A 57,671-nucleotide genomic window follows, 5' to 3' on the forward strand; every position below is an offset into this window, starting at 1 on the left:
ACCTATCTCAATTCCTCTGCGGTTCTCTGCGTAAATCTCCGCGCTCTCTGCGGTTACTGTATTTTTTAACAGCCTTTACCGCAGAGTTCGCAAAGAAACAGCCCGCAGAGAACGCTGAGAAGTGCAAAATGTCGTACACCCCGAAATACAGTAGGAGAAAATGGAAAATAGTTAATTCGTATTTTTGTTAATACGGAAATCAAACCCAACATTATAATTACGGTTTACAGAACTTCTAAAATCAGCAAATACTATGAAGGTTAAATACGATAAAAAGGTAGATGTGCTTTACATTTCTTTCAGCAAGAATAAAATCAAAGAAAGCGATGAAGGCAAGCCAGGAGTTATCATTGATTATGATAAAAACGGCTCCATTGTTGGAATTGAAATCCTTGATGCTTCACACAAAATGCCGAATCCGAGAAAAGTTGAATACGAAGTGGCGTAAATAAAAAATCTTCGGCAGAAACCGGGCGATGTGCAGCCGCCACGGAGTTTTGCCTTTACCCCGTTGGATAAGAATCCAATCCTACGGGGTTTATGCTGAGTGTGAAGATTTAGCAGAAGAAATCCCTTCTGCCGAATGATTCTTCGCAAGGGAACAGCTATTCTTCGCTCTGGAAGAACGGTTCTTCAGAAGGGAATAGTGATTCTTCGAATGGGAAGAACGGTTCTTCGGAAGAGAATAGCCATTCTTCGCTGCGGAAGAATGATTATTCGGAAGGGAAGAGCTTTATTTATTAAGGAGTTTGCGGCTTTTCGGGTCCTCTGCCTGCTTCGAGCGACATGCTATCACGTTTGTTGCGCAGGATTTTAGAAAGTTTATGGTCTTTGCCCAAATGCCCAACCAGAGATTCCACTAACTCGCTTGAAATTTTGTAATAGCCCTCAAGTTTTTCATTGGCTTCCAGCACGGCTTTCTGCTTCAGGGCTTCGAGGTCGGTAATTTTTCCTTCAGCGCCTTCGTAGGTTTTTGCTTTTTCTTCGAGGATTTTAATGTTGCCATCAATGTCGAAGGTTACTCCCGGCTTTGCTTCTTTGATTTGTTTTTGAATCCCGGGGTCTTTCATCTCATCCTTCATCCATTCGGAGAAGGCGAGTTTTTGTGCTTCTGTTAGTGCCATGACTTTTAAGTTTAATTGTTTTTATTTTTTAATTTCCTACAGTATAACTTATATCGTGCCAAACTTTTTTTTCTACAACGATTGGTGGAAAAGAAATATTGTATGGTGATTGGAAAAACATCTGTCTTTTAGACCAGCGAGCAGATTTTATAGATGAATGATGGAATAATTTCGGCAGGGGAATGAAATAAGTAACAACATTGCTCATTATTTTTTAACTTTATGGTATAATTCTTTTCGAATGAAAACAAAATTATTCGTCAACGGAAGAATCCTCGCGCCAGCGGAACTCTCCGCATTCTTGCTTCTTACTTCTTACTTCTTACTTCTCACTTCCCTTCCCGCTCAAACCATTGCAGCGGGAGGAGATCAAGGGTCTCATTCCCTTGCCATTTGCAGCGATAGCACAGTAAGGGCTTGGGGAAACAATTTCTTTGGTGAGCTTGGGAATGGAAACAACACAGCCAGCAATGTTCCCGTTTCCGTAAGTTCTCTCTCAGGCATCACCGCCATTGCAGGAGGATTGTATCATTCCCTTGCCCTGAAAAATGACAGCACGGTTTGGGCTTGGGGATACAATATAGATGGTCAACTCGGAAATGGAACCAATACCGACAGCAATATTCCCGTGCAGGTGAGCGGACTTTCAGGCATCACTGCCATTGCAGCAGGAGGGTATCATTCCTTTGCCCTAAAAAATAATGGAACGGTATGGGCTTGGGGATACAATTTCGATGGTCAACTTGGCAATGGAAACAATACAGCCAGCAATGTTCCTGTTTCCGTAAGTTCTCTCACAGGCATCATTGCTATTGCAGGAGGAACTGGTCATTCCCTTGCGCTGAAAAATGGCGGCACTGTATGGGCTTGGGGAGGCAATGGTGCTGGTCAACTTGGAAATGGAACCAACACCGATAGCAATGTTCCAGTGCAAGTGAGTTCTCTCACAGGCATCACCGCTATTGTGGCTGGTGGGTATCATTCACTTGCCCTGAAAAATGACAGCACTGTATGGGCTTGGGGAGGCAATGTTGCTGGTCAACTTGGAAATGGAAACAACACAGCCAGCAATGTTCCTGTTTCCGTAAGTTCTCTCACAGGCATCACCGCCCTTGCAGGAGGATATTATCATTCCCTTGCCCTGAAAAATGATAGCATGGTTTGGGCTTGGGGAGACAATGGTGCTGGTCAACTTGGGAATGGAAACAACACAGCCAGCAATGTTCCTGTTTCCGTAAGTTCTCTCACAGGCATCACCGCCATTGCAGGAGGAGGGTATCATTCCCTTGCGCTGATGAATGGCGGTACGGTTTGGGCTTGGGGATACAATATAGATGGTCAACTCGGAAATGGAAACAACACCGATAGTAATGTTCCCGTGCAGGTAACAGGGCTGTGCCCGGTGCTAAATGCAATCAATGAAATTACAGAACAACTATTTGTTACAGTTTCTCCCAACCCCACCAGCGGGCTGTTTAATGTGCAGACCCGCCTGCCGGACGGGCAGGTGAGCGGATTAGCAAACCCGCCTGCGGCATGGGCAGGTATGCAGATGAACAGCATAGAAGTTTATAATGTGTTTGGAGAAATGGTTTTGGATTTACCAATTAACCAATTAACCAATCAACTAATTAACCTTTCCTTTCAACCCGAAGGAATATATTTTGTAAAGATTGAAACAGCGCAAGGCATGGTGAGCAGAAAAGTTGTGCTGATGAAGTGAGGATGTTTCTATACATAAAACGGGATAAATTAGTACATTCTACAAGTGGTACAGATAACAAAACCATACAGATTTACGGAAATACAAATTGATACAAATCTGTATGGATTTGTATTTCTGTACATCTGTAACAATCTGTTATCTGTACCATATATGAAAATGTCACAATTTATCCCGCGCATAGTATAAACTTCAACATTCGACATTCGTTGTTCAATATTCATTATTCAGTTTTCATTCAAAATCCATATCCTTTATAGTCCTTTGTAAATTCTTCGTCAGGAATTTTTATGTTCACCTGCAAATCGTGGTATTCGTACGATTCAAATAAACCTTTTTCGTCATACACTTTTATCACGCGCGGTATGAGCAGTTCTTTGTCAATGTAGAGTATCATTTTGCTGCCGTACACATTGGGCACTTTTATTTTCTGTCCGGCTTTCACATCGTGGTAATTGCTCACCTTGCCTGAATTTATTTCGAGGAGCATGTAATCGCTCACTTTTAATTTGCGCCCTATCGTTACCAGTGTTTCGCCTTTCAGCACGGTGTAATCCACATAGTTAAAAAAGGGATATTCCGCAGTGATAAGGTAACACTCATTAGAATTCCAGGTAAGTGTTCCTCCGTATTTGAAATAATCGTCAAACTTTTCTCCCACTATGCCGATGGAATTTTTAATAATGCCGGCAAAATAATCAAAGCCGACTTCATAGATGGTGTGATGCTGGTTCTCGCGCATGATGGAACCCATGGGGTCAAGGTTCAGATTCATGTACGGAAAGCCATCGGGGTTCACGAGGGCATTATCGTTGTTCTTTCCTTTTATCCATAAAAGTTCAGGTCCTTTCAGGTAGATATATGCTTTTTTGGGAGAGGCGTTCATTTTAATTTCCGATTCAATAGAAATAAGTTTTCCGTTAAAGCGTTCGTTGCACTTCAGATGAAACTTCAGCGTTTGTATTTTATCTACCGAAGCAATTGTGTTTTGAAGAATTTCTTTGCAGGAAGGAGAAGAAGGAGAGTAGGCAGTAGGCAGCAGGCAGTAGGCAATCAACAACAAAATACTTGATACGTTATACTTAATACCGGATTTAAAAATCATCTCACGAAACTACGAAAAAACAATCTTAACCTTATTTCCCTATTTCCCTATACCTTTGCCCCATGAGAATTTTAGGAATCATCCCCGCCCGCTACGCCTCCACGCGTTTCCCCGGCAAACCGCTTGCTGATGTAAACGGCAAACCGATGATTCAGCGCGTGTATGAGCAGGCGAAGAAATGCAAATCGCTTGCTGAAGTGGTGGTGGCTACCGATGACAAACGCATAGAATCCGCTGTAAAAAAGTTTAAAGGAAAAGTGGTGATGACTTCTGACAAACACGAAAGCGGAACAGACCGGTGTTATGAAGTGCTTCAGAAATTTTTCCCCCTTAAAAAGGGGGGCAGGGGGGATTCTTTTGACGCTGTCATCAACATTCAGGGCGATGAACCCTTCATTCATCCCGAACAGATTTCAAAAGTAGCGAATTGTTTTAAGGATAAAAATGTCCAGATTGCAACACTCGCTATGAAGTTAACAAGCATTCACGAACTCACCAATCACAACACCATAAAACTTATTGTCAGTAAAAAGAAGGAAGCGATTTATTTCAGCCGGACTGCCATTCCTTATTACAGAGGAGAAGATTTTACCGAATGGCTGAAGATGCACACCTATTACAAACACATAGGTATTTACGGCTACCGCGCGGATGTGTTGGCGGAAGTCACCAAACTGGAACGCTCCTCTCTTGAAATTGCCGAGTCGCTGGAGCAATTGCGCTGGCTGGAAAATGGTTATCGTATTGCAGTTGAGTTTACCGAACACGAATCACATTCCATTGACACGCCAGAGGATTTGAAGAACGCTTTAAAGAAATTCTCAAAATGAAACGGCTGTTTCTTTCTGCTTTTTATTCTTTACTTATTATTTGCTTTTTTTCTTTGCAAGGTTGTTCCTGGGTTTGCAGGTTTTACATTGCAAACACCACTAACGAAACTATTACAGTTGAAATGAAACTAATGGATTCACCTGCAAGTTTTCCAATTTTTCATTACCCGAAATATTATTACGGGAAACTGGAGAAGTATGATTTAAAGAAAAGCGGCAAGGTGAATCTTGAAAAAGCCCCTATAGAAGTGAAGGCAGACACGCTTGAAAAGTTTTCTCATTTCCGGTTTGAAATTCCGCCACACAGCGCCATTGAAATAGGACAATTACAAAACGATCATTACGAAAAGCACGACCAGTATTTTATCAACGGAAGAACATTCAACCTTGAACGACTTTTGATTTCTGAAAAGAAGATTGATATTGTGCCTGCCACGTTTGACAACTACTTTCACAAGGGGAAATTCGGTGAAATTTATTTTGTACTTTAGCTATTGCCATGCCGATTGAAAAATACATCAGTGAACTTCTCTTCGAGCACGATTGCGTAATCATTCCTGATTTCGGAGGATTTGTGTGCAATTATTCTTCTGCGAACATTCATTCCTCCAAGCACCGGTTTTCTCCTCCTTTCAAAAAGATTTCCTTCAACCGAAACCTGAAAAACAACGATGGCTTGCTTGCCAATCAGGCTGCACAGGCGGAAAATATTTCTTATTCGGATTCAAACCGCGCCATTTCAGAATATGTTGAGAAGATGAATAATGAATTAAGCGTGAATAAACGTTTTGATTTGCAACGCATCGGCACATTTTATCTTAGAGAAGAAAACACCTTGCTTTTTGAACAGGATGAAACCACAAATTATCTTTCTGACTCTTTCGGGCTAGGCACGTTCTATTCTCCCGCCATCAAGCGCGAATCAATTGAGCGGAAGATTGAAAGAAAGCTAAAAGACAAAATAGTTGTTCCATCAAAAGAACAGAAAGAAACGGTTATCAGAAAAAGAAGTCCTGTGGCGCGCTACATGGCTGTTGCTGCCTCGCTGCTGATTGCTGTTTCATTACTTTTTGTTTTTCTGAAAACAGATTTGCTGAAGAATGCCAGCTTCGCCAACCTGAATCCTTTTGCTGAAAAATCTGTTGCTCTTTATCAACCTGCTGCTGGCGAATTGCCTGATAGGGATGATTCAAAGGATAATGTGAGCAATCTGCTTGCTTCGGGCAGAAATGATACAACGCGTTATCTGAACGTCATGATTGGCGGAAACATTCCGATTGTGGTGAGTTTGCAGGATGATAAAACGGCTGTTGTTAAAACAAAATCAATCAAGCATTTTTCCCGCGGATATTTTCACATCATTGGCGGAGCTTTTGCCGTTCCTGAAAATGCCGAGAAATTTTACAATAAACTTTTGAAACAAGGATATGACGCAACCATTATTGATAAGAAACTTCGTTTTGTTTCTTATGGCGGATTCTCTACACGTAAAGAAGCCCTTCAGGCACTTGAGAAGATCCGTGCAGTTCAGAGTGATGCCTGGTTGATGAGAAATTAAAAGCCCATCCCTATCCCTTCCCCAAGGGAAGGGGAAAAACCAATAAATGAGAAATGCAAAAAATATTTTTTCTTCTCTCTCCCTTTGGGGGAGAGTTGGAGTGGGGCTTCTTTTTTTGTTTGCTTCCTGCAAACCACCGCTTCCGGTTTATTTTGATAAACCCATCGGCATTCAGGTGCAGGGATTTGACACTGTTATTGCCGGAAATTATCTTCCGCTGGATGATGTGATCGACAAAGGGAAAAAAGAGTTTTCGGATAAATACGAGGTGCGATACGATAAAATAATTCCGAAGGATACCGGATTTTCTGTGGAAGTGAACGGCAAGGATATGAATTACGATGAGGTGAAAGATATTCTTGGCGTTAAAAAAGATTCAGGAACCATAGAGCTGAACCCAAAGGACTGCGACAGTATTTTTCATTCCGTCTGCGCCTTCAACGAATTGATTTCCTCAAAACTGGGTTCCGGCATTGATAAGATGGGACCTGTCAAACCTGTTTCGGGAATTGTAAAGATTACTTACGACAGAATATTTTTTATTGGCATTGATTCCACCGGAAAAAATATGCGCGATACGCTTTTGCATCTGAGCGCCAGGGTTCTTCTCACTAAGTATGCCGGAAAGTATTTTATCAATTTTAAAACTCCTTTTGGCTGGGAAATCATGCAGATGGATATCTGGGAAGATAAATTCCTGAGCGCCCGCCCTTTTTATTTTACCGATTACAATAATTGCCCTAAGTCGGTGGCAGAACTTACTGCATCCACAAAAAATATCTATCCAAACTTAAAACCAGTTTTCAATTCAGAAAAAAAGGTGATTGGCTTTACAGCTATTCTTAATTCGAAATTGTTTGTGGAGAAACTCAAAAAATCTGAAGAAGTGGTGCTGCTGTTGAAAGTAAAATAAAAACCCCACTCTTATTTCCCAAAAAGGGAAAAGAAAAAACGTTATATATTTTTTTCCTTCCTTTCAGAAAGGCCGGAATGGACTTTTTCTTCCCTGCTTTTCTTATACATCCTGATAGCAAGGAATATGGTTCCGCTGAAAAGCAGCAAACCTATTATTCCCCACACATAACTCAATGTATCTTTCATCACCACTATAAATGCAATGGCAACCAGAAATAAGGTGGCGACTTCATTCCACAACCTTAGTTTGAAAGAAGAATACTTTATTTTGTCTTTTTGAAATTGCAGGAACATGATATGACATTGTATGTGATAAAGTACAAGTCCCAGAATAAAAGCAAGTTTCAGAATAAACCATGGGGAAGCCATGTAGAAAGCAAAATTCACTACCACCATCCATGTTCCGAAAATATAAGCGCCAATCAGGCCGGGCCAGGCGATTGCATACCACAATCTTTTTTCCATCAGTTTATATTGCCGCTGAAGAATATCTTTTTCAGACAATGTTTTTTTCTCTGCTTCGGCATGATAAATAAAAAGGCGCACGATGTAAAACAATCCTGCAAACCAAATGACGATAAAAATAATGTGAAGCGCTAACAGGTAGGGATTGGCATAGGCAATCATGTGCCAAAGATAAGTATTTCTATCTTTGGAAAAAGTAATACTATGGTTAAAGCAAAAACTCCCCGTGAAAGTATCTGCCTCACAACCGAACAGGTATTGCCCAACGATACCAATCCGCTCAATACATTATTCGGTGGGCGATTGATGCAGTGGATGGATATTACTGCAGGCATTGCGGCACACCGCCACTGCGGAAAAGTCTGTGTAACGGCTTCTGTAAATCATGTTTCATTTGATAAACCTGTGAAACTTGGAGATGTGGTTACGCTGGAAGGAAAAGTGTCTCGCACGTTTAACACCTCTATTGAAGTTTTTGTAGATGTATGGGTGGAAAATCCAACTGGCGGTGGAAAGAAAAAATGCAACGAGGCGATTCTGACTTTTGTAGCGGTTGATCTGGCAGGGAAGCCCGTTCCTGTACTTCCTGTTGTTCCTGAAACCGAAGAAGAAAAAACCAGATTCGATGGCGCTTTGCGCAGAAGGCAACTGGCTTTGATACTTGCCGGAAGAATGAAAGCCGATGATGCTACAGAACTAAAAGCATTGTTTGGGAAATAAGGTTAAGGGCATCTCGAATAACGAACATTTGAACATTTGAATAACGAATGAAGAAGTAAGGAAACATCGGATTTGTTCTGTATTGTGCATTTTACTTCGCTATTCGTTGTTCTATTGTTCAATTATTCTATTGTTCATGAGTTTTTAGAGGTTCCCTTAAGGGAAAAGGTTGAGGTTGAGGGCGGATCCTCCTTAACCTCAACCTTCATCCTTACCCTTTTCCTTTAGGGCATGAATAATCTCTTCTTCATCTATTTCATTCATGCACCTGAAATGCTTTTTCGGGCATTTTGAAAACCCAAGTTTAGAGCAAGGTCTGCAGTTCAAATTTGTAATTTGTAATTTGTAATTTGTAATTTGCGTTTCGCCATAATAAGGATACATTCCAAATTCAGGAATAGTATTTCCCCAAATAGAAACAATTTCTTTTTTGAAAGCAGCAGCAATGTGCATGAGCCCGGTGTCGTGTGTGATTATTTTTCTTGCCTGTTTTACGAGTGATGCGGATTGATTGAGAGTATATTTTCCACACGCATTGAAGACCAGATGTGAGTATTGAGTATTGAGTATTGAGACAATCCAATTTGCTTTCTCAGCATCTTCTTTTCCTCCAAGTAAAATAACCGGCTGATTAATCTTTTGAATTATGGAAACAATTTTTTCTATCGGCAACTGTTTGGTAAAAAATTTTGCACCGATGACAAATCCGATATATCCGTTCTGAAATTCTGCCGGAAGAGTTTTAATTTCCACTTCATCTTTTTTGGGAATGAAATAATCCAGCCCTTTGCCGTCATTCTCAACTCCTAACGGTTTTACAGTTTCAAAATACCTGTCAACAATGTGTATATTCGGAAGTTTATTGATGCGAAGATTCACCATCAGCCATTTTTCAATGTTTAATTTTGAAAATGATTTTGATTGTTTTCCGAGCATGGATTTAATCTGTGCTGAACGAAGATTGTGATGCAGGTCAACTACAAAATCATAATTCTCTTTTTTAAGTTCCTTTGAAACCTCTGCAACATTTTTATCAATCGAATAAATTTTATCTACATAAGGATTGTCCTCCAGAATTGAAGTGAATTGCCTTTTGGTGATGTAATGCACCTCTGCCTCTTTCACCTGCTGTTTTACACATCGGATTATTGGAGAGGTGAGAACAATATCGCCAATGGAAGAAAAACGTATGATTAGAATCTTCATAAACAAAAGTAAAACAAAAAACCCCGTCCGTTTACCGAACAGGGTTTTCAAATTAAGTATGCCTCTTAACTATTTTGCAGATAATTTATCAATTGTGTTGCTTCCCGTATCCTGCGTCCACAAATCTTTGCTGGTAAGGCGCAAAATTTTGGCAGATGCTGAACCCGAAAAACCTCCTATGGTATAGGTTACTTCTATGCTTTCTTTGTCACCGGAAAACTTCCAAGTATAACCTGAAACAATAGCGCCATTTGAATATACAGTACCATCCTTTTTATATTCAATAGTACCGCAATTAGTGCTGCAACTGGGATCCATCCATTCTCTGCAAATTCTTGCAGTTTTTGATTTTAAACTAATTTTTGGACCGTCATCATACTTGCCACATGAAGAGAAAGAAAGCACCGCAGTAATCGCAATTACTGTCGCCAAACTAAGTTTTAAAAGTGTTTTCATTGTTGTGTTTTTATGAAAAAATTATTTTCCACTAATCCAAGTATATTCTCCTTTATTAGAAGATGATGTAGAAGTGCCACCTGATGTTGTAAGTTTTGTACCTTCCCATATAACAATCAATTCTTTACTCTTCAGTTCATCAATGTTCCAAATCGCTGTAGGTCCACTATCTCCAGTATAAGAATAAGTATCAGTTGAAGAACCAAATAAATCTGTTTCTGTAAGAGTTTTAAAAACAACCTGAGATTTATTTTTTAACTCACCCACTTTTCCTGTCCAGTTCCATGTTCCTGTTGAAGTAATTTTAGAAATAAAAGTAGGTGTACCTGTCCATGTTATGGATTGATCCGATTTCCATGTTCCGTCCTTTAGTATACTCATAGTATAGCTTCCTGTACCAATACTTGTTGAAGAGGTACCTCCAGAAGTATAAGTTTCTGTTACAGACGTACCGGACCAAGTGATCAAGTCAGTTGTTGTGCCAGAAATATTAGTTTCTGTGCCAGCTGAAAGGGTCCAGTCGTTTACTAATCTTCCTTTACGTGAGTGCAGAGAAATCGTGGGGTCATTTGCTCCTTTTTTACATCCGTAAAATCCAGTACCCGTAAGAATAAGGGCAGATAAAATTAAAATTGTCTTTTTCATGTTGAGATTTTTTAGTTATGTTTTTTAAAAGTTTGGCAAAGATATAAATATTTTGGTAATAGCAATTGCAAATATTTTATCCTCCCCATCCATCCCTGTCGAGGGAACGGTATTGTATTGCTTCTGCAAGATGCTGGTTTTGAATAGTTTCAGAGGAATCTAAATCTGCAATAGTTCTTGCTACTTTCAGGATTCTGTCATAAGCTCGTGCAGATAAACCCAATTTTTCCATGGCGTTCTTAAGAAGTGTTTGCCCTGCTTCATCTATTTTGCAGATAGAACGCAGAACATTTGCGCTCATCTGCGCGTTGCAATAAGTACCGGAGTTATTCTCAAAGCGTTTGGATTGAATTTTTCTTGCACTAATCACACGCTCGCGGATTTTTTCACTCGGCTCTGCTTTTCTTTCGCTGGAAAGTTCGCTGAAAGCAACGGGAGTAACTTCAATGTGAATATCAATCCTGTCGAGAAGTGGTCCCGAAATTTTGTTGAGATATTTCTGTACGATGCCCGGAGCGCACACACATTCTTTTTCCGGATGATTGTAATAGCCGCATGGACAAGGATTCATTGCTGAAACCAGCATGAAACTGGCAGGATATTCCACAGAAAATTTAGCACGGGAAATTGTTACTGTTCTGTCTTCCAGCGGCTGGCGCATTACTTCTAAAACATTTCTTGAAAATTCAGGAAGCTCATCCAGAAATAAAACTCCGTGATGTGCCAGAGAAATTTCTCCCGGCTGGGGAAAACTTCCTCCGCCAACCAAAGCGACATCAGAAATTGTGTGATGCGGAGAACGGAAAGGGCGAGATGTAACCAGCGATGCGCCCTTTGTCATTTTTCCTGCCACGGAGTGAATCTTAGTTGTCTCTAATGCTTCTTCGATGGTGAGGGGAGGAAGAATGGTCGGCAATCTTTTTGCAATCATTGTTTTCCCGGCACCGGGAGGACCAATCATGATTACATTATGTCCGCCTGCTGCTGCAATTTCCAAAGCGCGCTTGATGTTTTCCTGCCCTTTTACATCGACAAAATCCAAATCAGACATTCCAAGACGGGAATAAAATTCTTCGGCAATATTTATTTTCGTTTGCTCAAGAGTTTTTTCTCCGTTGAAAAAATCAATTACATCTTTAATGTTTTCTACTCCATACACTTCTAAATCTCCTACGGCAGCGGCTTCCTTCGCGTTTTGTTTGGGAAGAATAATTCCCTTGAATCCTTTTTCTTTTGCTTCGATGGCAATCGGCAGAACACCTTTTATCGGACGGACTTCTCCATCAAGAGATAATTCCCCCATGATGATATAATCCGCTAATTGTTCACTTTTGATTTTATCATCAGCGGCAAGAATTCCGATGGCAGTTGTCAAATCATAAGCAGACCCTTCTTTTTTAATATCGGCAGGAGCCATGTTGATGGTAACGCCTTTGCCTGGAATTTTGTGCCCGATATTTTTCAAAGCGGCACCGATTCGGTGCTGACTTTCTTTCACCGCGTTGTCGGGCAGACCAACCATGAAGAAAAATACTCCTCCTGAAATATTTGTTTCGATAGTGACAAGCGTAGCTTTTATCCCGTGAACGGCACAACCAAAAGTTTTGACGAGCATTTTATTTTTGATTTGTCATTTCGAGCTGAGCGAGAAATCTCATCATGTGAAGCAGAAAGTTATCAGGGGATTCCTCCCATGTGTTCGGAATGACAGTTATTAAATATTTTCTTCAACAAAATGAATTAAAGAATGAATCACCTTGATATGAATTTCCTGAGCACGGTCTGCATATTTTGAATACGGAGCGCGGATTTCAATATCGCAAAGCGAAGCCATTTTACCACCATCTTTTCCTGTGAGTCCGATGACTTTCATTCCTTTTTTCTTGGCGGAAGCAATTGCGTTGAGAACATTTTTAGAATTTCCGCTGGTGCTGATGGCAAGAAGAACATCACCTCTGTTGCCGACTGCTTCAATGAATTTCGAAAAAACAAAATCATATCCGTAATCATTTGCCACACAGGAAATATGAGAAGGGTCAGAAATCGAAATTGCAGGAAGCGCTTTTCTGTTCTCGCGGAATCTGCCTGAAAGTTCTTCTGCAAAATGCATAGCGTCACACATAGATCCTCCATTTCCGCAAGAAATAACTTTGTTTCCTTTTATGAAAGAGTCAACAAAAAGCTTTCCGGTTTTTTCAATCGCGGAGAAATTTTTAGGATTGGAAACAAACTTTGCGAGAATGTCGGTGGCTTCTGCAAAATTCTGGTGGATGATGTTTTGTTTCACTTTATTACTGTTGTTTGACTCCGAAGGAGTCGAATATTAATAGTACGCAAATTTTCTATTCACATACTACCCCTTCGGGGTCGAACGTCTTTTATCACGCAATTATTTCAAATCCTGTATACGGCACAAGTGCTTTCGGAATTTTTATTCCTTTATCAGTTTGGTTATTTTCTAAAAGTGTTGCAACAATTCTCGGCAAAGCTAGTGCGCTTCCGTTCAATGTATGTGCGAGCTGAGGCTTTCCGTTTCCTTCTCTGAAACGAATCTTAGAGCGATTGCTCTGAAAACTTTCAAAGTTTGAAACCGAACTTACTTCCAGCCATTTTTGCTGAGCAGCAGAATAAGTTTCAAAATCATAAGTAAGAGCTGAAGCAAAACTCATATCCCCTCCGCAAAGTTTCAAAATTCTATAGGGAAGTTCCAATTGTTTCAGAATTCCTGCGACATAGTTTCTCATTTCTTCCAGTGTATCGTATGATTTATCGGGATGAGCAATCTGAACTATTTCCACTTTATCAAACTGGTGCAAACGATTTAATCCACGCACATCTTTTCCGTAAGAGCCCGCCTCTCTGCGAAAGCACGGAGTGTATCCGCAATTTTTTATTGGCAGATCTTCAATTTTCTGAATCGTGTCGCGGTAAATATTCGTGATGGGAACTTCAGCAGTCGGAATTAAATACAAATTATCAATCGTAACATGATACATCTGTCCTTCTTTGTCTGGAATCTGCCCTGTTCCGAAACCGCTGGCTTCATTCACCATTATGGGCGGTTCAATTTCCAGATAGCCTGCACTGGTTGCCTTATCGAGAAAGAAATTAATCAGTGCTCGCTGAAGTTTCGCGCCTTTGCCTTTATATACAGGAAAGCCCGCACCTGTAAGTTTCACGCCTAACTCAAAATCAATCAAGTCATATTGCTGTGCAAGTTCCCAGTGAGGTTTTGCGTTCGCAGGAAGTTTCGGAATTTCTCCTTCTGAAAAAACATTCTCATTATCGGCTGGAGTTTTTCCCTTGGGAACTTTTGCGCTGGGAACATTTGGAAGCAGAACTAGAACTTTATTCAATTCTTCTTCAGTAGAAGTTAATGTTGTTTCAAATTTTTTGATTTTTTCTTTTTCTTCTGCGTAAACACGTCTCAAATTGTCGGCTTCCTCTTGCAATCCATTCCTAAAAAAAGTTCCGATTCGTCTTGAATTTTCATTTGCTTCAGCATTTCTGGAATCTATTTCTGTCTGAAGAAATCTTCTTTCACTATCAAGTGAAAGAATTTTCTCAACGTGTTCTCTCGCGTCAAAATTCTTGACAGCCAAACGAGTGATGACATCGTCTTTATTTTCGCGTATGTAATTTAACTGAAGCATAAGTGGTGCAAATGTAAATTCTTTAGGTATATCCTGACGGAAATCCCTCGGATTTCATCAGGATGCTGACCTGAACTTTGTTCAGCGTCAGCATAAATAAAAAATCTCCTGACTAATTAAAGACAGGAGATTAAGTAATTTTTTCAGACCTTATTTTGCCGGAGCCGGTTCAACCGATACAAATGAGCGGTCGTTTGCTTTGCGCTTAAAACGCACAATTCCATCCGCAGTAGCGAACAGCGTGTGGTCTTTTCCGATGCCTACATTTAAACCCGGATGATGTTGTGTTCCGCGCTGACGCAGAATAATGTTTCCTGATTTGGCAAACTGTCCGCCAAAAAGTTTAATGCCGAGGCGCTTACTGTGCGACTCGCGGTTATTCTTTGTTTTACCTTCACCTGCTTTATGTGCCATGACAAATAAGTTTTAAAGTTAAAAGTTATAAAGTCAAAAGTTTAGGATTTGATATCCTGAATTTCAATTTTAGTTAAGTACTGACGGTGCCCGTTCATCTTCGCGTAGCCCTTGCGTCTTTTCTTTTTGAAGACAAGAACTTTATCAGCTTTAAGATGTTCAACAATCTTTGCACTGATAGAAGCGCCTTTCACGTTAGGCATTCCCACATCCACTTTTCCTTCATTATCTACAAGGAGAACTTTGTCAAAATTGACTGAATCGCCTTCGTTTCCTTCGAGGCGGTGAACGAAGATCTGTTGGTTCTTCTGAACCTTGAATTGCTGACCAGCAATATCTACTATAGCGTACATTTTCTTATTGTTTTAAAAGGGAGGCGAAGATAATAATATTTCTTAAACTGATTACGCTGATTTCAAGGAGAAGATTACTCCGATTTTAGGTTAGAATGGAAGCATGGAATATTGGAACGATGCGTCAAATACAACATTCCATTCTTCCAATCTTCCATCATTCCTTTTTCTTTATCAGGTTAAGATTAAAGCCCAAGCCGAAGGAGAATTTGAGTTCGTTCAGGGAAAGCGGAGCAGGAGGTAAAGCTATTGGAAATGCAGAGTCATCTGCAATATTTTTTCCGGTGACATATCTTACTTCTCCGAATAGATGAAACCATTTTTGAAAAAAGAAATTAAAGCCGATAGCAGATGAAAATAAAGGATTTGCAGTTGCGCGTCCATTAATCTCTATTTCACCTGGACACGGTGTTGTGAAACATTCAATAACTCCTGAGTAGGATTTCCTTTTTGAAATAGCAATGCCCGGTTCAATAGCAATGTATGGGTCAAAATGATTTTTTGTTTTAAAGTGATAAGAAGCGCCAGAAAAAATTGAATGATTGAATTCAAAGGGAGCAAAATCATTTCCGTCTTTTGCCTGAAGAAAATAATAACTGTCTCCCCGCAGAGAAACATTATCCGCAACATAATACTCCAATCCACCATGAAGCGAAATCGTTGAAGCATTCTCTTTCAATAAAATTCCTGGAGAAATTGTTCCTTGTGCGCGAAATAATCCTTTTCGGATGTATTGTGTTTTTTCATCCTGAGAAAATGATATTTTGAATGTGCTCAGAACAATAAGGAGAAAAAATATTTTTTTCATTTTCTATTTAGATTTTTTGTTCCACAGATCCGCTATATAAACATTCAGGCTGAGATTGATGAGAAGATGTCCTTCCAGCCCTAAGTCTTCTTTCGTAATTAGAATGTCTTTTTTACCTGTGATTTCGTTATCGAAAACATGCGTATTAATATCCTGACCTAAATGAAGCATGTATTGTGCTGTTAGTGATACATCAAAATTATCTGCAAGATGATAATGCATACCTAATCCGCTTTGAACGGCAGAGCTGAATCTTTTTTGCGGAACATTATATGCAGAATAAATTCCTCCGTTCTTTTTTACATCTGTCCAGTCAAAACAATGTCCTGCTAAAATATAAGGAGTGAGTTTGCCTTTTTTGATTTGATTGTTGAAAGGATAATAAAGCACCGACCAGCCGATATGGTAATCGGTTCTCTTTGCAAGTCCGCCAATATCGGTGGTGATGTAATCAGCAAACCAATCTGTATTCAAACGGCTTCCAAGTTTGATGCGGAATTGCCCGCCAACGCCCATTCCGTTTGCATTGTCATCGTTGAAGGTGCTGAAAGTGCTGCGCATTCCGAACTGGAGTTTTCCTGATTCTTTTGAAAGATCTGAGACTTTCTGAGCATATGAGAAGAAGGAAGCAAGGATGAATGTGCTGAGAGAAATAATTGTTTTCATGGGGGTGATTTTATTTCTAAACGAGCATAGGAATTGTTTATTGCTTTAGTTGTTTATCTACAATTTTTAAGCCATCAAGGAACGAACGAGGAGTATATCCCAATATTTTTTTTGCTTTATCAATTACAAATCCGGTATGTGATGGGCGTTTTGCCGGCTGGTTAAGTTGTTCGGATGTGACAGAATTCATATAGGATTTATCCAGTTTCCAGAAATCTGCAATTATGTTGGCTAGTTCAAGAATGTTGTAAGTTTTTTCTCCCGATACGTGAAAGATTCCTTCGGCTTTTTTCATCGCAGCCATTATGCATGCCTGAGCCAAATCTTCCGAAAGTGTTGGAGCACGGAACTGGTCATTGATGACATTTATTTTTTTCTTCTGTTCCAGATTATTTTTCACCCACAAAACCAAATTACTTCTTGTGTTTCCGTCCACAACGCCATACACAATAATAGTTCTGAGAATCGCCCATTTTAATTTACTTGCCGTGACAATTTTTTCTCCTTCCAGTTTTGAGAGTGCATAATAATGAAGCGGATTTGGTTTGTCGTTCTCATCGTATGCGCTTCCTTTCATGCCGTCAAAAATAAAATCGGTGGAGATGTGGATTAAATGAGTTCCAAGTTTTTCAAGCACTTCAACTATATATTTCATCGCGGTCACATTTGCCAGCCAGCATTCTTCGCGCTTGGTTTCGCAGGCGTCAACATTGGTCATCGCTGCGGTGTTGATGGTTACATCGGGCTTGTGTTTCGAAAAAATATTTTCTACTTCTGATTTATTTGTGATGTCCAGTGATTCATAAGCATAGCCGTCTTTCCGGTGGAGGCGATTTTCTCCTTTTCCGCAGGCAATAATCTGAACTTCAGATTTTATTTTTTTTCTGATTTCATCGGGAAGAAGACACAGAGAATCGCCCAGAAGACCATAAATTATTTTCTGACCAAGAAGTCCGTTAGAACCGGTGACAAGAATTTTCATCAGGAAAATATTTCTCTCAGCGTGTTTATTTGTTCGCTGGTGCCAAGCACAAAAAGTTTTGCGTTGGGAATTAGTTTTGTTTCGGGAGATGGGTTGATAACGAATTCGCCCATCGGGGTTTTAAAGCCGATGATGTTGGCTCCGCTTCGGTTGCGTACATCCAGTTCGCTGATGGTTTTATTTTGCAAATCGTCAGGAAGCTTTTCGAACGTAATTTCTTCGAGGTTGATGTCAACGCCAACACCCGTGACGTAATCAATAAATTCCACCACATCGGGTTTCATTACGAGCGAAGCCATGTGCGCGCCACCCACCATATCGGGCATGATGACGTGATCGGCTCCGGCTATTTTTAATTTCTTATCGGAGTTTTCATCTGAAGCGCGGGAAATAATATTCAGTTTCGGATTTAACGTGCGTGCGGAAAGCACGATGAACAAATTATCCGCGTCAACCGGAAGTGTGGTGACCAGCGCGCGCGCGCGTTTTATTCCGGACTGTAAAAGAATTTCATCCTGTGTGGCGTCACCTTTCAAAACAAGATGAGGATATTTTTCGGTCATGGATTGTACAGGTTCCTCTTTCTGTTCAATCACAACGAAACGCTGCCCGTGATTTCTCAGCACACGCGAAGCCTGCTTGCCGTTTCTTCCGTAACCGCAAATGATGATATGATTTTCTAATTCTTCGAGTTGGTTTGTCAAGCGTTTCGTTTTAAAATATTCGCGGAACTCACCATCGGCAATATAACGCGTGATGGAAGTAATCGCGTAGGCAAAAGTACCAAAACTCATGATGATGAGAAATGCGGTGAACAACCTTCCTGCGTCAGAAAGCGGATGTACTTCCCCGAAGCCAACCGTTGCCACCGTGATGATGGTCATGTAAAACGCTTCGATGAAAGAATATTTTTCGATGAGGATGAATCCAAAAATCCCCGTGATAATGATGATGAACAGAATTCCAAGCGGAATATAGAGGCGGGAGAATTGGCGGAAGTGATTCATTTACGAATAACAAATTTGTACGAATATGCGAATGAATGAAAAATATAAATGCGTATACGAAGATTTCATAAATCCCAGACGGAAGGACGCTTATGTTTTTTCGGCTTAAAATAATTTTTGTTTTCAAGGATAAATGCCATAACGAAATAAACAATGATGGGGGAGCCGAACGTAAAAAAGGAAACATAAATAAAATACAAGCGAATGGTGGTAGCTTTAATTCCCATCTTATCTCCGAGCCACGAGCAAACACCAAAGAGGGGAGTTTCAATAAATTTTCGGAAGCCGTTGAGCATAAGACAAAGTTAGGTAAAATTATTTCAGCAGCGTATTTCCAACCGAACATTCCAAACATTTTTTCTTTGAACAGTATTCATTTTTTAGTTGGAGTAATGCCTGAGTTTCGTAAGATGATTTGGCGGAAACTCCGATGAATTTCCATTTTCCGATGATGGAATTATTTTCAGGAGAAAGTTTTTCTAAGAAGGACAAAGCATTGTCGCAGAATTTTTCCTGACCTTTTTCTTTTCCGTAAACAAAAAGAAATGGAACAATTGTGTTGATGATGATTGTATTGATGGAGCCGGAGCCGAGTTTCTTTTTTCTCTTAGTAGAATGTTTATCGAAGCGGTAATGAGTTTGCCAGTATTCACTGGTTTCGGTGTTGAGTAGATTAATAATCTGCTTTACAGTTGCGGCTTCTAAGATTCTTGAAAAGAGGTGTGAGGATTTATAAATCAGATTCGCGAATTGTGAAATACGAATTGTTGGAAAGTTGGGAGGGTGAAGCCGCATAAATTTCCATAGGGATGGCTCAATAGGTTTTAGTTTAAACTTACTCTTGAGAAACTTATATTCTTTTTGCAACTCTAAATAATATTCGTCATGCGCCCTCTCCCCATTGGGGAGAGATGGAGAGGGGTCCAGCATCCCAGATGTTCCAAAAAGCAATGCTTCTATCTGTCCTAAATTATTTTTATGTTTTGCCAGAATAGAAACAGGCAATTGCTTTGCAAGCAATTCAAACGGCTCTGAATTGATTTTCTGTCCGAAATTGCGGGCGAGCATTTGATACAAAATTTCTTCCCAGTTGTTTTTGTTTTGTTTAAGCGAATCGGTGATGGCTTTTGATTTTCTTTCCAACCGTTCGACAAGCAACCGATCAATCCAGTTGTTGAGCGTGAATTTATCTACAGATGAAATCTGTTTCTCGCAGGGAATCCAGTCTTTGCTGGATTTGAATTGCAAATATTTTCCGTAAACATCTTGAGGAATTCTTTTCTTGAGTTCCAGTGTTGGAATTTCTTCTCCGCTTTTTCGGAAAAGTTTTTCATCCGCTTCATGCACCACATGAAGAATGATATTATCGTATGCTTTGTCGGTGGTGTGCTTGTGCTTGTGCCAGTCGGAAGCGCTGGCGTGAATCTCCACATTGCCTGCCCATTCGGTTGCGCCAATTTTAATTCTCGCATTAAAAAAATCAGGGCCCGAATCTGAATTATGTTCTCCGATTTTCAGGATTTTAATTTCTTCTCCCGAAGTGGTTTGCAAATCTTTATTATCAAACAAACGGAACTTCCAGATATGCCAGAGGAATTCTTCTTGCATGGTTCGGATAATCTTTTGCGAGTTGGCGTTCGTTTTTTATTTTAGTCCGGCAGTAAAGCCGTACATATCGATGATTTTTGCTTTCGGATAATTCGTCCTTGTCTTTTGTCCAGTTGTAAAGTCAGTCGTAAATGTGTCTTTGGATAATTTGTCTATTGTCACGCGATTTGCTTCGTAAAATTGTCGAATGAAAGTCAACGATTTTGTATTTACTTTCCTAAAGCCACATTGCCCTTTGGAAATTTGTCTGAAGGTGTCGCAGAAGTAACTGTCGAAAGCTGGAATAAATCCAAATACACCAAGTAATATTTTTGTTATTAATGTCAGGTCTTGGTTGTTGCTTTGAATTAGGTGCCCTTTAATGTCGTTGTATATTTTAATTATTGTCTGAATGTTTTGTTCGCTGTAGTTATTCACATCAATTGACCAAGCGAATTTATCTACCGTTGCGATGTACTCAATTGTTGGTTGAAAATGTCGGACGCTTTTTTGTAAGAGGAAACTTGATCCCCTAAACATTCCCCAACTTGCTAAATAAAAGCCAAGTGTTAGGCAACTTTTTTCAGTGTCTTTTGTTAAACTGTTTGGCGTTGCTGTTCGAAAATAGTTGTAGCAATAGTCAAACGATGTATAACGATCCTCTGGATTTGACTTAGATATAAATTTGTTAACATTTTTATATATGTCTGTCCGTTTCATGGAATGACGACTAACTAGTGGATACGAATTTACGAAAGGAAATCTTATAATAAGGAAGCCATCTCCTTCTGCATCTTCATCGCTTCTTCTCTTGCTTTCACAGCAAAATCTTCTTTATCGCTTGCGTAAATAATATTTCGGGAAGAGTTCACAAGCAACCCGCATTGTTTGTTCATTCCGTATTTGGCAACTTCGCGCAAACTTCCGCCCTGTGCGCCAACGCCCGGCACCAAAAGAAAATGTTCAGGAACAATTTTTCTTACATCAGCAAGCATTTCTGCCCGGGTTGCGCCCACTACATACATCATGTTATCCGCACTTCCCCATTGCTGAGATCTTTTCAGAACGGTTTTATATAATTCATTCTCGGTCTGAAAATCATTTGCTCCTTTATTAGAAGTAAGCGCGAGAAGAATCACCCACTTGCCTTCATACTGCAAAAAAGGAGTAACGGAATCTTCACCCATATATGGAGCAACGGTAATCGAATCAAAATCCATAGAGCCGAAAAATGCCTGAGCGTACATGGAGGAAGTATTTCCAATATCTCCGCGCTTTGCGTCAGCGATGGTGAAAATATCTTTGAACTGTTTTAAATAGTCAGCGGTTTTCTCCAGTGATTCCCATCCTGCACTTCCGATGGATTCATAAAAGGCAATGTTGGGTTTGTATGCCACGCACAAATCATGAGTTGCGTCAATAATTTGTTTGTTGAATTCAAAAATCGGGTCGGAGGATTTATGAAGATGCTTAGGAATTTTTTTCAAATCGGTATCTAATCCAATGCACAGGAATGATTCCTTACTCTGAATATTTTTGTATAATTCTTCTTTTGTCATGCTTCTGGCTTCTGGTGGCTGGCAACTGGCAACAGCGAATATACTTAACGATTGAAACTTTGTAAAAATAGGTTTAATTTTTTTCCAAGAGTTTCTAATCGTGCGTGCAACTTATCATACAATTCTTTATTCTTCAAGGATTCCGTTTCAAATAATGTCTCAAGATGGTCAATGGTTTCGTCATTGGAAGAAATTGCAAAAGTGAGAAATCGGTAATATTCCTGCTGATAAAATTTTCGTCCGTATCCCTCTACAATATTTGAGCGCACTGATTTTGCACTGCGCCTGATTTGACTTCCTTCTTCAAACATTTCAAATTTCGGAAGTTCAGTCAAGGTCATTTTATGAATGTCAATGGAAACTTCCTTGGCTATTTGCCAAACCTCAAGATTTTTATAACTCATGTGTTTTGTTGTTTAGCCAGTTGCAAGAAACCAGTTGCCAGCAGCATTTGCCTCAAACAGCCGAGCCTTCTTTCAATCTCTCTGCATTCTCTGCTACCTGCAATGCGTTGATCATATCCTGAATATCTCCCGCCATAAAAGTAGGAAGATTGTGAACGCTCATCCCGATTCTATGATCTGTCACTCTGCTTTGTGCGTAATTATAAGTTCTGATTTTTGCTGAGCGATCGCCTGTGGAAACCATCGTCTTTCTTTTTTTCGCGATTGCATCCATGTGCTTTTTGTATTCAGCATCATACAATTTTGTGCGGAGCATCTGCATTGCTTTCGTTCTATTGTCCAATTGCGAACGACTCTCCTGGCAAGTGATGACGATTCCGCTTGGCTTGTGCGTGAGCATCACTTTCGTTTCAACTTTATTTACATTCTGTCCACCCGCACCGCTCGAACGCGCAGTTTGAATTTCTATGTCGGCAGGATTTATCTGCACGTCCACTTCTTCCGCTTCAGGAAGAACCGCAACCGACACTGCAGAAGTATGAACTCTTCCCTGCTGTTCCGTAGCAGGCACACGCTGAACGCGGTGAACTCCACTCTCAAATTTCAAAGTGCCATATGCATTTTCTCCGGTGACTTCAATGATAACTTCTTTGAATCCTCCCAGCGTGCTCGGAGAACTATCCACTGTTTCATACTTAAATCCTTTTTTGTCGAGGAAACGTGTGTACATTCTATATAAATCTCCAACGAATAAACCTGCTTCATCGCCTCCCGTTCCTGCGCGAATTTCCACCACAGCATTTTTCGCATCTTCAGGATCTTTCGGAATCAACAATTGCTGTAGGTATTCCTCCATCTTTTCTTTCTTCGGAGTTAGTTCGTCAATTTCGGTTCTCGCCATGGAAAGAAGTTCTTCATCTTTTTCTTTTTTGAAAATCTCTTTTGAACTTTCAATATTATCTATGATGTTTTTGTATTCGTGATATGCACTCACCACTTCTTTCAATTCTTTGTATTCGCGGTTCAGTTTAGCAAACAGTTTCATGTCCGATAGGATCTTCGGATCGGAAAGTTTTCTTTCCAGTTCTTCAAAACGATTTTTAAGGGATGCCAGTCTGTCAAGGATTTCCATGGTTACTAATAACGTATCTGGTACGAATGTTACGAATATTGAAATTCGCCATGCGTACTTTTTATAGTTAATTTATTTTTTTTGTCTAAGAATTTTTCAACTCTTCCGATGATTTGCGCTTCCACACCGAATGATTTTGAAACAGAGATTATCTGTGAAGCAGTTTTTTCGTCCGTGTAGATTTCCATTCTGTGCCCCATATTAAAGACCTGATACATTTCTTTCCAGTCTGTTTTGCTTTCCTGCTGAATTAATTTAAAGAGAGGAGGGGTTTCAAAAAGCTTATCCTTTATAATATGTACGCCTTTCACAAACTTCAAAACTTTGGTTTGTCCGCCACCAGAGCAATGAATAATGCCATTGATATTTTTTCTGTGCTTTTCTAAAACTTTTTTGATGATGGGCGCGTAGGTTCTGGTTGGAGATAAAACCAATTTTCCTGCATCCACTCCATTTACTTCTGTTGAGTCAGTAAGTTTTTTTGTTCCCGAATAAATAACTTCATTCGGAATTGTATGATCAAAACTCTCTGGGTATTTTTCAGCGTAGATTTTTGAAAACACATCGTGGCGGGCTGAAGTAAGGCCGTTACTTCCCATTCCTCCGTTGTATTCGTCTTCGTATTTTGCTTTTCCAAAAGAAGAAAGTCCGACAATTACATTCCCCGCTTTTATTTTTTCATCCACTACATCCTTGCGTTTCATTTTGCAAGTGACGGTTGAATCGACTATGATTGTGCGAACCACATCGCCCACATCGGCAGTTTCTCCTCCTGTGGAACGGATATTAATTCCGTGCTTGCGCATCTTTGTTAAAAATTTTTCCACTCCACTTATGATTTCTGAAATTACTTCTCCCGGAATCAAATTTTTATTTCTGCCGATGGTGGTTGAGATAAGAATATTATCTACCGCCCCTGTGCAAAGCAAATCGTCAATGTTCATCACCAGTGCATCCTGTGCGATTCCTTTCCAAACGGAGATGTCCCCTGTTTCTTTCCAATATATGTAGGCAAGAGAAGATTTTGTTCCTGCGCCATCGGCATGCATCACTATGCAATGGCTTTTGCTTCCGCTCAAATAATCAGGAACAATTTTACAAAAGGCATTCGGGAAAATTCCTTTATCAAGTTTCTTAATGGCATTGTGCACATCTTCTTTTGATGCGGAAACTCCTCTTTGATTATATCTTGAAATATTCATTTATCAGGAACTAAAAACCCCGCACAAAAAATGCACGGGGTTTCCAGAAAAAATATTGTAATGGTTTTTATTCGTCCCATTCTGTTTTATCATCGCCTTCACCCCCTTCGGAAGTGCTCTTGGTAACTTTAATTTCAGGTGCAGTTTTAGGACCATCAGTTGTTCCTGATGAAACATAATCTTTTCTCAGGATGGTGAATACAACCCTTCGGTTTATCTGCATGAGGAATTCGTAATCATCTTTATTTTTTTTCTCAGGGTAATTCTTATCAATCCATTTTTGCGAGAGAATGGTTTTTGCGGGCACTACTTTTCCGCTGGGGAGAGTTATGTCAGTTTGCAATTCAGAAGGGCGGCTTTCTCCGTATCCTGCAGGAGAAAGTCGGTTAGGGTCAATTCCTTTTTCGGCAATCAGATAATCTACGCAGGTTTTTGCACGATTAAATGAAAGTGTTTGATTATATTTTGCATCTGAACGATAATCTGTGTGTGCTGAAAGTTCCACGGTAATGTTTGGACTTTCACTCATGACCTTAACAAGAAACTCGAGAGAATCTTTTGGATTGGATGGATGCGACAAATCATACATATCGAGATTGAATAATACAAGAGGCATTCTCATCTCCTTTACGATTTTCTTTAGAACAAAATCCTGACGGAAGTTAGTTGACTCTTTCAATCCAACAGTTGTGATTTTTGCTTTTGGATTTCCGAGAAGGGCATCAGGAAAGTCCGGAGTTTTGACATCAAGAGCAGATGCGCTCACCACATAAGAGGTGTTTGAATTGATATAGCGAGTTTGTCCGTTTGTCTCATACTTGTAATAACCTTTCACGTCCGATTTTAATTCGAAGGACGTATTATCAGAGCCAACAAGTTTTACAGTTGCTCCGGGAACAGGGAGTTTTGTCAGTTCTTCTGTTACATAACCTTCCAGCATATAAAGCATCGGAGGAAGAATGAAAGAGTAAATATCATCTCCACCTTTTCCGCCAGCGCGGTTGGAAGTGAAGTATCCACGCTCATGTTCGCTTTCAAAAACAACAGCAAAGTCATCGCCAGCAGAATTGATCGGGTACTGCATATTTTCAGGCTTCGTCCACTTATTGGTTCCACTCGCACTTGCTCTGAAAATATCAAAACCACCCATACCGAGATGCCCTGTTGAAGCAAAATACAGAGTTCCATCATAGTGAAGAAAAGGGAAAGCTTCGTCTCCATCTGTATTAATATCCGGACCAAGATTCACGGGTTGACCCCATTCTTTTTTCTTGGTATCAAAGAGCGAGTAGTATAAATCCAAACCTCCGTAACCTGGGTTCAAACTATCTCTTAAGTCAGATGCAAAAATCATAACCTTTTCATCTTTGCTTAAAGCAGGATGCCCATAACTGAATGAATCAATATTGAATGGAAGAAGTGCTGGTTCATCCCAAGTCTGCCCTCGCTTAACTGTTCCGTAAATCTGGCATTTTGGATGTTTATTTTTTTCTGTTTTACAAAGTGTAAAATACATATTGCTTCCTTTTTCATCGAGTACACACGCTGCTTCATTATTCTTCGTGCTGATGGGTACTGGCAGTGGAGTAGGGGTGCTCCATTTTCCGTTCTTGTCGATTTTTGTCATGAAGAGATCCGCATACAACTGACCAACATTGACATCAACCTCACCGGTAGCGCCTTGACGCGTAGAAGAGAATAGAAGAGTGGTGTATTTTTTTCTTTCAGCATACATAGGGCAGTAATCCCAGTCTTTGGTATTTATCTGCACCATATTTTCTACTTTGTATCTGGTGGGATTGTCTTTCCATTTTTGCGCAAGTTCGCATGACTTCGCTCCATTATCTCCTCGTTTGTCGGATGGAACTTCTTTCGCGTATTTTTCATATTCGGCTTTTGCTTCAGGATATTTCTCCTGCATTTTCTGCATATCGGCAAGATATAACTGTGCGAGTGTTTTCTCGGAGCACTGTGCCTTGATGGATTTCTGATAATAAATTTCTGCTTGCTTAATATCATTAATCAAACGATAGCATTCAGCTGTTTTCCAGAGGCACTCGGGTTTTAATTTTTTAGGAGCTTTTTTGTATGCTGCTTTATACAAATCTATAGCACCATAATACTCAAAAGAGTTGTATTTTTTCTCCGCTTCCTTGTAGAAATTCTTCTGCGCATTTGCGCCTGCGCAAATAAGAAGTGCGAAAACAAATAAGCTGATTCGTTTATGCATTTTCATCATGACAATGTTTTGTTCCGTCAGAAGACGGGTGGGTTCTTGAAAAGAGGGTGCTAAAATAGTTTTTTTGTTTGAATTAGCAAATTTAGTCGGCAAATATATGTAATTCACCGATATATACATGTTCTTTGTCGAAACAAAGGAAGGGAAACCTCATCCTCCTCAGGAAGATGGGGTTTTTAACTTATGAACGTTGGTCTGTTAAAGCAGAATTAACGGGTAAAGAGCATTTCTCTGTATTTAGGTAAAGCCCACAATTCATCATCCACAATGAATTCTAATTTATCAGCATGTTCACGAATCTCATCAAAATAAGGTTTCACATATTCGCAATAAGCAGTTGCTTTTTCATGAGCATCTTCTAAAGCGTTTGCTTTTTTGCGCGCTTCGATCATTTTGTAAACATTTTTCTGAATGGACGAAACCCGCTCAGAAATTTCACGGATGGTTTCCATCTGGGATCCAGCGAGAGATGAGAAGCCCCCGACCCCTGAAGGGGAGTTTTGAATTTCATAATCAAGAGAAAACTCTTCTGCACCGGCAAGCACCGCTTTTTTTGTTTTTGCTTTTTGCGAAACTGTTATTCCGTTTTCTCCCTTTAGGGCCGGGGCTAAGTCCTTCAGCCCTTTCACATTTTCAAGAAGGGTAGTTTGATATTTTATGGCGGAAGGAATGATTTGTCCTAACGCAATTTCTCCCATCATGCGTGATTCAATCTGAATTTTTTTCATGTACGTTTCCAGATGAATTTCATAGCGCGCGTATTGTTCGCGTTCGGTCATGATGTTGTTCTGTTCAAACAGCTTCACGAATTCTTTACGCGTGAAAATTTTCAGCGCTTCAGGAGTTGTTTTGATATTGGAAAGTCCGCGCTTCTTCGCTTCTTTCACCCATTCTTCGCCATAACCGTTTCCTTCAAAGAGGATTTTTTTGGTAGCGATAATATAATCACGCAGAACGCGGAAGATGGCTTCATCTTTCTCCACATTTTTCTTTATCAAAGCGTCAACTTCTTTTTTGAACTGATTGAGCTGATTTGCCATAATCGTATTCAGAATCGTCATTGCCTGAGAGCAATTTGCCGATGAACCAACAGCGCGGAACTCAAATTTATTTCCGGTGAATGCAAACGGAGAAGTTCTGTTTCTGTCTGTGTTGTCTAAAAGTATTTCAGGAATTTTTCCGATGTTAAGCTTCAATGCTGTCTTTTCTTCCGGAGTCATTTTTCCTGTCTTCACTTTTTTCTCAATGTCTTCTAACACTTTTGTAAGCTGTGTGCCGATGAAGATGGAAACAATTGCGGGAGGAGCTTCGTTCGCGCCTAAGCGGTGGTCGTTTCCTGCTGATGCAATTCCTGCTCTGAGTAAATCAGCATTATCGTGCACCGCTTTAATTGTGTTCACAAAAAAAGTAAGGAACTGCAAATTTGTCTTAGGAGTTTTTCCCGGTGATAACAAATTTTTTCCTGTATTGGTTGAAAGACTCCAGTTGTTGTGCTTTCCGCTTCCGTTAATTCCCGCAAAAGGTTTTTCGTGCAAGAGGACGCGGAAGTTGTGTCTGCGCGCAACTTTTTCCATCATGTCCATCAAAAGAAGATTGTGATCAACTGCCAGATTTGCTTCTTCGAAAACAGGAGCGCACTCAAATTGGTTGGGCGCAACTTCGTTGTGGCGTGTCTTGATGGGGATTCCTAATTTGTAACATTCAATTTCAAAATCGCGGATATACGCAAGCACTCTTTCTGGAATCGAACCAAAGTAATGGTCTTCGAGTTGCTGACCTTTTGCGCCCTCGTTTCCGAAAAGTGCTCTGCCGGTGAAAGCAATATCGGGACGAGCATTATAAAACGCAGTGTCGATCAGAAAATATTCCTGTTCCCATCCAAGTGTAGAATTTACTTTCGTTACGTTCTTATCAAAATACTGGCAAACTTCAGTTGCTGATTTATCCAACGCGTGAATTGCTTTCAACAGCGGAGTTTTATAATCGAGCGATTCGCCTGTGTAAGAAATATAAATGGTAGGAATGCAAAGCGTTTGTCCGATGATGAATGCGGGAGAAGTAGGATCCCATGCAGTGTAACCGCGCGCCTCAAAAGTGCTGCGTATTCCTCCGCTCGGAAAAGAAGAAGCATCCGGTTCTTGCTGAACCAACTGTTCGCCATCAAAACGCTCGAGTGCTTTTCCATCTTCAATATTTTGTGCGAACGCATCGTGCTTTTCTGCCGTGCTTCCGGTGAGCGGCTGAAACCAATGCGTGTAGTGCGAAACACCTTTGCTCATCGCCCATGCTTTCATATTCGAAGCCACATCATCGGCAATGCTGCGGTCAATTTTTGTCCCGAGTTCCATGGCGGAGAGAACACTTTTATACGCTTCGTCCGAAAGCCATTTCTTCATCGTCTCTTTATTGAAAACATTTTCTCCGTAAAATTCGGATACGGTTGCTTTGGGTAGTTCCACGTTTACCGGAACTCTGTTCAGCACTTCTTCCAGCGCCTTGAATCTTTGAATTGCCATGTTTTAGTTGAAAGTTTAAGAGTTTATGTATAATAAGTTGATAAATCTGGTGCAAGTATACAGAAAATAGGGGGTATGTAGTAAAAAAGTGTTACTTTTTATTAACGAACCCCATGTTTTTGTTAGTCGAAGACAAAAAAATGTGGTTTTATGAGTATGCCAATAATTATTAAGTGGAGAAGGTGGAAACTAGAAAAGGTAAGGTTTGAGGTCGGATAATATAATAGTTCCCTCGTAGATTGCTTTGCCGATGATGGCACCTGAACATCCAGCCTGCCGAACCGCTTCAATATTTTCTATCGAAGAGACGCCACCGCTAGCAATTAAATTAATGGTGGGAACTTCTTCTTTTATCTTTTTATATAATTCGATTGACGCACCTTGCATCATTCCATCCTTTGAAATATCCGTGCAGAAAATATTTTTTACTCCTTTTTCTGAATTTGTATTAATGAAATTAATAACAGAAATTTCAGTTTGTTCTGTCCAGCCACTTACGACAATCTTTTCGTTCTTCACATCAGCGCCCAGAAGGATTTTTTCAGAGCCATATTTTTTTACCCACATAAAAAAAAGCGTAGGATTTTTTATAGCAATGCTTCCGATGGTTGCAATGCTTGCACCGGCATTGTAAACAGACGTAATATCAACATCTGTTTTTATGCCTCCTCCGAAATCAATAACCAGTTTTGTTTTAGAGGCAATGTTTTCCAAAACTTTCTGATTGACGATGGTTCCTTTCTTTGCTCCGTCCAGGTCAACTAAGTGCAAGCGCTTTATCCCTGCATCTTCAAATTGTTTTGCAACTTCTAAAGGACTCTCATTATAAATTTTCTTCTGTGAATAGTCTCCTTGCGAAAGGCGGACACATTTGCCTTCTATGATATCTATAGCCGGAATAATCTCAATCATAATTTTAGAAAATTCTCCAGGAGTTTTTGTCCGGCTTCAGAAGATTTCTCAGGATGAAATTGCACTCCGTAAAAATTATTTTTCTGTAATGCTGAACTGTATTCCAAAATATAATTTGTTGTTGCAATTGTATGGTTCCCTTTCTCTGCATAATACCCGTGAACGAAATACATGTATTCATTTTCTTTTATTCCTTCAAATACTTTTCCTTTCAAAGACAAAACTGTATTCCATCCAATCTGAGGTATTTTTTCTTCCTTTAGAGTTGTGAAAAACTTTTTAACCTCCATTGGAAAAATTCCAAAACAATCTGTATCTCCTTCTTCAGAATGATTGCACATGAGTTGCATCCCCAAACATATTCCGAGCGTTGGTTGTTTTAAGTTCTTAATCACTTTATCCAGTTTTTTTTCTTTCAGATATTGCATTGCCGAACTGGCTTCTCCAACTCCGGGAAAAATTACTTTGTCTGCTGATTGAATTTCCCGAGAATTGTCAGATAAAATTCCTTTGACGCCAATTCTTTCCAGCGCAAAAAGAACAGATTGCACATTACCAGCGTTGTATTTTATGATTACAACTTTCAAAGCAGTCCTTTTGTACTTGGTAATTGCATATTGTCTTTATCTCTTTTCACTGCCATTTTAACCGCTTTTGCAAATGCCTTGAAGATGGCTTCTATTTTATGGTGCTCATTGGTCCCTTCAGCTTTAATATTCAGATTGCATTTTGCGGAATCAGAAAATGATTTGAAGAAATGAAAAAACATTTCCGCAGGCATCTCTCCTATTTTTTCCCGCTTGAATTCTGCATTCCATTCAATCCAGTTGCGACCGCCAAAATCAATAGCAACTTGAGCCAAGCAATCATCCATAGGCAGACAAAATCCGTAGCGCTCAATTCCTCTTTTATCTCCAAGCGCTTTTGAAAAAGATTCTCCAAGAGCAATTCCCACATCCTCAATCGTGTGGTGTTCGTCAATATGTAAATCTCCTTTGGCAGAAATATTCAAATCTATATTTCCGTGCTTTGCAATTTGTTCAAGCATATGGTCGAAAAAAGAAAGCCCGGTAGATATTTTTGCTTTTCCTTTACCATCTAAATCCAATTCAATGTAAATGTTAGTTTCATTTGTTTTTCTGATATGAGAAACTTTTCTTGAGGGAAAATGAAAGAATTTGTAAATCTCATTCCAATCCTTTGCATCCAACGCGAGTGCTTCTTTTAATTCAGCAGGAACTTTCATTTTTCTATTCAGAGCATTACGGATAAGAATTGCTTTTGAACCAAGATTTTTTGCAAGCTTCAGATCGGTAAGCCGGTCGCCAATGACAAATGAATTTTTTAAGTCATAATCTCCCGTCAGATATTTTTTCAGCATCCCGGTTTGCGGTTTTCTATTGGGAGAATTGTCGTCATCAAAAGATTTGTCAATAAAAACTGCCGAGAAATTTACTCCTTCATTTTTTAGTGTTGTCAGCATTTTTCCCTGTACAAGATTGAATGTTTTTTTGGGGTATTTTTTTGTGCCAAGCCCGTCCTGGTTGGAAACCATAACAAATTCAAAATCTGATTCCTCCTTGATTTTCCTCAGTGTTGAAATTGCAAAAGGAAGAAATTCCAGTTTTTCCAGTGTGTCAATTTGAAATACAACAGGCGGCTCTACGATGATAGTACCGTCTCTGTCTAAGAATAAAACTTTTTTCATTTGTATTGATTTAGAACTGCTAACAGTTTTTTATTTTCATCTTTTGTTCCCACAGTGATTCTCAAACAACCTTCGCAAAGAGCAATATTACTTCTGTCGCGCACAATAATCCCCGTCCCAACTAAATATTTGTAAATCTTTTTCGGCTCGGTAGTTTTTACTAAGAGAAAATTTGCATCGCTGGGAAATATTTTTTGCACGAATGAAAAATCAGCAAGTGACTTCGTCAGCTTTTCTCTTTCATTTACAATTTCTTTTATCCAGTTATTCACTTGTTCAATATTATCCAAAGCTTTTATCGCAAGTTGCTGTGAAGCCTCATTAATATTGTAAGGCGGCTTTATTTTGTTGAACACGGAAATAATTTCTTCGCTCGCGAACGCCATACCGATTCTCAACCCAGCCATTCCCCATGCTTTGGAAAGTGTTTGCATCACAACGAGATTGGAATATTTATTTAGCTCAGGAGTGAAGCTTTTCTGTTTTGAGAAATTAATGTACGCTTCATCAATCACCATAATACCTCTAAAATTATTCAGGATAAATTCTATGTCTTCTCTCTCTAATGAATTACCTGTTGGGTTGTTCGGAGAGCAGAGAAAAATCAGTTTCGTATTATCGTTCACGACTTCGGAAATTCCTTCAGCATTTAATTGAAATTCTGCTGTGAGCGAAACCTTTTTTATGATAACATCATTGATGTTTGCCGACACTTCAAACATTCCGTACGTTGGCGGAAGGAGAATTACATTGTCTTTACCGGGATTGCAGAAAGCTCGGTAAAGAATGTCAATCACCTCATCACTTCCGTTGCCGAGAAAAATATTTTTTACAGGTACTCCTTTTATTTTTGAAATCTTTTCTTTCAGTTTTAGTTGATGCGGGTCAGGATAGCGGTTGTAGTTTTTCTCCAGCGGAGAGCCATGTGCATTTTCGTTCGCATCCAGAAAAACACTTGCTTCTCCCTTGAACTCATCTCTTGCAGAGGAATAAGGAACAAGATTTTTTATGTTCTCTCGTATTATTTTATTTAAATCAAACATTTTTATTCAATCTTATTGTTACAGCATTTTTGTGAGCATTTAATCCTTCTGCATCTGCCATTAGCTCAACTGCCTTGCCGATTTTTTTCAATCCCTCTTTCGATAATTTCTGAAAAGTAATTTTCTTCACAAAACTGTCTAATGAAACCCCACTATAAGATTTTGCATAACTGTTTGTTGGCAAAGTGTGGTTTGTCCCCGATGCATAATCACCTGCGCTTTCAGGAGAATAATTGCCGATGAAAACAGAGCCTGCATTAATTACTTTCGTTGCAAGTTTATCAGCATCCTTGCAGGAAACAATCAAATGCTCAGGCGCATATTCATTCAGCAAATCAATTGCCTCTTTTTTATTCTTGACAAGAATTGCTTTGCTGTTCTGTAGTGCCTTCATTGCAATTTCTTTTCTGGGAAGTTTTTCTAATTGAAGCGATATTTCCTTTTGAACTCCCTGAATTATTTTTTCAGAATCAGAAACTAAAATCACTTGTGAGTCCGCTCCATGCTCTGCCTGAGAAAGTAAATCAGAAGCTACAAACGCAGGAATACAACTTTCATCCGCCAGCACCGCAACTTCGGAAGGACCCGCAGGCATGTCTATGGCGATGCCATCTTTCTGTATTAATTGTTTCGCACAGGTCACGTATTGATTTCCAGGACCAAATATCTTATTCACTTTCGGAATAGTTTCTGTTCCGTAAGCCATCGCTCCAATCGCTTGTGCTCCTCCTGCTTTGAAAACTTTTTTAATGCCAACCAGCTTTGCTACATATAATATAGTATCGTCCGCGGAAGGAGTACAAAGAATAATTTCTTTACATCCGGCAATTCTTGCAGGAATTCCGAGCATTAGTATTGAAGAAAATAAGGGTGCGCTTCCTCCGGGAATATACAGCCCGACATTTTCTATTGCAACAGATTTCCTCCAGCACTTTACTCCTTTAACCGTTTCAATCACTATTACTTTTTCCTTTTGTGCGAGGTGAAATTTTTCAATGTTTCTTTTTGCTAACTGAATGGCAGATTTTAATTCTTTGGAAATGGCCTCACCCCATCCCTCTCCGAAGGAGAGGGGGTTGGGATCAAAATCTACTTTATCAAATTGACGGGAATATTTCTGTAATGCTGAATTTCCATTCTCCTTCACATCATTCAAAATAGTCTGAATAGAATTTTCCAGTGCAGAAGAATCCATTGAAGGACGCCTCAGCAATTCCGCCCATTCATTTCGTTTCGGGTATTTAATTATTTGCATCATCTGTTTTTTCTTTCTCCCTTCCCTTGGGGAAGGGTTGGGGATGGGCTTCACACTATCATTTTCTCAATCGGTACAACTAAAATTCCCTGTGCTCCATTGTCTTTTAACTGCTCAATTATTTCCCAGAATTTTTCTTCATCAATTACCGAATGCAAAGAACTCCATCCTTTTTCTGCCAAAGGTAATATGGTAGGGCTTTTCATTCCCGGAAGGATTTTACAGATAGCATCCAGCTTTTCATTTGGAGCATTGAGCAAAACATATTTATTGTGGCGGGATTTCTTCACAGCTTTAATTCGGAACAATAATTTTTTCAGTATAGCAGATTTCTCTTTGTCTAATTTTGTTCCTGAAACAAAAACGGCTTCTGATTTCATCACAACTTCCGTTTCTTTGAGACCGTTGGCAAACAATGTGCTTCCTGAACTTACCAAATCACAAATCGCATCAGCCAATCCTACGCTGGGCGCAATCTCCACCGAACCGCTCACCGTTTCAATCTTCGCCTCCACTTTTTTCTTCTTCAGATATTTTGAAAGAATGACAGGATAGCTCGTTGCAATTTTTTTTCCACGAAGTTCTTTGATGGATTTGTATTCCGCATTCTTCGGAACAGCAATGGACAAACGGCATTTTCCAAAACCGAGTTTCTCCACCACTTTCAGTTTTTTGTTGGTCTCGTAAATAATATTTTCGCCTACAATTCCCGCATCGGCAACACCGTCTTCTACGTATTGTGGAATATCGTCATCGCGCAAAAACAAAACTTCCAGCGGAAAATTATATGCTTCTGAACGGAGTTTGTTCAGTCCGTTACTGAGCTCAATGCCTGACTCACGAAGTATCTTAATTGAATCTTCGTAAAGACGTCCTGATTTTTGAATTGCAATTTTTAGTTTCATATTTTAAAGGTATTAAAAACAAAAAGGGCTTACCTATTCGGCAAGCCCTAGATTTGATTTATTGTTTTTACACAAAACCTCATCGGCTCGCCTGTGCGAGAGAATGATGATGGTTATGTGATTGAATTTTCATTTGATGGGCAAAGGTAAAAAAGTTTTTTAAAGTACAAGTCTCCCCTGCAACTCCTCCCACTTCTTCATTTCCTCTTCCAGTTGTTTTTTCAGTTTCTCGTAGTTGGCAAAAGTTTCCTTGTTATTTACAATTTCAGCGTACGCTTCGGGGTGCATCAGCTTTTCATCAATCACTTTTATTTCTGCTTCCAGTTTTTCAATTCTTCGCTCATGTTTTGAAATCTGGCTTTGAAGTTCCTTGAGAACTTTTTCCTTTTGTTTCTTTTCCCAGTTGTCTTGCTTTGGCTCCTCTTCCTCGCTTTTGATTTTTGACTTATCACTTTTGACTTCTTGTTCTATCTGCCTGAACGAACCTACTTTCCTGTCACGCAGATATTCATTCACATCTCCGAAATGTTGTTTCACATTTCCTCCGCGGAATTCAAACACACGGTTGGTGAGCCCCTGCAGAAAATCCCGGTCGTGCGAAACGAGAATCAATGTTCCGTCATACTGCATCAGCGCCTGCTTGAGCACATCCTTGGAACGCATGTCCAGATGGTTTGTCGGCTCATCCAGTACTAATAAAGAATGCGGTTGCAGTAAAAGTTTGCACATCGCCAATCTTCCTTTCTCTCCACCGCTCAGCACATGCACTTTTTTCTGCACATCATCTCCGCTGAAAAGAAACGAGCCGAGAATGGCGCGTAAGTTTTTCCGGCTGTCGCCTTTTGCCGATTCATCAATGGTTTCAAAAACTGTTTTATCTCCGTTCAGAATTTCCGCCTGGTTCTGCGCGTAATAACCAACCTCAACCGACTCGCCTACTTTCAGCATGCCGTCAAATTTTTCTTCTCCCACTATTAAACGGCTCATCGTGGTTTTGCCTTCCCCGTTTCTGCCCACAAATGCTATCCGGTCTTTCCGCTCTATCCTGAAATTCACATGAGAGAAAATAACTTTTTCTCCGTATTGTTTCTTCACATCTTCTGCCACAACCACCATTCGGCTGGAACGCGGTGCCGGAGGAAATTTAAATTTGATACTTGACATATCATCTTCATCCACTTCCACAATTTCCAGTTTGTCAAGTTTTTTTATCAGCGACTGTGCGAATGCCGCTTTGTCTTTCTTCGCGCGGAATTTATTAATAAGCACTTTGGTTTTGTCAATGTACTTCTGCTGGTTCTTCGCAGCGGAAATCTGCGACTCCTTTCTCTCTTTTCTCAGCATCACATATTTGGAATAATTCGCTTTGTAATCATAAATCCTTCCCATCGTGATTTCAATCGTGCGCTTGGTGATATTATCTAAAAACGCTTTGTCGTGCGACACCATCACCACTGCGCCAAAATAATTTTTCAGAAAATCTTCAAGCCACTGAATAGATTCAATGTCGAGGTGATTCGTAGGTTCGTCCAGCAAAAGCAGATCGGGTTTCATCAGCAGAAGTTTCGCAATCTCCACCCTCATTCTCCATCCACCGCTGAACTCATCCATCATGCGGTTGAAATCCGTGCGCTCAAATCCCAACCCGAGCAGCGTGGTTTCAATATCCGCGTGAAGAGAATATCCTCCAAGCGCATTTAACCGCTCGCTATACTCATGCAGATCATGAATCAGCTGCATGTAGGCATCCGATTCATAGTCGGTGCGCGTGGCAATCTGCTCGTTCACATGCACAATTTTTTTCTCCAGCGCCTGCACTTCAGAAAAAGCCGAAGCCGTTTCATCAAACACAGTTTTGCCGAGGTTGGGCGACATATCCTGCGGAAGATATCCGATGGTAAAATTATTCGGCTTGGTCACTTCTCCGCTGTCGCATCCTTGTTCGCCCGCAATGATTTTCAGCAGCGTGGATTTTCCTGCACCGTTCCTTCCCGCCAGACCAATACGGTCCTGCTTGTTGATGAGAAAAGAAATATCCTCAAACAGCGTGCGTCCGCCAAAATGAACCGTTATGTCGTTTACCGATACCATAAAAAAGAGCGCAAAGATAATTTAATGTACGAGGGGGAAACTGTCCCCCTCTTGGAGTGGGTGAAGAGGGATGAGGGCGCGCCCAAAGAATAATTTAAAAGTCAAAAGAAAGGCGCAAGGCGAATGTGCGCGGAGATTCTATTTTAAGAGGGCGCAATGAATAGCTTTTATTAAGTGCATTATTAACTATAAATGCCGCTTTAAATTTTTTGGTTATATCCATTCCGATGCGGGCATCCACTACCACCGTGCCGTTATCATTTGCCTTTCTGTATTTTTCAATTCCGCTGTGCATTTGCGGTTCAAACAGGTAAAATACTCTATCAATATTTTGCACAAAACTATAGTAACGGCAACTGCCTCCGATAAAAAATGCTTTATAACCTAATTGCATATCTATTTTTGCAATGTGCTGAAAACGGTATTTCAAAACACTATTTTTAGAATCGGTGCTGCTGGAATCATACGACAAGAGTTGCGGCTTAAGATGATTACTATCGGTGGCAAACACTTCGCCTGGATTAACGGCTTGAGGAAGCACATAGGTATAACCAGCCAAAATACTGAGCTTAAAATCTTTTGCCATCTTTCCTTCACCGGCAAGGGATAGTTCTGCCCCGCGCACACGGGTAGCGCCTGTATTCAGATATATAAATCCGTTGTCATCAATAGTGTCGCCCCACTCCAGATGGGTGCCCCATGTGCCGAAAGTAAATTCAATGGTGTTTTTATATTCCTGCCAGAATGCCGCTGCGTCAATATATCCGACAAAATTATTTATTTTAAATCCCTGCTTCAAACCAATTTCTGTATTCCAGCTTGTTTCGGGTTTTAATATGGGATTAGGGTAAATAGCTATTCCTCCGATGTCTGAACGAATATATTTTTCGGTAATCGTAGGGAAACGATACCCTTGTCCGTAGGAATAGCGCAAAAAGGTTGCTTCTGCTAATTTTAAATTTAATCCCGAACGGAAAATAGGTTTCCAAACTGATTTTTCGTCATTCATTTTAAAAGATTCGCTTCTGAAACCGGCTGATACATTTAAGAAATCCCACAGTTTTTTATCTAACTGTGTATAAATCCCATAGTTTTCAAGATGGTTCTTCGGTAATATTCCTTTGTAAGCTAATCCTGATTTAGAATTTGTTTGGTTTCTGATTATTCCACCGGTGATGTTTAAATCGCCAAGAGATTTTATTTGTTTTATAAATTGATATTCAGTATACGTTACATCCGTTTCTATGGTTTGGTCGGGCATTACATTCTTGGTAGAAAAATAACGGGTGCGCAAACCGTATTTGAATCCTCCCTCTGTATAATAATTAAGAAATGGCTCCACATAATAAATGGTTTGATTCTGCAATGTCATTGTATTCGGAAATGCTCTGTAAAGCCCGGAAGTATCGTTATCCCAAATCAAAGACAAATTATTTTGTGATTTCATTAAATTACCATTGACACCAAAATTCAATCGGGGAATTTTTTTGGGGCGGTAACGAAAATTACAATTCATCCGCCTTGTTTTTTCTCCCACTTCACTATCTCTGATAGTGGTATCACTGGACCATGAACGATAACCAGGGGGACCGATAAAACCGTGGTCATAAATATCCATACCGCCAATAACCAGGTCGGTTTGCTCAATTTTTTCGGCATACAAAAAACTTGTTCCATAAAAAGTGGCAGAGCCTTTCCACCATTTAGCGCTGTCAATGGAAGGAGCATCATAGATGCCGGAATAGGCAGATACTTTAACTACCGGGTCTTCTTTGGGATAAGCCGTGCGGATATTTATACTTCCGCTTAATGCCGAAGAGCCATAGGTTACGGAAGATGCTCCTTTGATGATTTCTATTTGCTCCACATTTTCAAGCGGAATAAAATTCCATTCAGGGCGGCCTCCATCTCCCGCCATGGCAGGCAATCCGTCAATCAAAATAGCTACACGGCTTCCGATACCAAAATTAAATCCGCTGCCGCCACGAATCTGCGGTTCGCCATCTAAAATATTTAAACCGGGCGCCTGCTCTAATACTCCTTTGACATTGGTTGAATTTTTATTTTCAATCAGATTTGATTTTATTACTTCCATTGAAACTGTTATCTCTTCCAGTTTTCTCTCATATTTTCCGGCAGAAACAACCATGGTTTCCAGTTGTGTGGAGGCAGATTCTAAAATAAAATTATGTTCTGCCGCTTTCAATGAATCGCTGATAACAACCATGGTATCTGATCTCATCCCGATGATTGAACAGATAACTGTATGCTTGCCAGGATTTAAATGTAGTTCATAATTTCCATTAATATCGCTGGCAACTCCGTGTGATTTATCTCCCGAAGAAAAAATAATTGCACCAATTATCGGTTCTTTATCTGAAACATCTGATACAACTCCTTTTAGAATTCCGTAACTCTGAGCGTGAAGGGAGGTGAGAAGTGACCCGCCTGCCAACAATATTGTCAAGAGAAGTCGGGCAGGGAAGTGAGAAGTGAGAAGTAAAAAGGTGAATAAATAATATATATTTTTCAATCTCATAAGTGTGGAAGCCGTGAAATATTGGCAGAACGGAATGTCAGGCGTTTTCAAAACCCCCAACATTCCGTTCTGCCACTAAGTGCATATTATTTTTGAATAATAAGTTTGCCGGATTTAATTACTGTATTGCTTTCATCCGATACAGAATAAAAATACAGCCCGTCAGGAAGAGTATTTACATTCACCACATGCGTTGCCTTTCCTATGTTTTCTTCTGCAACTTTTCTTCCGGTTACATCATACAACATAAAAAGCGCCTTTGAGTTCAATTCGTTTTTGATTACAAAATGGTCAACTGCAGGATTAGGTCCTATTGTTAACTCAAACTGTTCTTGTTCGGCTACAGCCGTTGAAGGATTAATAACCAATGCTAAATCATCAACAAAAAGAGTGCTTCCGATACTCGCAACAAGTCCATCATTATTACTTGAAGATAACAGCCACATGGAATTAGCAACCGGATTTGTGGAGGCAGTGTAAACCAATGGAGCGGAAAACCATGTGTAAGCACCCACAGTAGTAGTAGGCGTAGCAAAGCCGCCTCTTGCAATAGTGTCTGCATTGTTGGCTGCTGATCCAAATAAAAGAAATTGTATATACCCATTTTCTCCGCCCTGAGGAGTGTATTTGTACCATCCGGTAATGCTGTCAGGTCTTAACGTATAAGGAATGCCACCTGTAAGCGCACCGGTGATTGAAGCAGGAAGCGTACCTGTAGTAGCAAAGCCGGGAACTAATACATTAAAAGGTGCGCCAATTTGTTTAGTAATCAATTTTATGGCATAGGTTCCACTATGCTTGTCCACACCGCTTGCTTTAATGCAAGTGAAAGTTCCAAGTATGTTGGTCTGCGCATTTGCCGTATTCCAATTATCAGGCTGCTCATAACTGGGAAAACCTTGGGTTGTCCATGCTTCAAATCCCGGATTGGGCGTTGCCTGAGCCCAAAGACCTGTGATAGAAACTGAAAAGATTGAAATGAGGGTAAAGATTTTTTTCATTTGAATTATTATTAGTTGTTGTTACGTTCTTCAATTTTCATTGTAAAGAAACAAAATTCTCTTAATGCCACAAGTTATATTGCAGTATATATTAGAAACCTAATTGGCTCTTTTAACCGTTAGCCAATGAGTTGAATTGTAAAACAACCATCCTTCCTATAAGAGAAATCTTATTTGGCAGAGACTCACAGCAAGTAAATTACGCCATAATTTAGTTGTCTATATCAAGATTCTTTGATTACCATTCAAAGTAGTATGTTTGCCATACACCATCGTTAAATGAATAATCCGCAAATAATTCATAGCTATTTTCCGAATCTTTCTGAGAAGCAAAAAGAACAGTTTGCAAAACTTGGAGGATTGTATGCAGATTGGAATTCAAAAATTAATGTCATCTCCCGAAAAGATATTGATAATTTTTACGAGCGGCATGTGCTTCATTCGCTGGGTATAGCCAAAGTAATTTCATTCAAACCTAAAACAAAAATTTTAGATGCCGGAACCGGAGGTGGTTTTCCGGGAATTCCGCTGGCAATATTATTTCCCGAATGCGAATTTCACCTGGTTGATTCTATAGGCAAAAAAATAAAAGTGGTGAATGCTGTTACAGAAAGTTTAGAATTAAAAAACGTAAAAGGAATCTGGAGCCGGGTGGAAGAACTGAAAGAGAAATATCATTTTGTTGTGAGCCGTGCCGTGGCTGAACTTTCTGAATTTCAGAAATGGGTGAAAGGCAAATGCCTTTCAGAGAGTTTCAATGAATTGAAGAATGGAATTCTGTATTTAAAAGGAGGAGAAATTGAAGAGGAAAAGAAAAGGATTAAGGTTGAGGTTAAGGAATTTAATTTGAAAAATTATTTTTCCGAAGAATTTTTTGAAACTAAAAAAGCAGTTTACATCTCAGCGAATCTTATTCCTTGAAATTATCCAGCAGTTTAAGTTCTTCTTTTATTTTATCGTTCCATTTTTTCACTGCGATCATAACAACGCCTTCACCGGTTTCATCTCTGTAATCGTTGGTTTCTTCTGTTATGTTTTCTGCCTCAGTATTGTATTTTTCCCGAAACTCCGCTTCAGGATTTAAACCGAATTTTGTTTCGCTGAATTCTTTGCGAAGTTTTCTCGCATGAACTTCGTAGATGTCAAACAATACCTGGTAATACAATAATTCATCTGCAGTTTTCGAAGCCGGTGCAATCCAGGATTTCTTTTTATCCCACACCGCGGCAATTTTAAATTTAGTTTTCTTCAGCGGGTTTGGTTTTTCATAATTTGCCTGAAGCAGGCAAAATGCTTCTCCGCTCATTCCTTTTTTTTCTTTGCCCTTAAAATCTTCCCATGAAAGAGGTTTGGTTTCTTGCCAATGAATGGTATCGTTCAAATTTTTTGATTGAGAAAAGATTACAGAAGGGAATAACAACAGGAGGAAAAGGTTTTTCATAAACTGTTTTTTAATTCAACTCAAACTGCAATTTACTCAAACTCCTGTAAAGTCCGTCTGTAATGGCAATGAGTTCTTCATGCGTGCCGCTTTCTTTCACTTCGCCTTTGTCGATCACAATTATTTTATCGGCTTTGCGGATGGTGCTTAGGCGGTGAGCAATTACAAGGGAAGTTCTGCCTTCCATCAGTTTGTCTAATGCTTCCTGCACAAGGCGTTCGCTTTCGCTGTCAAGTGAAGAAGTGGCTTCGTCTAATAATAGTATGGAAGGATTTTTCAAAACTGCTCGCGCGATGGCGATGCGCTGCCTTTGACCTCCGGATAATTGAACTCCTCTCTCTCCTACTTTTGTTTCAAATTTATCGGGAAAACTTTCAATAAAATCCAGCGCGTTTGCTTTTCGTGCCGCATCTTTTATTTCTTCTAATGTGGCGTTTGATTTTCCATAGGCGATATTTTCTTTTATGCTTCCTCCGAACAATAAAACATCCTGCGGAACAATTGCCATTTGAGAGCGAAGTTCGGTGAGTGAATACTCCTGGACGTTTTTTCCATCAATAATTATTTTTCCTTTATCGGGATTATAAAAACGCAAAATCAAATTAGTGATGGTAGATTTTCCTGCACCGCTGGGTCCGACAATCGCAATGGTTTCTCCTTTATTCGCTTTGAAGGAAATATTTTTGAGGACAGCAAAATCTTTGCGTGACGGATAAGAGAAAGAAATATTTTCAAAGGAAACTTCTCCGTTAAATCTTTTGGAGGAACTGGTTGCCTGACTGTTCATCTCGATGTCCTCAATAGGTTCGTCCAGCAAATCAAAAACCCTTTCTGTTGCTCCAACAGCTCTTTGAATCTGTGCGTATTGTTCGGGCAAACCGCCAATGGATGCCGCCACCATCACCGTGTAAAACAGGAAAGACACCATAGCTTCCGGCTGAATCAGTCCTTCCACTTTCATTTTCACCACATAATAGATGAGATAAACTATTCCGCCTCCGAGGCAAAATATGATGAACGAAAAAAATGAACCTCTTGCCAATCCGCCTTTGATTGCCTGCTTTACAATTCTTAATGTTGTACTTCTATACCGTTCGTTTTCGTGTTTCTCATTGGTAAATGCTTTTACATTGGCTATTCCCTGTAAGGTTTCTCCCACAATGATATTTGAATCAGCCACACTGTCCTGTACACCTTTGGAAATCTTTCTAATCTTTCTTCCAAAGAAAACTGCCAGAAGGGCAAGTACAGGAATAATGGCAAGCATCATCAATGCCAGTCGCCAGGAAGTAAAACATATTATGCCGATTCCGCCTACAATTATCATGCTCTGGCGGATGAATTCCGCAATGCTGGTTGTGAACGTATCCTGTATCTGAGAAATATCAGCGCTCACGCGGCTGTTCAATTCAGAAACCTGCCTGCTTGAAAAAAAACTCATTGGCATACGAATAAGGCGGTTATACGTTGCCTGCCTTAAGGTTGCGAGCATATTTTCCGTCACGTTTACAAAAAGTACCACACGGAAAAATGAAAACACCGCCTGGAAAGCGAAGAGTATAAGAAGCTGGAATCCTACTTTATTTGCAATCTGAAGAAGTTGTTCGTTTGAAGTCCCGGTTCTTCCGATCAGACCCATCATGTCACCCATCAGTTTAGGAAAAATGAGTCCTGTGCTTCCTGTTCCGATAAGGAAAAGCATTCCGACAACAAACTTCCATTTGTGCGGACCTATGAATTTGAAAATGCGGGTTGCCCTGCGAAGTGATTCTTTGTTGAGTTTCGCTTTGGGGAGTTCTTCTTTTTTAGCTGTCGCCATAAGGGTGGCAAATGTATTTGAAAAAAGGCACTAGTTGAAAAACATTTTTATCTTTGCGTCCCTTTAACAAAACTGATTACACCGATAATAATAATCGATTACACTGATAATGCATTTATCTGTGTAATCAAAACTAAATCAGTGCAATCCAAAATGTAATTAGATATGAAACGCACATTTCAGCCCTCACAAAGAAAACGCAGGAACAAGCACGGATTTCGCACGCGCATGTCAACTCCTAACGGGCGCAGAACTATCAGAGCGCGAAGAAGAAGAGGCAGAAAGGCCCTCACTGTTTCAAGCGAGAAAAGGCATAAACGCTAATCATTGTGATAATTTTTTTCACGATTCTTATCCTTAATCCAAGTGAAAAAACTCAGCAATCCATATTTAATTCCCTTCGCAGGTTTAAAAAGCGGAGAGCATAATTTCGATTATGTAATTGACGATACTTTTTTCAAAGAGCGGGAATATTCTGAAGTGCAGCATGCAAAGATTAAAACGAGCATAACGCTCAGCAAGGAAATAAATCTTTTAGTATTTGATATTAAAATGGAAGGAACCATCAACGTAATGTGCGATAGATGCGGAGATTATTTTGATTTGCCTGTATGGGGAGAAAATAAACTTGTGGTGAGTTTGACTAACGATAAATTTGAAAACGAAGCGGATATTCTTGCCATACCGATTGATTCATCTGAAATTGACATATCCCAATATCTTTACGAATATGTTTCTATGTTGCTTCCGCAAAGAAGAATTCACACGGATAAGAGCGGGTGCAATCCTGAAGCGCTGAAGATATTGAACAAACTTTCTGAGAAAAAAGGAGAAGAAAATATTGACCCAAGATGGGAAGCTTTAAAAAATATTAAACAGAACTAATAATTCATAATTTCTAATTTCTATCTACCATGCCAAATCCAAAACGAAGACACTCAAAAAGCCGCAGCCGCAAACGCAGAACACATTACAAAGCAATTGCTCCAACACTTACAAACTGTTCTAACTGCGGAGCTCCCATCCTCATGCACCGCGTGTGTCAGGACTGTGGTTACTATCGCGGAAAACAAGTGATTGAGAAAACAATCGCAGCATAAAAATGGAATGATGGAAGACTGGAAGTATGGAAGAATAGGGATGTTCCCAACCTTCTAATTTTCAAACTTTCCATTCTTCAGCTTTTCACTATGAGAATCGGACTCGATGTAATGGGCGGTGACCACGCACCCAAAGCGATGATTGCAGGCGCTGTGCTTGCGATAAAAGAATTTCACCGAGGCGTTACGCTTGTTTTGATTGGCGACAAGAAAAGAATTCACGAAGAGTTAAAAAAGTTTGACATTCCTTCCGACAAATATGAAATTGTTCATGCGCCCGATGTAATCGGCATGGGAGAATCTCCCATCAGGGCATTTACGCAAAAACCACATTCAAGCATTGCCATCGGCTATCATCTGCTGATGGAGAAAAAAATTTCCGCCTTTGCCAGCGCGGGAAATACAGGCGCGATGCTCGTTGGCGCGATGTATTCCATCAAAACCATTCCTGGCGTGATTCGCCCTTGCCTCACTTCCATTCTCCCGAAAGAAAGCGGAAAAGTTGGTGTGCTGCTGGATGTTGGTGCGAACGCGGATTGCAAGCCGGATGTGCTTTATCAGTTTGGAATTCTCGGTTCGCTTTATGCAGAACATGTGTATGGTTTGAAAAATCCGAAAGTCGGGCTGATGAATCTTGGAGAAGAAGCAGGAAAAGGAAATTTAGTTTCACAAGCGACTTATGATATAATGAAAACTACCAAACAGTTTCACTTTATCGGAAATGTGGAAGGAAATGATTTGTTCAACGCAAAAGCAGATGTGGTGGTATGCGAAGGATTTGTTGGCAATGTCATCATCAAACAGGCGGAATCAATCTTTGAAATTATGAGCAAGCGCCATTTGCTCGATTCATTTTTTCATCGCTTCAACTATGAAATTTACGGAGGCAGTTCCATTCTTGGTGTGAATGGAGCAGTGGTAGTCGGTCACGGCAAATCAAACGAAGTGGCAATAAAGAACATGGTTGTGCTCGCGAAAAATGTTGCTGAGACAAAACTTTCTGAAAAAATAAGAAACGCATTTGAATATGTTTAATGCCTCACCACAGACCTCGCCTCAAGGTGAGTGGAAAAAAACTAACTTAGCTCCCAACATTAAACCTTAAATTTCAAACTTGAAATTGCAAGCTTGTATAACTGCTGTTCACGGATATGTTCCGGATTATGTTCTTTCCAACGAGGTGCTGGAAACCATGGTGGATACTAACAGCGAATGGATTGAAACAAGAACGGGCGTTAAGGAAAGAAGAATCCTAACCGGCAAAGGACTCGGCACCTCCGATATGGCAGTGGAAGCCATAAAATGCTTGCTGAAGAAAAAAAATATTACTCCCGAAGAAATCGACATGATAATTGTAGGTACGGTTACGCCCGATCACATTTTTCCTTCCACGTCAAATATTATCTGCGATAAATTGGGCGCTAAAAATGCCTGGGGCTATGATATTTCTGCTGCTTGTTCAGGATTTCTTTTCTCTCTCGAAACGGGAAGACAGTTCATCGAAACAGGTAAATACAAAAAAGTAATTGTTGTGGGCACAGATAAAATGTCTGCGATTGTAGATTACTCGGATCGCGCAACCTGTATAATTTTTGGCGATGGTGCCGGTGCTGTTCTTCTCGAACCCAACACAGAGGGTTTCGGAATTGTTGATTCTATTCTTCGCGTGGACGGGAGCGGGAAAAAATATCTTTTCCAGCAGGGAGGAGGTTCCGTTCAGCCGCCAACCTTGCGTTCTGTTGCCAACCGCGAACATTTTATTTATCAGGAAGGGCAGGCGGTTTTCAAATTCGCAGTGAAAGGAATGGCTGACGTTTCTGCGGAAATCATGGAAAGAAATAATCTGAAAGGTGATGATGTGGCATGGCTTGTTCCGCATCAGGCGAATAAAAGAATCATTGACGCCACTGCAAACCGAATGGGAGTCAGCTCAGAAAAAGTAATGCTCAACATTCATCGTTACGGCAACACCACATCAGGAACAATTCCTCTTTGCCTGTGGGATTACGAAAAACAAATGCGCAAAGGAGACAACATCATTCTTTCTGCATTCGGAGGAGGTTTCACCTGGGGCGCTATATATATGAAGTGGGCGTACGACACAAAATAATTTCCGATGCTTCACAAAACACGAGGCATTGTTCTCCGCACCGTTGATTATTCTGATACCAGCATCATTACAAAAATTTACACCGAACAATTCGGCATTCAGAGTTATTTAATAAAAGGAGCGAAAAGAAAAAAAGCTTCAGTAAAATCAAACTTATTTCAGCCGCTTTCTCTTTTGGAACTTGTAGTTTATAAAAAAGAAAGCAAACAGTTGCAAACTCTGAAAGAAGCAAAGCCTGAAATTCATTTTATTTCCATTCCTGGCAAACCTGCGAAAACCTCTATTTTATTTTTTTTGAATGACGTGTTGTTGAAATGTCTTCACGAAGAAGAAAACAATTCTGAATTATTTTCCTTTCTTCATGAAACTATTCAAACACTCGATTTGGCAGAAAATAGTTTCAGTAATCTTCATTTGATTTTTCTTGTCCGACTTTCGCGCTTTCTTGGATTTTATCCACAAGGGAATTTTTCTGACATGAACTCTTTTTTTGATTTGCGGGAAGGAAAGTTCATCAGCACAGAATCGCCTCATCATGATTATCTTACAAAAGACAACAGCAAGCTCTTGAGCAAACTTATTCTAAGCAACTATTATTCGATGGAGAATTTGATTTTATCAGGAAAAGAAAGAAAGTCCCTGCTTGATATTCTTCTTAGATTTTATGAGTTACACCTATCGCACATGGGACGCATTTCATCTCATAAGGTGCTGGAACAGATTTTTGTCTGAAACTTTATTACTTTTGTAGACATAAATTTTTTAAACCCCCATCTATGAAAAAAGTTTACATCATTATTACATTTTTGTTAGTTACAATTTACGTTCATGCACAATCTGTTATTGTAATTACTGCAGCAAATTTTCAATTTACTCCTTCCGCCATTACAGCAACTTGCGGGGACACGATTAAATGGCAGTGGATAAGCGGCTCTCACACCACTACTTCAATATCCGTTCCTGCGGGAGCAAGTTCATGGAATCAACCGCTTACAAGCGTAGCAACGACTTATTCTATGGTAGTGACTGTTCCCGGAAACTACAGCTACCAATGCACACCACATGCTCCCAACATGGCGGGAACCATTATAGTTGTTTGCACAAACAGCGTTGCTTCTGTTAACAACGGTTTTTCTTCTTCGGTTTACCCGAATCCATTTTCAAGTAAACTCTTTGTTGAATTTTCAGATGCAGATTTGATTTTTATCTACAATGTTGTAGGAGAAAAAATTAAAACCATTACCTTATCAAAAGGACAAACCAAAGCGGAACTTAACGCTACTGACCTAAGAGAAGGAATTTATTTTTGTTGTATACTCAAAGAAGGAGTTGTTATTGAAACGAGAAAGATTGTAAAGAATTGATTGCCTTCCCACCTAACTCCTCTCCTCAAGGAGAGGAGAAATAGGTTTTACTCCTATTCCCGGCAAATCATTAAGGATAATTTTTCCTTCGGAGAATTTTATTCCGTCAAAATAATCTTCTTTGATAAGGAGTGGTCCGTCAAGGTCAATCCAATCAACAAGCGGAGCGATTTGCGCTGCAGCAGAAACTGCACAGGAAGTTTCAGACATGCAGCCGAGCATGATTTTCATTCCGTATTTTCTTGCCTGCAAAATCATTTTGCGCGCTTCATTCATACCGGTGCATTTCATCAGCTTAATATTTATACCGCTATAAATTCCCTTTGTCCTTTCTAAATCAGAAAGTCTTTTTACAGCTTCATCCGCAATAATGGGAACGGGGGAATTTTCTGTGAGCCAGGCGATATCGTCAATTTGTTCTTTCGGCATGGGCTGTTCGCAAAAAAGACATTTTCTGTCTGCGAGCCAGTGAATAATGTCCAGCGCAAAATGTTTATCTGTCCATCCTTCATTAGCGTCAACAAAAAATTCTTTTTTAGTATGTTTTTGAATTTCTTCTATGATTTTTTTATCGTCAGAGGAGCCGAGTTTTACTTTAAGAAGTTTATATTTCTTCGCCTCCTCTATTCTTTCCCGAATTCCTTTCGGGTTGTCAATAGGGATAGTATACGCTGTGAAAAGATTTTTATTTATATCTACTCCGAAGATTTCATGACAGGGTTTGTTCAGAAATTTTCCAAGTAAATCATGAAGAGCAATGTCAACAGATGCTTTGGCGGCATTGTTTCCTTTTTCAATCTTATCAACTTCAGCAAGAATCATTTCAATGTCATTCAGATTAGACAATTTTTGCTCAGAAGGAACACATTCTGAAAAATGTTTTTCTACTTTCCCTAAAAATTTCAAAACCGTTTCAAGAGTTTCTCCTATATAGGGAGGCACGGATGCTTCTCCATATCCTGAAAATCCTTTATGTTCCAATCGTGTAAATACAACAGGAGTGGAATCCCTGCTTCCGTGTGCGATGGAAAACGGGCGTTTGAATTTTAATATATGAGGAACAAAAGAAAGTTTCACTACGAAATAAAATTGTAAGTTTGCCTTCACAAAACAACAACAAAAACAGATATGAAGAAAATATTTTTATTCATCACGGGCGCATCTATCCTTGCCGCTGCTGGATGCGGAAACGGAAAAAAAGATGACAATGCAAATGTTGGAGTACCGCAAGGCATGGTTGCCGCTGACTTAAGTTCAACAGGATTGTCCATTCTTATTAATGTTCCTGACTCAACAATCGGACCGCTTGAAATCATGGAGAATTCACAAGGTGGTGCAGATGTGAAAGTGGGCAAGAATTTTAAGATGACCATCACAGAAGGTGCTGGCGATTTTGCCATGAAGAAAAACGATATCACCCATGATGACATAAGAAAATTTGTAAAATACCTGGTTGAAGACCCGAATGCACTCGTGTGGGAATGGCAAATTGAAGGTATGGAACCCGAGTTTCATTTTTATACAGTGGTAAAAGCAGGAGAGAAATCTTTTGAAGTGCACGATGTGGAGGGAGAAATTTTTTCCGAAAAAGCCGCTACGGATATGCTCAATGCCGCAAAAAGCATACGCATGAAAGCACCCAAAGCAGAATCGTGAATAAGTCATTCCGAACTTGTTTCGCAATCTTTTAGATGCTGAAACAAGTTCAGTATGACAAAAAATAAGAAAGGCGGTCGCGAAATTTCGGACCGCCTTTTCTTTGACCAAACAAACAACCTGCGTCCCGATAACTGTCGGAACCACTGCAGGAATTTTTCAATTTAGAATTTAAATCCCAATGTCATCAACACGCTTGAACTTGTTGATTCGTTCACCGAAGGGCTGGTGATAGTGGCATCATAGAAATAATAATTATCTCTTGATTGCGAAAGAACATAAGCAAAATCAAGAAAGAAGTTTTCTTCTCGGAAACCAATTCCCGCTGAATAATCAATGCGCGAACCATCGTTGCCTACACCTTTTTTGAACGGACTGGTGTAGTAGGCAACACCTCCTCGGATGCTCAGCGGAGCTAGTTTCCATTCTGTTCCGAAACGGATGTTGCTGCCTTCCATATATTTTTCACGGATGGCTTTGTTTTCATTGATGTATTTATATTTATCGGAACGGAGCGTTGCTGAAGGATAGTCCACAAACTCATAGTCTGCGCCAATCAACCCGATTTTTTTAATCACGAATCCAATGCTTCCGATGGTGCGCATGGGAGTTACAAGAGAATAATCATACAATCCCGTTGGTGATTCGGCAGTATAAGAACCAGAAGTGAAATTTGTTTTCATATCGCTGCTCCAGTCATCGTGCATTTCAAAATAAGATGGGGAATGAAGCGCGCCTCCTATACGAACCCAATCAATGGGTTTGTAAATCATTCCGAACTTGAAATTAAAACCAACGCCTGTTGTGCGAGAATCCTGATTCAGTTCAAAAGATTGAAACCCATTCAACGCAGTGCTATCGCCTTTTTCCATGTAAGTAGATTGTTCCTGATAGCGGATATGCGGAATTCCAATCGTTGCGCCAAGAAAAAGTTTGTCACTATAATTTCCTCCAAGCGTGAAAATTGTTTCGCCCATGGAACCGCTTGTAGTAACTGCTTTGCTCTGCTCTTCTCCGCTGCTTCCCTGAAAGTGGTGCCAATAATTTCCAAGAGTATCTCCCCATATGGCATTTGAATTCAGCGCCAGCTGCGTTCCGAACTGATCCATAGCACTGGTATCACCGCCAACACCCATTGCATCAGATACATAAAGGTCAAGCAATGAGTTGTTGGAATTTTTTCCGGTCATTGAAATCCGGTTGTTGAAATTGTTCAACCGGTTGTACCCGAACCCGAACATCACTCCTTTCCATGCATTTTTTGTTTCAGGTTCATAATAAGCAAGAACAATTCCGGCATTGCTGAAGTTCACATTGTATTTGTAATCATCCAGTGAATTGCCTTTGAAGTCGGAAGTTGTTTTTTGGTTGAAGAACGAGGGCGTGAAAGTAAATTCGCTTCTTCTATAAATTGCGATGCCAGCCGGATTAATAGACAGCACTGAAAAATCTCCGCCCAATGCTCCGAAAGCGCCCGCCATGGATGTGAAGCGTGCTGTTCCTCCGTATTGATGCTGGGAATATCTCAGCGCGTCAATTTCGTTCTGGGAAAAACTGAGTGCTGATAACAACACCCCTCCCACGGCAAGCATGAATTTATTTTTCATATGCTTAGTTTTTTTGATTTCTGTATTAAGAACTTTTATCTGTGTTTGAATCCGCCTGATGAACCACCTGATGGTTTTGAAGAGCCGCCAGAACTATGGCTGCTGCTGCCACCACCACTGCTTCCGCCTGAAGATTTTGGAGCGCTGAAGTTTTTCGGAGCATCATAGCTTTTAGGCGTGCTGTAGTTGTTGTTCTTTGGAGTATCATAGTTCTTTGGAGTGCTATAGTTTTTAGGGGTGTCATAAGTCTTTGGGGTGTCATAACTTTTCGGAGCATCGTATGACTTGGGTGTATCATAATTCTTGGGTGCATCATATGATTTCGGAGTGTCGTAGCTCTTTGGCACATCATAACTCTTCGGTGTATCATACGATTTAGGAGTATCATAATTCTTAGGCGTATCGTACGATTTTGGAGTGTCATAATTCTTTGGTGCATCATAACTCTTTGGCGTGCTGTAGGTGTTTGGGTTCATGGGGCGCGGATCGCTGGTAGAAGAGTTTCCTGAAGTATTGCCTTTCCCGCCAGTTGTTGTATTTGTCGGAACAGGAAGGTTGTTTAAGTTAGAGTTGTTGATTGAAGTTCCTGAATTATGCCCAACGGTTCCGCCACTTACTGCCGTAGGCAATGTGTTGCTATAGGAATCAGGATTACTATGCCCGACCACTCCACCGCTAACTGCTGTGGGTAAAGTATTCGCATTCGGATTTCCTGAAACAGAAGCTCCATTATGTCCAACTGTTCCACCGCTTACTGCTGTAGGGAAAGTGTTAGGGTTAGGATTTTCTGTAACAGAAGAATTGTGACCAACCGTTCCTCCGCTTATTGCAGTAGGATTAACATTTGGATTCATAGGGCGCGGAGGAGACATTCCACCGGTAGTTGTAGGATAATGCACGGGCGTGAATCCTGTTTCCATAGCTATTGCGTTCTCAAATTTTATTCCGTGCGGAGTGGTTGCATTTCCATTTGAATAGGTGTTGCTTGTATGCGGACCATAATAATATCCGCTGTTGTCGTAACTGTTGTAGTAATAATTGTTCGCCTGTCCATTATAGTATCCGTCATTGTAGCCGTTCCAGTAACCATCCCAGTAGCCGTTGTTGTATCCGTTATTGTATCCCCAGCCATAACCATGACCATAGCCCCAGCCGTTTCCGCACCAGCCGCCATCATTATAACCCCAGCCGTGGTTCCATCCCCAGCCGCAACCGCCATATCCCCATCCGCCACCGTAATTCCATCCATTGTAACAATAGGATTGAGGATAATAGTTGTAAGAATAATAGCTGGGTCCCCACCATGGATAGCCGAGATAAACACTCAGTCCCCACTGAAAAGGATTTCCGGAATACCAGTAAGAGTTAGTATAATAATTATCGTAATAACCATAATTGGAAACAGGGTGATAAAATCTTCTCATGCGTGTTGCATATTCGTAATCATAATAATCATCTGAATTAAAATCGCTGTCGTAATATTTGTTGGTGATGTAGGTGTTGCCCTTTTCATCCTGTTCCACAGCCGTGCTGTTGGGCTGCCTTTCTTCCTGAGAAGTATATTGATTGGGATCCGAAGTTTTTTGTTCGGGAGGTGCAACAACAGTAGTTGTGTTTTTGTTTTCACTTACCGTTTGTGTTTGCACGGGTTTATCCTTTGCAGATGCATACACATCATCGCTGTAAGTGCTTGCAGTTTGCTGCATGGAAGAACAGCTGCTTAAAAGAGCTGTTGCAACGAAGAGATTGATTAAAGTTTTCATGATTCTTATTTTTTTAGTTTTGCGTCTGATTACAAAGATACTTTATGATTTGGATTTTACAAACATCGTACCACAATTGTTAATTTCTGTTAATAAGCAATAAATGGCTAAAGATTTACCAAAAAGAAGCGAAAACTACTCCGAATGGTACAACCAGATCGTTATTAAAGCTGACCTGGCGGAGCATTCTGCCGTAAGGGGCTGCATGGTCATCAAGCCATACGGGTATGCAATTTGGGAAAAGATGCAGGCAGCACTTGATAAAATGTTCAAGGATACCGGACATGTGAATGCTTACTTTCCGTTGTTTGTTCCTAAAAGTTTTCTTGAAAAGGAAGAAGGCCATGCCGAAGGGTTTGCCAAAGAATGTGCGGTGGTTACGCATTATCGTTTGAAAGCAGACCCGGATCATAAAGGAAAACTGATTGTTGATAAAGACGCAAAACTGGAAGAAGAATTAATTGTGCGTCCCACTTCGGAAGCAATTATCTGGAATACGTATAAAGGATGGATTCAATCCTACAGAGATTTGCCGCTACTGATAAATCAATGGGCGAATATTGTGCGGTGGGAAATGCGCACACGTTTGTTTTTGCGCACTACTGAATTTCTCTGGCAGGAAGGTCACACCGCACATGCCACAAGGGAAGAAGCAATCGTTGAAACAGAAAAAATGCTGGGGGTGTATGCTTTCTTCGCAGAAAATTTTTTAGCGCTTCCGGTTTTGAAAGGAGCGAAAACAGCGAATGAAAGATTCGCGGGCGCGCTGGAAACGTATTGCATTGAAGCGCTCATGCAGGATGGCAAAGCATTGCAGGCAGGCACTTCTCACTTTCTCGGTCAGAATTTTGCAAAAGCATTTGATGTAAAGTTCTCCAGCAAGGAAGGAAAACTAGATTATGTATGGGCAACTTCATGGGGAGTTACCACACGGCTGATTGGCGCGCTTGTGATGGCGCATTCGGATGATGAAGGATTGGTGCTTCCTCCGAAACTTGCACCGATACAAGTGGCTATCATTCCGATTTATAAAACAGAAGAAGAACTGAAAATGATTTCAGAAAAAGTATTGCAGATAAAAAAAGAACTTTTGGCAAAAGGGATTTCAGTGAAGTATGACGACAGCGACAAGCGTTCGCCCGGCTGGAAGTTTGCGGAATATGAATTCAAAGGTGTGCCTGTAAGGATTGCGATTGGTCCGCGCGATATGCAGAACGGAACGGTTGAAGTGGCGCGCAGGGACACACGCGAGAAAATGGTGTTGCAGCAAACCGATCTTGTAAATAAAGTAGAACATTTGCTTGAAAATATTCAGAGCAATCTTTATCAGAAAGCGATTTCGTTCCGCGAGCAGAATACCATCAGCGTGGATACGTATGATGAATTTAAAAAAGCGGTGGAGAAAGGCGGATTCATTCTCGCGCACTGGGACGGCACTTCTGAAACCGAAGAAAAAATAAAAGAAGAAACCAAAGCCACCATCCGCTGCATTCCGCTTAACAATAAACAGGAAAGCGGCAAGTGTATTCTAACGGGAAAGCCATCATCACAAAGAGTGGTGTTTGCGGTGGCGTATTAAAACAGGTTTGGGTTAGCCGTACTAATCATTGGGTTAGCCATTCTAACATCTGGGTTAAGCATCCGAAACAGTGGGTGTTTAAGGGGGATGTCAAAGAGAGGGGCAAGGGAGATGTTTTTTCATGTAAAATCAACTGTTGAACACACGAAATCCCTTCCTTGTTGAAGACTCTAAATATCCTGTTGAAGCATGGTCATCCCCTATACCTTTATACCCTTATACCCCTATACCTTTGAAGATGCTGCACCATTCGTATCATTTGTATATTAGTATCGCTAAATCAGAAACATGAGCAAATTAAAAATAGCAGATAAGATTTTTACTTCCCGCCTGTTCACCGGCACCGGCAAGTTCGGTTCAAGCGCATTGATGGAAGAAGCCCTGCTCGCTTCCGGCTCAGAACTTGTTACGGTGGCGCTCAAGCGAATAGATACTTCAAAAGTTTCTAAAACTTTTGAAGTATACGAGGATGATATTCTGAAACATCTTTCTCATCCGCAATTCAATCTTCTGCCTAACACATCAGGAGTGCGTACTGCCCGCGAAGCAATTTTTGCCGCTCAGATGGCTCGCGAAGCATTAGAAACAAACTGGCTCAAATTAGAAATCCATCCAGACCCGAAATATTTATTGCCCGACCCTATTGAAACTCTCAAAGCCGCAGAAGAATTAGTGAAACTCGGATTTATTGTTCTTCCTTATTGCAATGCAGATGCTGTGCTTTGCAAACGACTGGAAGAAGCCGGATGCGCTGCCGTGATGCCGCTCGGCTCTCCCATCGGAAGCAACAACGGCTTGCAGACAAAAGCAATGCTCGAAATAATTATTGCTCAAAGTAAAATTCCTGTAGTGATAGATGCCGGCATCGGAGCGCCTTCTCACGCTGCCGAAGCAATGGAAATGGGAGCAAGCGCTGTGTTGGTGAACACCGCCATTGCCGTTGCAAACGATCCCGTGCAAATGGGAATCGCTTTCAAACTTGCTGTAGAAGCCGGGAGAATGGCTTATGAATCAAAAATGGGAAACAGAAAAAAAACTGCAGAGGCAAGCAGTCCGCTTACCGCTTTTCTGGATTAACCACCAAACTACAAAAGTTTTCAAAACTTTTGTAGTTTGTGCCTGCAAGCATACTTTAAAAATGGAAGAAGAAAAATTTTACCATATTTTTAACAGGGGAAATAATCGAGAAAATATTTTTAAAGAAGAAGACAACTATTATTATTTCCTAAAACAATATGAAAAATATCTTTTAAATACTGTTGATACGTATGCGTATTGTTTAATGCCCAATCATTTTCATTTGCTGGTACAAATAAAAAAAATCGAAAACAAAACCTCAAAAGCTTTATCACGCCTAACTCCGGCAGAAAAGGCATTTAAAGATTTCTTCATCTCGTATGCTAAGAGTATAAATAAAAAATACGGACGCACAGGAAGTTTGTTTCAGTATAAGTTCAAGAGAAAAGAAATCAAGGACGAAATGTATTTAAAGAAGTTGATTTTATATATTCATCAGAATCCCGTAGCGGCTGGTTTTTGCGAACAGCTGCATGAATGGAAATTTTCCTCCTTTCATGCTCTTTTATCCGACTCTCCTACAAAACTCATGCGAAAAGAAGTTATAGATTGGTTCGAAGACAAAGAAAATTTTATTTATTGTCATAAAAAATTAGTAGAGGTATATGAAGATTATTAAAACACTTCAAAAGAAACATCATACTTCAAAAGTTCTTAAAACTTTTGAAGTATGAAAATTCAGAGTTTCGCCTTTAATCCCTTTGAAGAAAATACATATATATTGTTTGACGAAACAAAAGAGTGCGTCATCATTGACCCCGGCTGCAGCAATCCATCCGAGCAGCAAGAGATTGCTCAGTTTATCAAAGATGAAAATCTGAAACCCGTAAAACTCCTCAACACCCATTGCCATGTTGACCATGTGTTAGGAAATGCGTTCATCGCGAAAAAATATAATCTTCAGCTTGAAATTCATAAAGGAGATTTAGAAATACTTCATTCTCTTCCGCAGGTGTCGCATCTCTACGGATTGAATGCGGATGAATCCGTTGAGCCCTCTGTTTTTCTGAACGAAGGAGACAAAATAAAATTCGGAAATTCAGTTCTTGATATTCTTTTTATTCCCGGACATTCCCCGGGAAGTATCTGCTTTGTTTCACACACTGATAAATTCATCATCGGTGGTGATGTGCTTTTCTACGGAAGCATCGGCAGAACAGATTTGCCGGGCGGTGACCACGAAGCGCTCATCTCAAATATAAAAACAAAACTTTTTTTGCTTGACGATGACTTTACTGTTTTCACAGGGCATGGCAACGAAACTACTATTGGCTTTGAGAAGAAGAACAATCCTTTTTTAATTTAGCAGTCTCATGCGCTTTTTTCTGAAAACAATATTCCCGCTGCTTTTTCTTTGCGTTCAGTTTTCCTATTCACAAAACAGCAAAACCGACAGCTTGGAAAAACTTCTTCTTTCCGAAAAACAGGATAC

General features: G+C 40.1%; 59 protein-coding genes (1 of these 59 running past the window's edge). 21 read left to right on the forward strand and 38 right to left on the reverse strand.

The window, feature by feature from the left end:
• Nucleotides 1-253 precede the first annotated feature (253 nt).
• Entirely contained in the window at nt 254-448 is a 195-nt protein-coding gene (locus HY841_09705) for a DUF2283 domain-containing protein (GenBank protein MBI4931025.1), read from the forward strand.
• Nucleotides 449-740: 292 nt separating this feature from the next.
• Here HY841_09705 and HY841_09710 read toward each other — a convergent pair whose 3' ends face one another.
• Nucleotides 741-1,124 carry a hypothetical protein gene (locus tag HY841_09710; GenBank protein MBI4931026.1) on the reverse strand — a complete coding sequence of 128 codons (384 nt, stop codon included), beginning with the start codon at nt 1,122-1,124 and terminating at the stop codon, nt 741-743.
• 241 nt (nt 1,125-1,365) lie between these two features.
• Here HY841_09710 and HY841_09715 point away from each other — a divergent pair, with 241 nt between their 5' ends.
• Nucleotides 1,366-2,847: a T9SS type A sorting domain-containing protein gene (locus tag HY841_09715; GenBank protein ID MBI4931027.1), complete on the forward strand. Its 1,482-nt coding sequence runs from the start codon at nt 1,366-1,368 to the stop codon at nt 2,845-2,847.
• A gap of 238 nt (nt 2,848-3,085) precedes the next feature.
• On the opposite strand, the gene HY841_09720 is transcribed toward HY841_09715, so the two are convergent.
• A complete protein-coding gene (locus HY841_09720) occupies nt 3,086-3,952 on the reverse strand; it encodes a DUF1571 domain-containing protein (protein MBI4931028.1) in 867 nt (288 codons plus the stop codon).
• A 62-nt stretch (nt 3,953-4,014) separates the two neighbouring features.
• On the opposite strand from HY841_09720, the gene kdsB reads away from it, so the two are divergent.
• The 4 genes from kdsB to HY841_09740 are packed head-to-tail and all read left to right on the forward strand — an operon-like array spanning nt 4,015 to nt 7,253.
• Nucleotides 4,015-4,782, forward strand: a complete 768-nt coding sequence (gene kdsB, locus HY841_09725; protein ID MBI4931029.1) for a 3-deoxy-manno-octulosonate cytidylyltransferase — start codon at nt 4,015-4,017, stop codon at nt 4,780-4,782.
• Entirely contained in the window at nt 4,779-5,273 is a 495-nt protein-coding gene (locus HY841_09730) for a hypothetical protein (protein ID MBI4931030.1), read from the forward strand. The genes kdsB and HY841_09730 overlap by 4 nt, the downstream gene beginning before the upstream one ends.
• Nucleotides 5,274-5,281: 8 nt before the next feature.
• Nucleotides 5,282-6,340, forward strand: a complete 1,059-nt coding sequence (locus HY841_09735; protein MBI4931031.1) for an HU-CCDC81 and SPOR domain-containing protein — start codon at nt 5,282-5,284, stop codon at nt 6,338-6,340.
• A 46-nt stretch (nt 6,341-6,386) separates the two neighbouring features.
• Nucleotides 6,387-7,253 (forward strand): hypothetical protein, encoded by an 867-nt coding sequence (locus HY841_09740; protein ID MBI4931032.1) that lies wholly within the window; start codon nt 6,387-6,389, stop codon nt 7,251-7,253.
• A gap of 41 nt (nt 7,254-7,294) precedes the next feature.
• On the opposite strand, the gene HY841_09745 is transcribed toward HY841_09740, so the two are convergent.
• The gene (locus HY841_09745; GenBank protein ID MBI4931033.1) at nt 7,295-7,882 is read right to left on the reverse strand and encodes a CopD family protein; all 588 of its coding nucleotides are present in this window, start codon (nt 7,880-7,882) and stop codon (nt 7,295-7,297) included.
• Nucleotides 7,883-7,924: 42 nt separating this feature from the next.
• Between HY841_09745 and HY841_09750 the strand changes: the two genes are divergently transcribed.
• Nucleotides 7,925-8,440 carry an acyl-CoA thioesterase gene (locus tag HY841_09750; protein MBI4931034.1) on the forward strand — a complete coding sequence of 172 codons (516 nt, stop codon included), beginning with the start codon at nt 7,925-7,927 and terminating at the stop codon, nt 8,438-8,440.
• A gap of 198 nt (nt 8,441-8,638) precedes the next feature.
• On the opposite strand, the gene HY841_09755 is transcribed toward HY841_09750, so the two are convergent.
• The 30 genes from HY841_09755 to HY841_09900 all read right to left on the reverse strand — a co-directional run bounded on the left by HY841_09755 (nt 8,639) and on the right by HY841_09900 (nt 40,723).
• A complete protein-coding gene (locus tag HY841_09755) occupies nt 8,639-9,646 on the reverse strand; it encodes a glycosyltransferase family 9 protein (GenBank protein ID MBI4931035.1) in 1,008 nt (335 codons plus the stop codon).
• Between the two features lie 69 nt (nt 9,647-9,715).
• Nucleotides 9,716-10,102 carry a hypothetical protein gene (locus HY841_09760; protein MBI4931036.1) on the reverse strand — a complete coding sequence of 129 codons (387 nt, stop codon included), beginning with the start codon at nt 10,100-10,102 and terminating at the stop codon, nt 9,716-9,718.
• Nucleotides 10,103-10,123: 21 nt separating this feature from the next.
• Nucleotides 10,124-10,747, reverse strand: coding sequence for a hypothetical protein (locus tag HY841_09765; protein MBI4931037.1), 624 nt, complete (start codon nt 10,745-10,747; stop codon nt 10,124-10,126).
• Between the two features lie 76 nt (nt 10,748-10,823).
• Nucleotides 10,824-12,362: a YifB family Mg chelatase-like AAA ATPase gene (locus tag HY841_09770; protein ID MBI4931038.1), complete on the reverse strand. Its 1,539-nt coding sequence runs from the start codon at nt 12,360-12,362 to the stop codon at nt 10,824-10,826.
• A 99-nt stretch (nt 12,363-12,461) separates the two neighbouring features.
• Nucleotides 12,462-13,034 carry a D-sedoheptulose 7-phosphate isomerase gene (gene lpcA, locus HY841_09775; GenBank protein MBI4931039.1) on the reverse strand — a complete coding sequence of 191 codons (573 nt, stop codon included), beginning with the start codon at nt 13,032-13,034 and terminating at the stop codon, nt 12,462-12,464.
• Nucleotides 13,035-13,128: 94 nt separating this feature from the next.
• Nucleotides 13,129-14,400 carry a serine--tRNA ligase gene (gene serS / locus HY841_09780; protein MBI4931040.1) on the reverse strand — a complete coding sequence of 424 codons (1,272 nt, stop codon included), beginning with the start codon at nt 14,398-14,400 and terminating at the stop codon, nt 13,129-13,131.
• A gap of 150 nt (nt 14,401-14,550) precedes the next feature.
• The gene (gene rpmA, locus HY841_09785; GenBank protein ID MBI4931041.1) at nt 14,551-14,814 is read right to left on the reverse strand and encodes a 50S ribosomal protein L27; all 264 of its coding nucleotides are present in this window, start codon (nt 14,812-14,814) and stop codon (nt 14,551-14,553) included.
• A 41-nt stretch (nt 14,815-14,855) separates the two neighbouring features.
• A complete protein-coding gene (gene rplU, locus HY841_09790) occupies nt 14,856-15,167 on the reverse strand; it encodes a 50S ribosomal protein L21 (GenBank protein MBI4931042.1) in 312 nt (103 codons plus the stop codon).
• Nucleotides 15,168-15,324: 157 nt separating this feature from the next.
• Nucleotides 15,325-15,975 carry a hypothetical protein gene (locus tag HY841_09795; GenBank protein MBI4931043.1) on the reverse strand — a complete coding sequence of 217 codons (651 nt, stop codon included), beginning with the start codon at nt 15,973-15,975 and terminating at the stop codon, nt 15,325-15,327.
• Between the two features lie 3 nt (nt 15,976-15,978).
• Nucleotides 15,979-16,641 (reverse strand): outer membrane beta-barrel protein, encoded by a 663-nt coding sequence (locus HY841_09800; GenBank protein ID MBI4931044.1) that lies wholly within the window; start codon nt 16,639-16,641, stop codon nt 15,979-15,981.
• Between the two features lie 37 nt (nt 16,642-16,678).
• The gene (locus tag HY841_09805; GenBank protein ID MBI4931045.1) at nt 16,679-17,623 is read right to left on the reverse strand and encodes an NAD(P)-dependent oxidoreductase; all 945 of its coding nucleotides are present in this window, start codon (nt 17,621-17,623) and stop codon (nt 16,679-16,681) included.
• The gene (locus HY841_09810; GenBank protein MBI4931046.1) at nt 17,623-18,630 is read right to left on the reverse strand and encodes a potassium channel protein; all 1,008 of its coding nucleotides are present in this window, start codon (nt 18,628-18,630) and stop codon (nt 17,623-17,625) included. The genes HY841_09805 and HY841_09810 overlap by 1 nt, the downstream gene beginning before the upstream one ends.
• 65 nt (nt 18,631-18,695) lie before the next feature.
• Complete coding sequence (locus tag HY841_09815; protein MBI4931047.1) at nt 18,696-18,926, reverse strand: PspC domain-containing protein; 231 nt, start codon at nt 18,924-18,926, stop codon at nt 18,696-18,698.
• Nucleotides 18,927-18,945: 19 nt separating this feature from the next.
• Nucleotides 18,946-20,238: a DUF2851 family protein gene (locus tag HY841_09820; protein MBI4931048.1), complete on the reverse strand. Its 1,293-nt coding sequence runs from the start codon at nt 20,236-20,238 to the stop codon at nt 18,946-18,948.
• Nucleotides 20,239-20,274: 36 nt separating this feature from the next.
• The gene (locus tag HY841_09825) at nt 20,275-20,937 is read right to left on the reverse strand and encodes a hypothetical protein (protein MBI4931049.1); all 663 of its coding nucleotides are present in this window, start codon (nt 20,935-20,937) and stop codon (nt 20,275-20,277) included.
• Nucleotides 20,938-20,981: 44 nt separating this feature from the next.
• On the reverse strand, nt 20,982-21,776 hold the full coding sequence (gene pyrF / locus HY841_09830; protein ID MBI4931050.1) for an orotidine-5'-phosphate decarboxylase: 795 nt from the start codon (nt 21,774-21,776) through the stop codon (nt 20,982-20,984).
• A gap of 44 nt (nt 21,777-21,820) precedes the next feature.
• Complete coding sequence (locus HY841_09835) at nt 21,821-22,180, reverse strand: four helix bundle protein (GenBank protein MBI4931051.1); 360 nt, start codon at nt 22,178-22,180, stop codon at nt 21,821-21,823.
• A 52-nt stretch (nt 22,181-22,232) separates the two neighbouring features.
• Nucleotides 22,233-23,312: a peptide chain release factor 1 gene (gene prfA, locus HY841_09840; GenBank protein ID MBI4931052.1), complete on the reverse strand. Its 1,080-nt coding sequence runs from the start codon at nt 23,310-23,312 to the stop codon at nt 22,233-22,235.
• A gap of 29 nt (nt 23,313-23,341) precedes the next feature.
• Nucleotides 23,342-24,514 (reverse strand): phosphoribosylformylglycinamidine cyclo-ligase, encoded by a 1,173-nt coding sequence (locus tag HY841_09845; GenBank protein MBI4931053.1) that lies wholly within the window; start codon nt 24,512-24,514, stop codon nt 23,342-23,344.
• Nucleotides 24,515-24,581: 67 nt separating this feature from the next.
• On the reverse strand, nt 24,582-26,753 hold the full coding sequence (locus HY841_09850) for an OmpA family protein (protein MBI4931054.1): 2,172 nt from the start codon (nt 26,751-26,753) through the stop codon (nt 24,582-24,584).
• A 209-nt stretch (nt 26,754-26,962) separates the two neighbouring features.
• A complete protein-coding gene (locus HY841_09855; GenBank protein MBI4931055.1) occupies nt 26,963-29,269 on the reverse strand; it encodes a glutamine synthetase III in 2,307 nt (768 codons plus the stop codon).
• A gap of 189 nt (nt 29,270-29,458) precedes the next feature.
• The gene (gene hisA / locus HY841_09860; GenBank protein MBI4931056.1) at nt 29,459-30,181 is read right to left on the reverse strand and encodes a 1-(5-phosphoribosyl)-5-[(5-phosphoribosylamino)methylideneamino]imidazole-4-carboxamide isomerase; all 723 of its coding nucleotides are present in this window, start codon (nt 30,179-30,181) and stop codon (nt 29,459-29,461) included.
• Nucleotides 30,178-30,768, reverse strand: a complete 591-nt coding sequence (gene hisH / locus HY841_09865; protein ID MBI4931057.1) for an imidazole glycerol phosphate synthase subunit HisH — start codon at nt 30,766-30,768, stop codon at nt 30,178-30,180. Before hisH ends, hisA begins: the two co-directional genes overlap by 4 nt.
• On the reverse strand, nt 30,765-31,889 hold the full coding sequence (gene hisB, locus HY841_09870; protein ID MBI4931058.1) for a bifunctional histidinol-phosphatase/imidazoleglycerol-phosphate dehydratase HisB: 1,125 nt from the start codon (nt 31,887-31,889) through the stop codon (nt 30,765-30,767). Before hisB ends, hisH begins: the two co-directional genes overlap by 4 nt.
• Nucleotides 31,886-32,932: a histidinol-phosphate transaminase gene (gene hisC / locus HY841_09875; protein ID MBI4931059.1), complete on the reverse strand. Its 1,047-nt coding sequence runs from the start codon at nt 32,930-32,932 to the stop codon at nt 31,886-31,888. Before hisC ends, hisB begins: the two co-directional genes overlap by 4 nt.
• Nucleotides 32,925-34,187, reverse strand: a complete 1,263-nt coding sequence (gene hisD / locus HY841_09880) for a histidinol dehydrogenase (protein ID MBI4931060.1) — start codon at nt 34,185-34,187, stop codon at nt 32,925-32,927. The genes hisC and hisD overlap by 8 nt, the downstream gene beginning before the upstream one ends.
• Before the next feature lie 50 nt (nt 34,188-34,237).
• Nucleotides 34,238-35,092: an ATP phosphoribosyltransferase gene (locus tag HY841_09885; protein ID MBI4931061.1), complete on the reverse strand. Its 855-nt coding sequence runs from the start codon at nt 35,090-35,092 to the stop codon at nt 34,238-34,240.
• A gap of 159 nt (nt 35,093-35,251) precedes the next feature.
• Nucleotides 35,252-37,183, reverse strand: a complete 1,932-nt coding sequence (locus tag HY841_09890; GenBank protein MBI4931062.1) for an ABC-F family ATP-binding cassette domain-containing protein — start codon at nt 37,181-37,183, stop codon at nt 35,252-35,254.
• A 94-nt stretch (nt 37,184-37,277) separates the two neighbouring features.
• Nucleotides 37,278-39,773, reverse strand: a complete 2,496-nt coding sequence (locus HY841_09895; GenBank protein ID MBI4931063.1) for a TonB-dependent receptor — start codon at nt 39,771-39,773, stop codon at nt 37,278-37,280.
• 35 nt (nt 39,774-39,808) lie between these two features.
• Complete coding sequence (locus tag HY841_09900; protein MBI4931064.1) at nt 39,809-40,723, reverse strand: T9SS type A sorting domain-containing protein; 915 nt, start codon at nt 40,721-40,723, stop codon at nt 39,809-39,811.
• 279 nt (nt 40,724-41,002) lie between these two features.
• On the opposite strand from HY841_09900, the gene rsmG reads away from it, so the two are divergent.
• Entirely contained in the window at nt 41,003-41,644 is a 642-nt protein-coding gene (gene rsmG / locus HY841_09905) for a 16S rRNA (guanine(527)-N(7))-methyltransferase RsmG (protein ID MBI4931065.1), read from the forward strand.
• Here the strand turns inward: rsmG and HY841_09910 are convergent.
• Nucleotides 41,634-42,164: a hypothetical protein gene (locus tag HY841_09910; protein ID MBI4931066.1), complete on the reverse strand. Its 531-nt coding sequence runs from the start codon at nt 42,162-42,164 to the stop codon at nt 41,634-41,636. The two genes, rsmG and HY841_09910, sit on opposite strands and share 11 nt — an antisense overlap.
• A gap of 10 nt (nt 42,165-42,174) precedes the next feature.
• Nucleotides 42,175-43,983 carry an ATP-binding cassette domain-containing protein gene (locus HY841_09915; protein MBI4931067.1) on the reverse strand — a complete coding sequence of 603 codons (1,809 nt, stop codon included), beginning with the start codon at nt 43,981-43,983 and terminating at the stop codon, nt 42,175-42,177.
• Between the two features lie 165 nt (nt 43,984-44,148).
• Here HY841_09915 and rpmH point away from each other — a divergent pair, with 165 nt between their 5' ends.
• The 7 genes from rpmH (at nt 44,149) to HY841_09950 (ending at nt 48,557) form a co-directional block, all read left to right on the forward strand.
• A complete protein-coding gene (rpmH, locus tag HY841_09920; protein ID MBI4931068.1) occupies nt 44,149-44,307 on the forward strand; it encodes a 50S ribosomal protein L34 in 159 nt (52 codons plus the stop codon).
• 42 nt (nt 44,308-44,349) lie between these two features.
• A complete protein-coding gene (locus HY841_09925; protein MBI4931069.1) occupies nt 44,350-44,868 on the forward strand; it encodes a DUF177 domain-containing protein in 519 nt (172 codons plus the stop codon).
• 29 nt (nt 44,869-44,897) lie between these two features.
• On the forward strand, nt 44,898-45,083 hold the full coding sequence (rpmF, locus tag HY841_09930; protein ID MBI4931070.1) for a 50S ribosomal protein L32: 186 nt from the start codon (nt 44,898-44,900) through the stop codon (nt 45,081-45,083).
• 90 nt (nt 45,084-45,173) lie between these two features.
• A complete protein-coding gene (gene plsX / locus HY841_09935) occupies nt 45,174-46,118 on the forward strand; it encodes a phosphate acyltransferase PlsX (GenBank protein MBI4931071.1) in 945 nt (314 codons plus the stop codon).
• Nucleotides 46,119-46,197: 79 nt separating this feature from the next.
• A complete protein-coding gene (locus tag HY841_09940) occupies nt 46,198-47,193 on the forward strand; it encodes a ketoacyl-ACP synthase III (protein ID MBI4931072.1) in 996 nt (331 codons plus the stop codon).
• 6 nt (nt 47,194-47,199) lie between these two features.
• The gene (gene recO / locus HY841_09945) at nt 47,200-47,925 is read left to right on the forward strand and encodes a DNA repair protein RecO (GenBank protein ID MBI4931073.1); all 726 of its coding nucleotides are present in this window, start codon (nt 47,200-47,202) and stop codon (nt 47,923-47,925) included.
• Nucleotides 47,926-47,969: 44 nt separating this feature from the next.
• The gene (locus HY841_09950) at nt 47,970-48,557 is read left to right on the forward strand and encodes a T9SS type A sorting domain-containing protein (GenBank protein MBI4931074.1); all 588 of its coding nucleotides are present in this window, start codon (nt 47,970-47,972) and stop codon (nt 48,555-48,557) included.
• 12 nt (nt 48,558-48,569) lie between these two features.
• Here HY841_09950 and HY841_09955 read toward each other — a convergent pair whose 3' ends face one another.
• Complete coding sequence (locus HY841_09955; GenBank protein ID MBI4931075.1) at nt 48,570-49,634, reverse strand: dipeptide epimerase; 1,065 nt, start codon at nt 49,632-49,634, stop codon at nt 48,570-48,572.
• A 51-nt stretch (nt 49,635-49,685) separates the two neighbouring features.
• On the opposite strand from HY841_09955, the gene HY841_09960 reads away from it, so the two are divergent.
• The gene (locus HY841_09960) at nt 49,686-50,213 is read left to right on the forward strand and encodes a hypothetical protein (protein ID MBI4931076.1); all 528 of its coding nucleotides are present in this window, start codon (nt 49,686-49,688) and stop codon (nt 50,211-50,213) included.
• A 164-nt stretch (nt 50,214-50,377) separates the two neighbouring features.
• Here HY841_09960 and HY841_09965 read toward each other — a convergent pair whose 3' ends face one another.
• Entirely contained in the window at nt 50,378-51,820 is a 1,443-nt protein-coding gene (locus tag HY841_09965; GenBank protein MBI4931077.1) for a hypothetical protein, read from the reverse strand.
• A gap of 35 nt (nt 51,821-51,855) precedes the next feature.
• Nucleotides 51,856-53,583 carry a hypothetical protein gene (locus HY841_09970; GenBank protein MBI4931078.1) on the reverse strand — a complete coding sequence of 576 codons (1,728 nt, stop codon included), beginning with the start codon at nt 53,581-53,583 and terminating at the stop codon, nt 51,856-51,858.
• 103 nt (nt 53,584-53,686) lie between these two features.
• On the opposite strand from HY841_09970, the gene HY841_09975 reads away from it, so the two are divergent.
• The 5 genes from HY841_09975 to HY841_09995 form a co-directional block, all read left to right on the forward strand.
• Entirely contained in the window at nt 53,687-55,162 is a 1,476-nt protein-coding gene (locus HY841_09975) for a proline--tRNA ligase (protein MBI4931079.1), read from the forward strand.
• 288 nt (nt 55,163-55,450) lie between these two features.
• Nucleotides 55,451-56,239, forward strand: coding sequence for a thiazole synthase (locus tag HY841_09980; protein MBI4931080.1), 789 nt, complete (start codon nt 55,451-55,453; stop codon nt 56,237-56,239).
• A gap of 61 nt (nt 56,240-56,300) precedes the next feature.
• Nucleotides 56,301-56,858: a transposase gene (locus HY841_09985; GenBank protein MBI4931081.1), complete on the forward strand. Its 558-nt coding sequence runs from the start codon at nt 56,301-56,303 to the stop codon at nt 56,856-56,858.
• Nucleotides 56,859-56,909: 51 nt separating this feature from the next.
• Nucleotides 56,910-57,545: an MBL fold metallo-hydrolase gene (locus HY841_09990; protein ID MBI4931082.1), complete on the forward strand. Its 636-nt coding sequence runs from the start codon at nt 56,910-56,912 to the stop codon at nt 57,543-57,545.
• A 91-nt stretch (nt 57,546-57,636) separates the two neighbouring features.
• Nucleotides 57,637-57,671, forward strand: part of the annotated coding region (locus HY841_09995; GenBank protein MBI4931083.1) for a tetratricopeptide repeat protein (this coding region is incomplete at its 3' end). Its footprint extends 1,291 nt past the window's final position; 35 of its 1,326 annotated nt are in view.

It is taken from the genome of Bacteroidota bacterium, assembly GCA_016213405.1.
GTDB lineage: Bacteria > Bacteroidota > Bacteroidia > Palsa-948 > Palsa-948 > Palsa-948.

What these genes read in the sequence shown, in the direction of transcription:
- HY841_09705 (MBI4931025.1), top strand. Translation starts at nt 254, where the DNA reads ATGAAGGTTAAATACGATAAAAAGGTAGATGTGCTTTACATTTCTTTC.
- HY841_09710 (MBI4931026.1), bottom strand. Translation starts at nt 1,124, where the DNA reads ATGGCACTAACAGAAGCACAAAAACTCGCCTTCTCCGAATGGATGAAG.
- HY841_09715 (MBI4931027.1), top strand. Translation starts at nt 1,366, where the DNA reads ATGAAAACAAAATTATTCGTCAACGGAAGAATCCTCGCGCCAGCGGAA.
- HY841_09720 (MBI4931028.1), bottom strand. Translation starts at nt 3,952, where the DNA reads ATGATTTTTAAATCCGGTATTAAGTATAACGTATCAAGTATTTTGTTG.
- kdsB (MBI4931029.1), top strand. Translation starts at nt 4,015, where the DNA reads ATGAGAATTTTAGGAATCATCCCCGCCCGCTACGCCTCCACGCGTTTC.
- HY841_09730 (MBI4931030.1), top strand. Translation starts at nt 4,779, where the DNA reads ATGAAACGGCTGTTTCTTTCTGCTTTTTATTCTTTACTTATTATTTGC.
- HY841_09735 (MBI4931031.1), top strand. Translation starts at nt 5,282, where the DNA reads ATGCCGATTGAAAAATACATCAGTGAACTTCTCTTCGAGCACGATTGC.
- HY841_09740 (MBI4931032.1), top strand. Translation starts at nt 6,387, where the DNA reads ATGAGAAATGCAAAAAATATTTTTTCTTCTCTCTCCCTTTGGGGGAGA.
- HY841_09745 (MBI4931033.1), bottom strand. Translation starts at nt 7,882, where the DNA reads ATGATTGCCTATGCCAATCCCTACCTGTTAGCGCTTCACATTATTTTT.
- HY841_09750 (MBI4931034.1), top strand. Translation starts at nt 7,925, where the DNA reads ATGGTTAAAGCAAAAACTCCCCGTGAAAGTATCTGCCTCACAACCGAA.
- HY841_09755 (MBI4931035.1), bottom strand. Translation starts at nt 9,646, where the DNA reads ATGAAGATTCTAATCATACGTTTTTCTTCCATTGGCGATATTGTTCTC.
- HY841_09760 (MBI4931036.1), bottom strand. Translation starts at nt 10,102, where the DNA reads ATGAAAACACTTTTAAAACTTAGTTTGGCGACAGTAATTGCGATTACT.
- HY841_09765 (MBI4931037.1), bottom strand. Translation starts at nt 10,747, where the DNA reads ATGAAAAAGACAATTTTAATTTTATCTGCCCTTATTCTTACGGGTACT.
- HY841_09770 (MBI4931038.1), bottom strand. Translation starts at nt 12,362, where the DNA reads ATGCTCGTCAAAACTTTTGGTTGTGCCGTTCACGGGATAAAAGCTACG.
- serS (MBI4931040.1), bottom strand. Translation starts at nt 14,400, where the DNA reads ATGCTTCAGTTAAATTACATACGCGAAAATAAAGACGATGTCATCACT.
- rpmA (MBI4931041.1), bottom strand. Translation starts at nt 14,814, where the DNA reads ATGGCACATAAAGCAGGTGAAGGTAAAACAAAGAATAACCGCGAGTCG.
- rplU (MBI4931042.1), bottom strand. Translation starts at nt 15,167, where the DNA reads ATGTACGCTATAGTAGATATTGCTGGTCAGCAATTCAAGGTTCAGAAG.
- HY841_09795 (MBI4931043.1), bottom strand. Translation starts at nt 15,975, where the DNA reads ATGAAAAAAATATTTTTTCTCCTTATTGTTCTGAGCACATTCAAAATA.
- HY841_09800 (MBI4931044.1), bottom strand. Translation starts at nt 16,641, where the DNA reads ATGAAAACAATTATTTCTCTCAGCACATTCATCCTTGCTTCCTTCTTC.
- HY841_09805 (MBI4931045.1), bottom strand. Translation starts at nt 17,623, where the DNA reads ATGAAAATTCTTGTCACCGGTTCTAACGGACTTCTTGGTCAGAAAATA.
- HY841_09810 (MBI4931046.1), bottom strand. Translation starts at nt 18,630, where the DNA reads ATGAATCACTTCCGCCAATTCTCCCGCCTCTATATTCCGCTTGGAATT.
- HY841_09815 (MBI4931047.1), bottom strand. Translation starts at nt 18,926, where the DNA reads ATGCTCAACGGCTTCCGAAAATTTATTGAAACTCCCCTCTTTGGTGTT.
- HY841_09820 (MBI4931048.1), bottom strand. Translation starts at nt 20,238, where the DNA reads ATGCAAGAAGAATTCCTCTGGCATATCTGGAAGTTCCGTTTGTTTGAT.
- HY841_09825 (MBI4931049.1), bottom strand. Translation starts at nt 20,937, where the DNA reads ATGAAACGGACAGACATATATAAAAATGTTAACAAATTTATATCTAAG.
- pyrF (MBI4931050.1), bottom strand. Translation starts at nt 21,776, where the DNA reads ATGACAAAAGAAGAATTATACAAAAATATTCAGAGTAAGGAATCATTC.
- HY841_09835 (MBI4931051.1), bottom strand. Translation starts at nt 22,180, where the DNA reads ATGAGTTATAAAAATCTTGAGGTTTGGCAAATAGCCAAGGAAGTTTCC.
- prfA (MBI4931052.1), bottom strand. Translation starts at nt 23,312, where the DNA reads ATGGAAATCCTTGACAGACTGGCATCCCTTAAAAATCGTTTTGAAGAA.
- HY841_09845 (MBI4931053.1), bottom strand. Translation starts at nt 24,514, where the DNA reads ATGAATATTTCAAGATATAATCAAAGAGGAGTTTCCGCATCAAAAGAA.
- HY841_09850 (MBI4931054.1), bottom strand. Translation starts at nt 26,753, where the DNA reads ATGATGAAAATGCATAAACGAATCAGCTTATTTGTTTTCGCACTTCTT.
- HY841_09855 (MBI4931055.1), bottom strand. Translation starts at nt 29,269, where the DNA reads ATGGCAATTCAAAGATTCAAGGCGCTGGAAGAAGTGCTGAACAGAGTT.
- hisA (MBI4931056.1), bottom strand. Translation starts at nt 30,181, where the DNA reads ATGATTGAGATTATTCCGGCTATAGATATCATAGAAGGCAAATGTGTC.
- hisB (MBI4931058.1), bottom strand. Translation starts at nt 31,889, where the DNA reads ATGAAAAAAGTTTTATTCTTAGACAGAGACGGTACTATCATCGTAGAG.
- hisC (MBI4931059.1), bottom strand. Translation starts at nt 32,932, where the DNA reads ATGTTTGATTTAAATAAAATAATACGAGAGAACATAAAAAATCTTGTT.
- hisD (MBI4931060.1), bottom strand. Translation starts at nt 34,187, where the DNA reads ATGCAAATAATTAAATACCCGAAACGAAATGAATGGGCGGAATTGCTG.
- HY841_09885 (MBI4931061.1), bottom strand. Translation starts at nt 35,092, where the DNA reads ATGAAACTAAAAATTGCAATTCAAAAATCAGGACGTCTTTACGAAGAT.
- HY841_09890 (MBI4931062.1), bottom strand. Translation starts at nt 37,183, where the DNA reads ATGGTATCGGTAAACGACATAACGGTTCATTTTGGCGGACGCACGCTG.
- HY841_09900 (MBI4931064.1), bottom strand. Translation starts at nt 40,723, where the DNA reads ATGAAAAAAATCTTTACCCTCATTTCAATCTTTTCAGTTTCTATCACA.
- rsmG (MBI4931065.1), top strand. Translation starts at nt 41,003, where the DNA reads ATGAATAATCCGCAAATAATTCATAGCTATTTTCCGAATCTTTCTGAG.
- HY841_09910 (MBI4931066.1), bottom strand. Translation starts at nt 42,164, where the DNA reads ATGAAAAACCTTTTCCTCCTGTTGTTATTCCCTTCTGTAATCTTTTCT.
- HY841_09915 (MBI4931067.1), bottom strand. Translation starts at nt 43,983, where the DNA reads ATGGCGACAGCTAAAAAAGAAGAACTCCCCAAAGCGAAACTCAACAAA.
- rpmH (MBI4931068.1), top strand. Translation starts at nt 44,149, where the DNA reads ATGAAACGCACATTTCAGCCCTCACAAAGAAAACGCAGGAACAAGCAC.
- rpmF (MBI4931070.1), top strand. Translation starts at nt 44,898, where the DNA reads ATGCCAAATCCAAAACGAAGACACTCAAAAAGCCGCAGCCGCAAACGC.
- plsX (MBI4931071.1), top strand. Translation starts at nt 45,174, where the DNA reads ATGAGAATCGGACTCGATGTAATGGGCGGTGACCACGCACCCAAAGCG.
- recO (MBI4931073.1), top strand. Translation starts at nt 47,200, where the DNA reads ATGCTTCACAAAACACGAGGCATTGTTCTCCGCACCGTTGATTATTCT.
- HY841_09950 (MBI4931074.1), top strand. Translation starts at nt 47,970, where the DNA reads ATGAAAAAAGTTTACATCATTATTACATTTTTGTTAGTTACAATTTAC.
- HY841_09960 (MBI4931076.1), top strand. Translation starts at nt 49,686, where the DNA reads ATGAAGAAAATATTTTTATTCATCACGGGCGCATCTATCCTTGCCGCT.
- HY841_09965 (MBI4931077.1), bottom strand. Translation starts at nt 51,820, where the DNA reads ATGAAAAATAAATTCATGCTTGCCGTGGGAGGGGTGTTGTTATCAGCA.
- HY841_09970 (MBI4931078.1), bottom strand. Translation starts at nt 53,583, where the DNA reads ATGAAAACTTTAATCAATCTCTTCGTTGCAACAGCTCTTTTAAGCAGC.
- HY841_09975 (MBI4931079.1), top strand. Translation starts at nt 53,687, where the DNA reads ATGGCTAAAGATTTACCAAAAAGAAGCGAAAACTACTCCGAATGGTAC.
- HY841_09980 (MBI4931080.1), top strand. Translation starts at nt 55,451, where the DNA reads ATGAGCAAATTAAAAATAGCAGATAAGATTTTTACTTCCCGCCTGTTC.
- HY841_09985 (MBI4931081.1), top strand. Translation starts at nt 56,301, where the DNA reads ATGGAAGAAGAAAAATTTTACCATATTTTTAACAGGGGAAATAATCGA.
- HY841_09990 (MBI4931082.1), top strand. Translation starts at nt 56,910, where the DNA reads ATGAAAATTCAGAGTTTCGCCTTTAATCCCTTTGAAGAAAATACATAT.